Annotated in this window: 55 protein-coding genes (1 of these 55 running past the window's edge); 30 read left to right on the top strand and 25 right to left on the bottom strand. The window is 55.1% G+C overall.

Features of this window, described 5'->3' with window-relative positions:
• From ACR0DY_RS12185 to ACR0DY_RS12175, 3 genes are all read right to left on the bottom strand, one after another.
• Positions 1-37 carry the beginning of an oxidoreductase gene (locus ACR0DY_RS12185; RefSeq protein WP_480898372.1) on the bottom strand. It extends 1991 nt beyond the left edge of the window, so only the first 37 of its 2028 coding nucleotides appear in the window; its start codon is at positions 35-37; the stop codon falls past the left edge of the window.
• Between the two features lie 266 nt (positions 38-303).
• Positions 304-1251 (bottom strand): DMT family transporter, encoded by a 948-nt coding sequence (locus tag ACR0DY_RS12180; RefSeq protein ID WP_480483617.1) that lies wholly within the window; start codon positions 1249-1251, stop codon positions 304-306.
• Positions 1252-1414: 163 nt separating this feature from the next.
• A complete protein-coding gene (locus ACR0DY_RS12175) occupies positions 1415-2365 on the bottom strand; it encodes a LysR family transcriptional regulator (RefSeq protein ID WP_480539179.1) in 951 nt (316 codons plus the stop codon).
• Positions 2366-2455: 90 nt separating this feature from the next.
• Between ACR0DY_RS12175 and ACR0DY_RS12170 the strand changes: the two genes are divergently transcribed.
• Both ACR0DY_RS12170 and ACR0DY_RS12165 read left to right on the top strand, forming a co-directional pair.
• Positions 2456-3292: a TauD/TfdA dioxygenase family protein gene (locus ACR0DY_RS12170; RefSeq protein ID WP_480898370.1), complete on the top strand. Its 837-nt coding sequence runs from the start codon at positions 2456-2458 to the stop codon at positions 3290-3292.
• Positions 3293-3311: 19 nt separating this feature from the next.
• Complete coding sequence (locus ACR0DY_RS12165) at positions 3312-4943, top strand: arylsulfatase (RefSeq protein WP_480546011.1); 1632 nt, start codon at positions 3312-3314, stop codon at positions 4941-4943.
• Between the two features lie 9 nt (positions 4944-4952).
• On the opposite strand, the gene ACR0DY_RS12160 is transcribed toward ACR0DY_RS12165, so the two are convergent.
• Positions 4953-5114 carry a hypothetical protein gene (locus tag ACR0DY_RS12160; RefSeq protein ID WP_480483561.1) on the bottom strand — a complete coding sequence of 54 codons (162 nt, stop codon included), beginning with the start codon at positions 5112-5114 and terminating at the stop codon, positions 4953-4955.
• A gap of 78 nt (positions 5115-5192) precedes the next feature.
• Between ACR0DY_RS12160 and ACR0DY_RS12155 the strand changes: the two genes are divergently transcribed.
• The 3 genes from ACR0DY_RS12155 to ACR0DY_RS12145 all read left to right on the top strand — a co-directional run bounded on the left by ACR0DY_RS12155 (position 5193) and on the right by ACR0DY_RS12145 (position 6937).
• A complete protein-coding gene (locus ACR0DY_RS12155; protein WP_480483560.1) occupies positions 5193-5525 on the top strand; it encodes a YegP family protein in 333 nt (110 codons plus the stop codon).
• A 504-nt stretch (positions 5526-6029) separates the two neighbouring features.
• Positions 6030-6671, top strand: a complete 642-nt coding sequence (locus ACR0DY_RS12150) for a Crp/Fnr family transcriptional regulator (protein ID WP_480487969.1) — start codon at positions 6030-6032, stop codon at positions 6669-6671.
• Positions 6672-6736: 65 nt separating this feature from the next.
• The gene (locus ACR0DY_RS12145) at positions 6737-6937 is read left to right on the top strand and encodes a YgaP family membrane protein (protein ID WP_480483558.1); all 201 of its coding nucleotides are present in this window, start codon (positions 6737-6739) and stop codon (positions 6935-6937) included.
• Between the two features lie 68 nt (positions 6938-7005).
• On the opposite strand, the gene ACR0DY_RS12140 is transcribed toward ACR0DY_RS12145, so the two are convergent.
• From ACR0DY_RS12140 to ACR0DY_RS12120, 5 genes are all read right to left on the bottom strand, one after another.
• Complete coding sequence (locus ACR0DY_RS12140) at positions 7006-8493, bottom strand: TIGR01777 family oxidoreductase (RefSeq protein WP_480487971.1); 1488 nt, start codon at positions 8491-8493, stop codon at positions 7006-7008.
• On the bottom strand, positions 8490-9143 hold the full coding sequence (locus ACR0DY_RS12135) for a DUF4166 domain-containing protein (protein ID WP_480898368.1): 654 nt from the start codon (positions 9141-9143) through the stop codon (positions 8490-8492). The genes ACR0DY_RS12140 and ACR0DY_RS12135 overlap by 4 nt, the downstream gene beginning before the upstream one ends.
• A gap of 63 nt (positions 9144-9206) precedes the next feature.
• The gene (locus tag ACR0DY_RS12130; protein WP_480483554.1) at positions 9207-9770 is read right to left on the bottom strand and encodes a GbsR/MarR family transcriptional regulator; all 564 of its coding nucleotides are present in this window, start codon (positions 9768-9770) and stop codon (positions 9207-9209) included.
• Positions 9771-10005: 235 nt separating this feature from the next.
• Entirely contained in the window at positions 10006-10749 is a 744-nt protein-coding gene (locus tag ACR0DY_RS12125) for an FHA domain-containing protein (protein WP_480483552.1), read from the bottom strand.
• Positions 10746-11297 (bottom strand): hypothetical protein, encoded by a 552-nt coding sequence (locus tag ACR0DY_RS12120; protein WP_480483550.1) that lies wholly within the window; start codon positions 11295-11297, stop codon positions 10746-10748. The genes ACR0DY_RS12125 and ACR0DY_RS12120 overlap by 4 nt, the downstream gene beginning before the upstream one ends.
• A gap of 159 nt (positions 11298-11456) precedes the next feature.
• On the opposite strand from ACR0DY_RS12120, the gene ACR0DY_RS12115 reads away from it, so the two are divergent.
• The 12 genes from ACR0DY_RS12115 (at position 11457) to ACR0DY_RS12060 (ending at position 25589) form a co-directional block, all read left to right on the top strand.
• Positions 11457-12161 carry a hypothetical protein gene (locus ACR0DY_RS12115; RefSeq protein ID WP_480483548.1) on the top strand — a complete coding sequence of 235 codons (705 nt, stop codon included), beginning with the start codon at positions 11457-11459 and terminating at the stop codon, positions 12159-12161.
• 57 nt (positions 12162-12218) lie between these two features.
• Entirely contained in the window at positions 12219-12686 is a 468-nt protein-coding gene (locus tag ACR0DY_RS12110) for a hypothetical protein (RefSeq protein WP_480483546.1), read from the top strand.
• Positions 12687-12762: 76 nt separating this feature from the next.
• Positions 12763-14280: an FHA domain-containing protein gene (locus ACR0DY_RS12105; protein ID WP_480487974.1), complete on the top strand. Its 1518-nt coding sequence runs from the start codon at positions 12763-12765 to the stop codon at positions 14278-14280.
• A 35-nt stretch (positions 14281-14315) separates the two neighbouring features.
• Complete coding sequence (locus ACR0DY_RS12100) at positions 14316-14930, top strand: FHA domain-containing protein (protein ID WP_480483542.1); 615 nt, start codon at positions 14316-14318, stop codon at positions 14928-14930.
• A gap of 5 nt (positions 14931-14935) precedes the next feature.
• A complete protein-coding gene (locus ACR0DY_RS12095) occupies positions 14936-16126 on the top strand; it encodes a PP2C family protein-serine/threonine phosphatase (protein ID WP_480539191.1) in 1191 nt (396 codons plus the stop codon).
• An 8-nt stretch (positions 16127-16134) separates the two neighbouring features.
• Complete coding sequence (locus ACR0DY_RS12090) at positions 16135-17229, top strand: serine/threonine protein kinase (protein ID WP_480483538.1); 1095 nt, start codon at positions 16135-16137, stop codon at positions 17227-17229.
• A gap of 59 nt (positions 17230-17288) precedes the next feature.
• Positions 17289-18488, top strand: coding sequence for a trypsin-like peptidase domain-containing protein (locus ACR0DY_RS12085; RefSeq protein ID WP_480483536.1), 1200 nt, complete (start codon positions 17289-17291; stop codon positions 18486-18488).
• Entirely contained in the window at positions 18469-19200 is a 732-nt protein-coding gene (locus ACR0DY_RS12080; protein WP_480483534.1) for an ATP-binding cassette domain-containing protein, read from the top strand. Before ACR0DY_RS12085 ends, ACR0DY_RS12080 begins: the two co-directional genes overlap by 20 nt.
• A complete protein-coding gene (locus tag ACR0DY_RS12075; protein ID WP_480487982.1) occupies positions 19200-20390 on the top strand; it encodes an ABC transporter permease family protein in 1191 nt (396 codons plus the stop codon). The genes ACR0DY_RS12080 and ACR0DY_RS12075 overlap by 1 nt, the downstream gene beginning before the upstream one ends.
• A complete protein-coding gene (locus ACR0DY_RS12070; RefSeq protein WP_480483530.1) occupies positions 20383-22017 on the top strand; it encodes a formylglycine-generating enzyme family protein in 1635 nt (544 codons plus the stop codon). Before ACR0DY_RS12075 ends, ACR0DY_RS12070 begins: the two co-directional genes overlap by 8 nt.
• A 286-nt stretch (positions 22018-22303) precedes the next feature.
• Entirely contained in the window at positions 22304-23635 is a 1332-nt protein-coding gene (locus ACR0DY_RS12065; protein ID WP_480483528.1) for a serine/threonine-protein kinase, read from the top strand.
• Between the two features lie 13 nt (positions 23636-23648).
• The gene (locus tag ACR0DY_RS12060; protein ID WP_480483526.1) at positions 23649-25589 is read left to right on the top strand and encodes a vWA domain-containing protein; all 1941 of its coding nucleotides are present in this window, start codon (positions 23649-23651) and stop codon (positions 25587-25589) included.
• A gap of 55 nt (positions 25590-25644) precedes the next feature.
• Here the strand turns inward: ACR0DY_RS12060 and ACR0DY_RS12055 are convergent, their stop codons facing one another.
• The 4 genes from ACR0DY_RS12055 to ACR0DY_RS12040 all read right to left on the bottom strand — a co-directional run bounded on the left by ACR0DY_RS12055 (position 25645) and on the right by ACR0DY_RS12040 (position 28378).
• A complete protein-coding gene (locus ACR0DY_RS12055; RefSeq protein WP_480487986.1) occupies positions 25645-26391 on the bottom strand; it encodes an anti-sigma factor family protein in 747 nt (248 codons plus the stop codon).
• Positions 26388-26897 carry an RNA polymerase sigma factor gene (locus tag ACR0DY_RS12050; protein WP_480483522.1) on the bottom strand — a complete coding sequence of 170 codons (510 nt, stop codon included), beginning with the start codon at positions 26895-26897 and terminating at the stop codon, positions 26388-26390. The genes ACR0DY_RS12055 and ACR0DY_RS12050 overlap by 4 nt, the downstream gene beginning before the upstream one ends.
• A 42-nt stretch (positions 26898-26939) precedes the next feature.
• Positions 26940-27332 (bottom strand): COG4315 family predicted lipoprotein, encoded by a 393-nt coding sequence (locus ACR0DY_RS12045; protein WP_480483519.1) that lies wholly within the window; start codon positions 27330-27332, stop codon positions 26940-26942.
• 407 nt (positions 27333-27739) lie between these two features.
• On the bottom strand, positions 27740-28378 hold the full coding sequence (locus ACR0DY_RS12040; protein WP_480483517.1) for a TetR family transcriptional regulator C-terminal domain-containing protein: 639 nt from the start codon (positions 28376-28378) through the stop codon (positions 27740-27742).
• 130 nt (positions 28379-28508) lie between these two features.
• Between ACR0DY_RS12040 and ACR0DY_RS12035 the strand changes: the two genes are divergently transcribed.
• Genes ACR0DY_RS12035 through ACR0DY_RS12005 form a run of 7 tightly spaced genes read left to right on the top strand, consistent with a single transcriptional unit; the run spans position 28509 to position 37379 of the window.
• Positions 28509-29366 (top strand): ABC transporter permease, encoded by an 858-nt coding sequence (locus tag ACR0DY_RS12035; RefSeq protein WP_480483515.1) that lies wholly within the window; start codon positions 28509-28511, stop codon positions 29364-29366.
• Positions 29363-30151 carry an ABC transporter permease gene (locus tag ACR0DY_RS12030; protein ID WP_480483513.1) on the top strand — a complete coding sequence of 263 codons (789 nt, stop codon included), beginning with the start codon at positions 29363-29365 and terminating at the stop codon, positions 30149-30151. Before ACR0DY_RS12035 ends, ACR0DY_RS12030 begins: the two co-directional genes overlap by 4 nt.
• Positions 30148-31245: an ABC transporter ATP-binding protein gene (locus ACR0DY_RS12025; protein WP_480546013.1), complete on the top strand. Its 1098-nt coding sequence runs from the start codon at positions 30148-30150 to the stop codon at positions 31243-31245. The genes ACR0DY_RS12030 and ACR0DY_RS12025 overlap by 4 nt, the downstream gene beginning before the upstream one ends.
• Before the next feature lie 17 nt (positions 31246-31262).
• Positions 31263-32324 (top strand): ABC transporter substrate-binding protein, encoded by a 1062-nt coding sequence (locus ACR0DY_RS12020; RefSeq protein WP_480483509.1) that lies wholly within the window; start codon positions 31263-31265, stop codon positions 32322-32324.
• 60 nt (positions 32325-32384) lie between these two features.
• A complete protein-coding gene (locus tag ACR0DY_RS12015) occupies positions 32385-34451 on the top strand; it encodes an FAD-dependent oxidoreductase (protein ID WP_480487990.1) in 2067 nt (688 codons plus the stop codon).
• Positions 34448-36022, top strand: coding sequence for a trimethylamine methyltransferase family protein (locus ACR0DY_RS12010; RefSeq protein ID WP_480483505.1), 1575 nt, complete (start codon positions 34448-34450; stop codon positions 36020-36022). Before ACR0DY_RS12015 ends, ACR0DY_RS12010 begins: the two co-directional genes overlap by 4 nt.
• Positions 36015-37379 (top strand): aminotransferase, encoded by a 1365-nt coding sequence (locus ACR0DY_RS12005; RefSeq protein WP_480898364.1) that lies wholly within the window; start codon positions 36015-36017, stop codon positions 37377-37379. Before ACR0DY_RS12010 ends, ACR0DY_RS12005 begins: the two co-directional genes overlap by 8 nt.
• Before the next feature lie 292 nt (positions 37380-37671).
• Here the strand turns inward: ACR0DY_RS12005 and ACR0DY_RS12000 are convergent, their stop codons facing one another.
• The 4 genes from ACR0DY_RS12000 to ACR0DY_RS11985 all read right to left on the bottom strand — a co-directional run bounded on the left by ACR0DY_RS12000 (position 37672) and on the right by ACR0DY_RS11985 (position 41005).
• Entirely contained in the window at positions 37672-38541 is an 870-nt protein-coding gene (locus tag ACR0DY_RS12000) for an EamA family transporter (RefSeq protein WP_480487995.1), read from the bottom strand.
• A gap of 3 nt (positions 38542-38544) precedes the next feature.
• The gene (locus ACR0DY_RS11995) at positions 38545-39330 is read right to left on the bottom strand and encodes a phosphodiesterase (protein WP_480898361.1); all 786 of its coding nucleotides are present in this window, start codon (positions 39328-39330) and stop codon (positions 38545-38547) included.
• 344 nt (positions 39331-39674) lie between these two features.
• Complete coding sequence (locus tag ACR0DY_RS11990) at positions 39675-40199, bottom strand: redoxin domain-containing protein (protein WP_480898359.1); 525 nt, start codon at positions 40197-40199, stop codon at positions 39675-39677.
• A gap of 56 nt (positions 40200-40255) precedes the next feature.
• Positions 40256-41005: a hypothetical protein gene (locus tag ACR0DY_RS11985; RefSeq protein WP_480546018.1), complete on the bottom strand. Its 750-nt coding sequence runs from the start codon at positions 41003-41005 to the stop codon at positions 40256-40258.
• On the opposite strand from ACR0DY_RS11985, the gene ACR0DY_RS11980 reads away from it, so the two are divergent.
• Together ACR0DY_RS11980 and ACR0DY_RS11975 are read left to right on the top strand one after the other, a co-directional pair.
• Complete coding sequence (locus ACR0DY_RS11980; RefSeq protein WP_480483493.1) at positions 40999-41634, top strand: MarR family winged helix-turn-helix transcriptional regulator; 636 nt, start codon at positions 40999-41001, stop codon at positions 41632-41634. The two genes, ACR0DY_RS11985 and ACR0DY_RS11980, sit on opposite strands and share 7 nt — an antisense overlap.
• Positions 41635-42345 (top strand): MOSC domain-containing protein, encoded by a 711-nt coding sequence (locus ACR0DY_RS11975; protein ID WP_480483491.1) that lies wholly within the window; start codon positions 41635-41637, stop codon positions 42343-42345.
• A gap of 243 nt (positions 42346-42588) precedes the next feature.
• Here the strand turns inward: ACR0DY_RS11975 and ACR0DY_RS11970 are convergent, their stop codons facing one another.
• Positions 42589-43494, bottom strand: a complete 906-nt coding sequence (locus ACR0DY_RS11970) for a LysR family transcriptional regulator (protein WP_480483489.1) — start codon at positions 43492-43494, stop codon at positions 42589-42591.
• Here ACR0DY_RS11970 and ACR0DY_RS11965 point away from each other — a divergent pair.
• The gene (locus ACR0DY_RS11965; protein ID WP_480483487.1) at positions 43475-44464 is read left to right on the top strand and encodes a nuclear transport factor 2 family protein; all 990 of its coding nucleotides are present in this window, start codon (positions 43475-43477) and stop codon (positions 44462-44464) included. The genes ACR0DY_RS11970 and ACR0DY_RS11965 overlap by 20 nt on opposite strands.
• Before the next feature lie 17 nt (positions 44465-44481).
• Complete coding sequence (locus ACR0DY_RS11960; protein WP_480483485.1) at positions 44482-45432, top strand: VOC family protein; 951 nt, start codon at positions 44482-44484, stop codon at positions 45430-45432.
• Between the two features lie 135 nt (positions 45433-45567).
• Here ACR0DY_RS11960 and ACR0DY_RS11955 read toward each other — a convergent pair whose 3' ends face one another.
• On the bottom strand, positions 45568-46755 hold the full coding sequence (locus ACR0DY_RS11955; protein WP_480483483.1) for a diaminopropionate ammonia-lyase: 1188 nt from the start codon (positions 46753-46755) through the stop codon (positions 45568-45570).
• A gap of 84 nt (positions 46756-46839) precedes the next feature.
• Here ACR0DY_RS11955 and ACR0DY_RS11950 point away from each other — a divergent pair, with 84 nt between their 5' ends.
• Positions 46840-47334: an Lrp/AsnC family transcriptional regulator gene (locus ACR0DY_RS11950; protein WP_480483481.1), complete on the top strand. Its 495-nt coding sequence runs from the start codon at positions 46840-46842 to the stop codon at positions 47332-47334.
• Between the two features lie 225 nt (positions 47335-47559).
• On the opposite strand, the gene ACR0DY_RS11945 is transcribed toward ACR0DY_RS11950, so the two are convergent.
• From ACR0DY_RS11945 to ACR0DY_RS11925, 5 genes are all read right to left on the bottom strand, one after another.
• Positions 47560-50004: a GcvT family protein gene (locus ACR0DY_RS11945; RefSeq protein WP_480546020.1), complete on the bottom strand. Its 2445-nt coding sequence runs from the start codon at positions 50002-50004 to the stop codon at positions 47560-47562.
• An 8-nt stretch (positions 50005-50012) separates the two neighbouring features.
• Positions 50013-50894 carry a phosphotransferase gene (locus tag ACR0DY_RS11940; RefSeq protein ID WP_480483477.1) on the bottom strand — a complete coding sequence of 294 codons (882 nt, stop codon included), beginning with the start codon at positions 50892-50894 and terminating at the stop codon, positions 50013-50015.
• 1 nt (position 50895) lies between these two features.
• Positions 50896-52887 (bottom strand): ABC transporter permease, encoded by a 1992-nt coding sequence (locus ACR0DY_RS11935; RefSeq protein ID WP_480898355.1) that lies wholly within the window; start codon positions 52885-52887, stop codon positions 50896-50898.
• Positions 52884-53906, bottom strand: coding sequence for a quaternary amine ABC transporter ATP-binding protein (locus ACR0DY_RS11930; protein ID WP_480898354.1), 1023 nt, complete (start codon positions 53904-53906; stop codon positions 52884-52886). The genes ACR0DY_RS11935 and ACR0DY_RS11930 overlap by 4 nt, the downstream gene beginning before the upstream one ends.
• A gap of 76 nt (positions 53907-53982) precedes the next feature.
• Positions 53983-54930, bottom strand: a complete 948-nt coding sequence (locus ACR0DY_RS11925) for an ABC transporter substrate-binding protein (protein ID WP_480488010.1) — start codon at positions 54928-54930, stop codon at positions 53983-53985.
• Between the two features lie 203 nt (positions 54931-55133).
• Here ACR0DY_RS11925 and ACR0DY_RS11920 point away from each other — a divergent pair, with 203 nt between their 5' ends.
• Positions 55134-55919 carry a DeoR/GlpR family DNA-binding transcription regulator gene (locus ACR0DY_RS11920; protein WP_480483469.1) on the top strand — a complete coding sequence of 262 codons (786 nt, stop codon included), beginning with the start codon at positions 55134-55136 and terminating at the stop codon, positions 55917-55919.
• Positions 55920-56116: 197 nt separating this feature from the next.
• Here the strand turns inward: ACR0DY_RS11920 and ACR0DY_RS11915 are convergent, their stop codons facing one another.
• A complete protein-coding gene (locus ACR0DY_RS11915; protein WP_480483467.1) occupies positions 56117-57145 on the bottom strand; it encodes a LacI family DNA-binding transcriptional regulator in 1029 nt (342 codons plus the stop codon).
• Positions 57146-57251 lie beyond the last annotated feature (106 nt).

Below are 57251 nucleotides of genomic sequence, written 5' to 3'. Positions count from 1 at the left end.
GGTGTTTCAATTGAAACGAATCGAGTAGGTGCGCCACTTTCGTGCCCCTTCGGCCAAATCTGCTGTTTGAAAACTGTCCAGGGTCGGCTCCGCTGGTCAGTTTCAACACCTGATGAGTTTGGTTGTCGAAAGCACTTTACTTGGGAAGCTATGCGTAAGAATTCACTGCTTCCGACATTGCTGTATGAAAAGGCGACCCGACCAGGAAATCCAATGGTGGAACACCCTTTGAGTACAGAAGGGAACCTGGCAGGGGCCGCTCGATCCATCAAGGTCTGCACAAGGTTGCAATCACGTGCAATCTTAGATTGGAGGTGCTGCGCGCGCTGTGATCAACTGTCTGGCAGTAACTCTTTCGCGATGTATCATGTACAGACCTGCACCGATGATGATGGCAATGCCAAGCAGGCTAAGCCTGTTCGGAAAGTCATTGAAGACAAGGTAGCCAAACAAGGTTGCTACCGGCAGCTCAAAATACTGCAAAGGAGCCAATGTGGCAGACGGGGCAAATGACAGCGCATAAGTCATCATCATGTGGCTTACCGTCGCAAAAAAACCGGTCCCAAGAAGCCACAACAGTGCAATGTCTTTCGGCCAAACGGGATCGAAAAGTTCGGAACCAGAACCTTGCGCAACCAATAAGATTGGAATGCAAAACAGACTGGCAACCAGGCCAGTGTGAAATTGCAGAGCCACCGGGTGCATCCGTCGCGACAAGCCCCGCGTCACAAGAATGTAGAAAGCGAAAGCAACAGCCGTACCGAGAGGAATAATTGCCACTGCGCCGAAAGCCGCGAAGCTGGGTTGGATGACGAACAATACGCCAACAAACCCTACAAGAGCTGCCCCGACGCGACGAGGACCGACATCTTCACCAAGGTAAAACTTGCCGACCAGCAAGACAATGAACGGTGCCACAAACACGATGGCAAGGGCATCAGCAAGCGGCATCACTCGGATAGCCGTAATGAAACAAAAAGTCGCGAACAGCAAAAGTATTGAGCGGAATACAAGTACCATCAATTCACCGCTCGCGACACGCAATGACAGTCCCATTTTCCAGACAAACGGTCCCATCAACGCACATTGCAATACAAAGCGAGCGGCCGTTATCTGCCCAACCGGCACACTGGCCGATGCGAGCTTGGCAGCTACATCGAGCAAGGGAGCAGTCAGGCAAAATCCAAGCATCAGTGCAACGCCCGCAAGGGTGCGATCCGTGGATTGAGGTGTGGAATCAGCTGAGGTCATCTCATCATGAAGAACTGTCGCCAAATGCGTGTCTGTTCTCAATGCGACGCCAGGCAAAAGTCCCGATATTCCCGAGCTCGGGCAGAGTAGGAGTTTGCTCATGCAGCGAACCGCAGGTTCCATGACCCGCACGGCAGCATCAACTGCCTTGTTTCAGGATTCGCTAACGAGATGTACTGGCTTTTTCATTCAACGGTTTACCTGCAAGGCTAGGCACAGAGATCGGCGACCTGCAAATCTCTAGAAACCGGTCAATCAACGCTGTCTGCACTGTTTGGCGAGAGCGGGCAATCACCACCCTGTAGTGTCCGATGCTTTCCTCGAGCGGTCGCGCAACGATGGGGTCGCCTTCAATCGTGCGATCCTGCTTGGGCGGGAAGCCTGCCAGGGTGAAGCCGAACCCCTTGCCGACGTAGGCCTGAACAAGCTCGCGTGATTGGGATTGGAATGGCACTTCGGGGTGAACGCCTGCGGCCTGCAGCAGTTGAAGATAGCTAGGGCCGGGCCCGGCTGGTGATACAGCGATATAGGGCAGTCCGATCAGGTCGGACAGGCTGATCCGGGCTTTTGCTGCCAAAGGGTGTTCGCCTGACAGCAGAACCAGGGGCGGCAGCTCCAGCAGCACTTCTGCCTCATGCCGCTTGAGATCGAACCCCTGGTCAAAGACCACCAGCGCATCCACTTCGCCACTGTCCAGTGCGTCCACCAAGGTCGGATAATCCGCTTCCTTCACCTCGACACGAACGTCTGGGTAGCTTTCGCGGAAGGCAAGCACCGCAGGCAGGACGATCCGCTGTGCCAGTGCGTGATGAGTGCCGATGTGGATCCTGCCAGTGCGTCCTGACGCCAGGTTCTCGGCCTGCCTGTCCAGCGCCGCGGCCTGCGCCAGCAGCGCCTCAGCCTGGGCGAAAAACTCCTTTCCCGCAGGCGTCAGCCGCATGCCTTGTGCCGGAAAGCGGTCGAACAGGGTCAGGCCGGTGGTCGTCTCCAGTTTGTCCACCGCTGAGGCAATCGCGGCGGGAGAAACATTCAATTGCCGGGCGGCCTGGGCAATACCGCCCCGCCGGGCGGTTTCTGACAGGTAGGCGAGTTGACGAAGGGTGAAATTAATCATCTAAAAAACTAACTTTTGAGGTGTATTAAATCAGTTTTACCGACCTTTTGGCAAGCCCTATGCTGCTTTTGGGACAAACAGGAGACTCACATGGAGATTCTTCCACTGACGGGGGGGCTCGGTGCCGAAATTCTAGGTGCGGATGTCCGCAGCGATGCAGATTTTGACGCCATTCAGCGCGCTTTTGCCAAATACTCGGTGATTGTGCTGAGGGGGCAGGCTGTGGGTCCGGAAGATCACCTGGCCTTTGCCCGCCGTTTCGGGCCGGTCAACGTGAACCGGTTCTTCAAGCCGGTCAAAGGGCACCCCGAGATCGCCATGGTGCTGAAAGAGAAGGACCAGAAAGAAGCCGTTGGAGAAGGTTGGCATACCGATCATTCTTATGATCAGGAACCGGCGATGGGCTCGATTTTGCATGCGATCGAAATGCCGCCTTACGGTGGCGATACGCTGTTTGTCTCAATGGGGGCCGCCTACGAGGCGCTTTCGGCCCCGATGCGCCGGTTTCTCGCCGAGCTGACGGCCGTGCATTCCTCGCGGCATGTGTTCGGCGCTGCCGTAATGGATAGCGAGGCAGTAAAGTCAGGACGTCTGGGCAATGCAGAGGCCGCAATCCAGGACGCCCGGCATCCGGTCGTTATCACGCATCCCCTGAGCCGATGGCGTGGCCTTTTTGTGAACCCGGTCTTCACAACCCGTATCGAGGGTTTGGCCCCGGCTGAGTCTGAGGCGCTTCTGGCCATGCTCTATGCCCATTGCCAGCAACCCGAGTTCCAATGCCGTGTGCGCTGGCAGGCCGGTGACATTACCATGTGGGACAACCGCGCCACCTGGCATAAGGCGATCAATGATTATCACGGCTTCCGCCGCCTGATGCATCGTGTCACTGTTGAGGGCGTGCCCCTCGCGCCCGCTGCTGCGGCCTGACCTTAGCGAAAGTATCGCAATGACCCACCTCAACTCACAGGCAGCAACCAGCCGGCCCAATGTCATCCTGATCCTTGCGGACGACATGGGATTTGCCGATCTTGGCTGCACCGGTTCTGAAATCCAGACCCCCAACATCGACGCCCTTGCGCGGGGCGGCGTTATGCTGTCGGCGATGTACAACTGCGCCCGCTGCTGCCCCACCCGTGCTTCGCTTCTGACCGGGCTTTATCCGCATAATGCAGGCGTTGGCCACATGGGCGCCAATCTGGGCACCCCTGCCTATCAGGGCTTCCTGCGCAATGACAGTGCCACGATTGCCGAGCATCTGCACGCCAGCGGTTATGCCACGCTGATGTCGGGGAAATGGCATGTGGCGGGCGATTTTGAAGCCCGTAAGGTGGACAGTTGGCGGGTTGGCGACGTCGAACACCCAACCCCGCGCCAACGCGGCTTTGACCGGTTTTACGGGATCATGGATGGGGCCACACATTTCTTTTCGCCGCATTACATGCTGGAGGATGACAGTCGGGTCGAAACCTTCCCCGATGACTTCTACTTCACCGACGCCATCACCCAAAAGGCTATTGGTATGATCGAAAGCGCTGTGGCGGAAGAAAAACCCTTCTTCCTTTACCTAGCCCACACAGCGCCGCACTGGCCGTTGCACGCCCACCCTGAGGACATCGCAAAATACGATGGGGTCTATTCAAAAGGCTGGGACCATATTCGCACCGCGCGCCATGAAACCATGAACAGCCAGGGTGTGTTCCAGCGCGGCTGGGACATCTCGCCCCGCGACAGCACTGTACATGGTTGGGAGCAGGAACAGAACCGGGACTGGGAGGCCAGCAAGATGGCCACCTACGCGGCGATGGTTGACCGAATGGATCAGTCGATCGGCACGCTGGTTGCGGCCCTGAAACGGCTCGGTCAGTTCGACAACACGCTGATCCTGTTCCTGTCAGACAACGGCGGCTGCGCCGAATTCATGGCCGAGGACGGCTGGGCTAAGTTCTATCCCGACCGCACCCATGACGGCAAGCAGATCACCATGGGCAATGTGACCGGTCTGCGCCCCGGCGATGCCCAAACCTTCCAGAGCTATGACAAACCGTGGGCCAATGTCTCCAATGCGCCGTTCCGGCTTTACAAGCATTATGTCCACGAGGGCGGTATCTCCACCCCACTGGTGGCCCATTGGCCAAATGGGTTCGAACCGCGCGGCACGGCTCATGCAGCCTGCCATGTGGTCGATATTCTGCCGACCATCCTGGAAGCCACCGGAGGCGCTTATCAGACAGAGGTGGGCGGTCATGATATCCAACCGTTGCAAGGGGAATCTCTGCTAGGTCTTATGAAGGGCAAGGACTGGCAGCGCGAGCAGCCGATCTTCTGGGAGCACGAGGGCAATGCCGCCATCCGGTTGGGCCAGTTCAAGCTGGTTCGACTGCATGACCGCCCCTGGGAGCTTTACGACATCGAGGCCGACCGTACCGAGCTGACCGACCTAGCGGGCCGCAACGCCGCCCTTGAGAAAGACATGATCCATCAATACCAGGCTTGGGCGGAAACCGTCGGCGTGATGGACTGGAACGAAGCGTTGCCGAAACTGCTGGCGGCGTGGGGGATGGAGAACGCGGATGGCTGAAGCTGATCGCTAGGTGGTCGCTGAGGTCCCTTGGTAAAGGACGGGTTTGCTCGCATCCTGCCAGTTCAGGCGAGGTGTAACGAATGGAACCGAAGCCAGCATCAGATCATCCATTTCGATCTTACCTGTGACTTTGGGGGTATCTTGCTCTGGGTAGATTGCTCGCCTCATCTTTTTTCTTGAGACGAATGTTTAATTATAGGAATGTATTTGAAAAAACCGAAAGTAGAACAGAGGAGTAGGCGTCAAATGGCCGGGAAGTTCGAGATATATAAAGACAAGGCTGGTGAATTTCGGTTTCGTCTGAAAGCCGGGAATGGTGAAATCATTCTGGCCAGTGAAGGATATGTTCAAAAGGCGAGTGCCACGAACGGGATCGAGTCTGTCAAAAAGAACGCGCCGGATGACGGCCGGTACGAGCGCAAGGAAACCAAATCCGGCGGTCATATGTTCAACTTGAAGGCCAGCAACGGTCAGGTGATCGGCACCAGCGAGAGCTATACCAGCACTTCAGGGCGGGATAACGGGATCGATTCCGTCAAACGGAACGCACCTGACGCACGTGTCGACGATCTGACGTGACCTGACACGGTAACTTTTTACCACTTCCATTTGTGTAAACTGCGAAGGCGAGATGCATCGACGCATCTCGCACAAAGGCTTGAACAACCAAGCCGAAAGCACACATCAATCAACCCGTAGGCGCGAACGCATCGTGAAGCGTTTCGTTTCGATTCTGTTTCAAATCCGTGCCTACCGAATAAAACGGCGTTTTAGCGACAGAGGATCCAGACCCATGCTGGCAATCAAATCCTTTGCTTCAACCGCATTTGCCCTGACGACCATTAAGCTGAAAAACATGATCCGCTAAAGGCAGATCTCCCCTGGACTCCGTCCATTTCAGCATTTCGCCCAACTGGCAGGCCAATCGAGTCGCCATCTCCACTGATGCTGCCGCTATTAAGACCGTAGTAGAATTGTCAACTTTGGTTCCGCGCGGGTGGGTTTGTCACAGGCAAATTGGGTTTGCTCGCGAGGTCCCCAAGGCTAAAAATCCGGGAGTGAGTGTGAGACGGAGGTAGAGCAGTGACCCAACAGAACTGGAGCCAGGCCATTCTCGACCGGCTCAAGTCCGCAGGAAGTAATCTGACTATACCAGACGGATCCCAACTGTTTGCTCCGGGCGCTTACGGTGAGATGTTTTTGATCGTCCGTTCGGGCATCGTCCGGGTGGAACAAACCAGTCCGTCGGGACGCACCGTTGTTCTTTATCGGGTTGGCCCGTACGACAGTTGCGTTATGACGACCTCGTGCATGTTGTCGGACATCCCCTATTCAGGGTTCGGTTATGCCGAGGGGCCGGTGACGGCGCTGGCCATCGGGCGGGACAAGTTCAACACGTTGCTGGCTACAGATGCCGAGTTTCGGGGCGCGGTCTTCATGGCGTTTTCACAACGCATTGTTGAGCTGTCCGAGGTTATCGATGATCTTCTACTTAACCGGATGGACCTGAAACTGGCGCAGTGGCTTTTGGATCAGGGCGCAACTTCGGGCGATATTCGCACCACGCACCAGCGCATTGCAGCCGAACTGGGCAGCGCGCGCGAAGTCATGTCCCGTATCCTCAAGGATTTTGAACATCGCGGGTGGGTCAGGCTTGAGCGAGGTGTGATTTATCTGCAGGACCGCCCAGCTCTGCACCACCATGCCAGAACGGGGGTTGTGTGACCTCGTCACATAATATGGCTTGGAAAACAGTGAATCTTGGGCCAGACAATCAAGGAGATTCGACCATGCAATTCACGTCTAATGTTGGTTCTGTCGACCGGATTCTGCGCCTGATCCTCGGTGGTGTGCTGATCCTTCTGGCACTGACCGGTACTATCGGCCCCTGGGGTTGGCTTGGGGCTGTGTTTGTGGTGACGGCATTCATGAAATTCTGTCCGATCTATGCGCTTCTGGGTCTGTGCACCAACAAGCAAGCCAAGCCGTAACACGACCAACCCTTGCCTCGTGCAACACCGGGATTTTCTGGATCCCGGCGTTGCGCAGCGGGCGCGGGTCAGGCGCGGCGTTTCTCAGAGCTGACGCTGTTTGAGGCGGCCCGAGCGCCCGTGATCCTGGCAAGGGCGGGGGCCAGCTCGGGGCTATTGAAACGGAACCCGCTGCGTAGCAGTTTTGCCGGAATGACACGCTGGCCACCCAGTATCGTTTCACGTCCCATATCCCCTGCGACGTTTGTGATCAGCCAAGCAGGCAGACGTATCAAGGCAGGGCGGTTCAATGCGCTTGCCAAAGCCTGTGTGAACTCTGCGTTGCGCACCGGGTTTGGAGCAGTGGCGTTGAGCGGGCCGTTGATATCCGGATGCGACATGACGAATGCGATGACGCGGATCAGATCATCCCGTTCGATCCAGGGCATCCACTGTTGTCCATTCCCCAGCTGACAACCGGCACCAAACTCGAAAGGTGTCAGCATTCGGGCCAGCATGCCGCCTTCAACCCCCAGCACCAGACCGATACGCAGTTGCACAACCCGGACGCCCATATCCACGACTGGCGCAGCGGCGCGCTCCCATGTGTCGCACACCTCATGGATGAAGGCGGGGCAGTGCGTGTCGTCTTCGGTGAGGGTCTCGTCTTGCCGCAGCCCATACCAGCCCACGGCGGAGCCGGTGATCAGACAAGATGGTTTTTGATCCAGCCTGCGGATCAGTGCGACCAAATCTTTCGTCATCTTGACCCGAGACTGCAGGATGCGCGCGCGTTTCCGAGGCGTCCAATGCGCGTTTGCTACCGGCTCACCCGCCAGATTGACGATGGCGTCAAAACGCTCTGTGTTGTCAATTTGCTCGAGTGAGGTGATCAGGCGTACCGGATGGGTCAAAGCGTCGACCTTTTGCAGATTGCGGGTCAGGACGGTGACGTGGTGGCCGCCAGCAACCAGGGCTTCGACCAGGCGTTGTCCGATGAAACCGGTGCCACCCGTGATCAGCAGATGTTGTCGGGGCGCGAGTTGCGCGACCAGAGAGGTCGCGTTGACAGCATTCAACCGCGTGCTGCGTGCGGCCGCCACCAAATCGCGCGCGCTGAACAGCGCCACACCAATCGCGGCAAGGGTCGCCATGATGCTCCAACCGCCGCGATGGACGGGTACCATCTCTGACGGCAGGGCAGACCAGGTCCAAAGGTATGGGGCAGCCAGCGCGAGGATCGCACCATAATTCAGCGCCAGCAAAGTGTGATTGACCCGTTCTGTGGCGGGGAGACGGCGGGTCAGGTCCTCTTCAACGAAATCCCAAAGGGTAATCAGGACCTCAAGGCCCAGGATTATGGTCAGAGCAATGGTAAACGTGCCGTGGGGTTCGAACCATCCAAGGCACAGGAAGATGACGGCGTAGAAAGCGTTCCTGACCCCATGCAGGCGCAGTTCGGTCTGTTGCGAAGGGCGCCAGGCCAGCCGCTCGGTGCCTTCATGGTGCACCAGCGTGTCGAATGCACCCATCGAGATCTGAAGGGCAATCAATGTCCAAAGCAGCGGGTCAGTCATGTCGGATCCTTTCTGTCGCAAAAAATGGCGTCCTGGTGGATCAACTCTCCGAACAGGCGGCTATGAAGGCTTAGGGAAAACAGAAACCGCGCGTCGCCAAGATCGGTGTGAGTGATGGTCAGAACGCCAGGGCGAATCCAGCGCGGGAGGCGCAGTTTCCTATCACCCAATTGAACGAAGTAATGATCGCTGAGAAAGCGGAGACCGGTGCGGTCTGCTTGAACGCGCAATGCGATACCGATACCGGCGCCGATGTATTCTTCGATCCCGGTCGGTCCAGAGAACCGTTTTGCGCTGTGGATAACTTGAGGAAACCCTCCGGCGCGCCCATACTGGCGGATCCAGAACTGTCCGTTAACGGAACTATCCTCGGTCACGGTGACAATCGCGGGCTGATCCACGCTGGATGTATCAAAGGGTAGGGGGCCGCCGATCAGACGGGCCAGATGCGCCAGCAGTTGCCCGGCCAGCGTCAGACGCATTGCTACAACTTTGCCCTGATAGACCACGCTGGCGCCGTTCGCTAGGCAATGACCAAACCGCGCCCGGACCTGATGGGGCAGGGCGGCCCAAGCTGCGGGGCCAACCAAGTCGCGAAACCTTTGATCGGACATGTCCATAACATGCGGAGAGAAATTGCTCAGTTTCATATCACACCATATGCTGTAGTTGCTGTTATTTCTGTATGAAGAGAAATATATTCTCAAAATTTTTTACGACTTGCCTTTCTTGCTCCCGATCTTGAGGAGCATGATGATCTTGTCGCCCATCTTCATAAGAGCCGAAAGCTTGGACTTAGGGACCGACAGCATTTGCTCGGACCATTGGTCGGCCGTAGTCAGGAACTGTTGCATATTTTGCATTCTCTCCAATACGACAGGGGACAGATCAGCCTCGTCCGAGGCTTGTTGCACGCAGATGTCCAACGCCCGCATCGCGGGGTCGATCTCGCGCTCTTTGCGGCCTTTTGCAATCAGAAGGGCCATGTTCCAGACATCAGTTTCGGCTGCGAAGTGCTCGCGACGATCACCGGGGACGGGCACGCGGTGGATCAAACGCCATCCGGCCAGCTCTTTCAGCGAGTTTGAAACATTTGACCGGGCGATGCCAAGTTCGTTTGCGATTTCTTCGGCATTCATGGGCGAAGTGCTGAGGTACAAAAGCGCATGTATCTGCGCTACGGATCGGTTCACACCCCACTGGCTGCCCATATCACCCCAATAGAGGATGAATTGTGAACGGGCCGAGGATTCGGATAAATCAGTTGTTTCTGTCATGACAGAAATATGAGATACCGGTAGTCTGATGTCAAACAAATTTACCATGACGTCAGGGTGATCCGCCCGAAACCTGTACCGAGGTCTTGTCGCAACCGGATCGCAATTGATGACCGTGGAATCCTGAGTGACTAACCAATTCCAAAGTCAAATTTAGGGAATTAACCAGCCGCAACACCTGCCGTGCATTTGTAGCTAACAAACTATGCTAAAACCCGCGGTACGTTGGAACTGGTCACCTGACCGTGGCAATCTGGACATTTCCTACACGGAACCGACCATCCGCGGCCAACGGTACCCATTTTTCAGGACCGACACGCCGTCCACCTGTCCAGGTTCCGTTCGTTGAGCCCATATCACGAATAAAAAGATCGCCCGTTTTTTCTACGCGTAAAACACAATGCTGACCCGAAGTTCTTTCGCTGCGAGAAAGCGCAAGATCAGCCCAGTTCTTGTCACGTCCGATTTTGATCTGATGTGTGTTAGACAAGCCTTTAACATTCCGAAATTCGACAAACTTGCCGCGATCCGGGCCGTTCAGAACAACCAGTTGCCAAAAGGCCAAGGCGCGGGGAGCCATCGGGCTGTACCATGTCACATCGGCGGCCCTGTCATACCGGGATGCGACGTTCGGATTTGCTCCGGTTAAGCCAAACGACATGATCTTCTTCAACGCGCGGGTAGAACGCCGCATATGAGATACCGGATTGCCGCGTTTGTCGCGCATATTCAGACGTAAGGCATATCGTCCCAGGCTGTGCCCACCAAGAAAACCTTCGCAGATCAACCAGTAGCTAAGAACCAGGATCAGATAAAGCCCTACCGGTAAGGCCAGACCGGTATTTCCCAACCGTAGTTCCTGACGCAACACAGGTTCCAAAGTGACCAATACAAAACCCAGAAACATAAAATCTAGGACAGCGGCGGCGCTCAGCAGGCGCGCGGCGTTTTTTGAATCCAGAGGTCCACTGAGCTTCATGTCCGCGCCCCCAACAAAGTAAGCACCATAAAAAGGGCCGCGCCGATCGAGAATAGGAACAGCGCGTCGCACCTGATCCGCAGTGCTCGTCTACCACCTGCACCGGCGCTTTGAAAATGGAATCCAGCGACCCACACGGCAAGACCCGTTCCTGTGACAGTGAATAACAGGACTTCCGGCAAGACCTGTTGGTGGGGCGCAATAGAAAGCCAGTCAGCGGCCCCCACCATAAGGCCGCCCCACAAAAGCGCGACGACATAAGCTGCAAAGCCAAGAGACTCATTTCTTTGCTGACTTAGCTTTCCGACAAGTGCACCCAATCCCCATCCCAATGCCGCAGCGACTAAAACTAATAATGTCAGGCGGACAGGTAAAGACAGTGAAGAAACCTGAACATTGAACACAATACTGGACGTATTGTTCGTCAAATTGGAAGTAATACCGAGAAACGCAAGAAATGCGCCAACTCCGGCACCGAGGTGCCCAAGGAAGGTAAAAATATCATTTGCGAGTGAGAGTTTATCTCTGATATCAAAGGGTAATTTCATTGAAAATCTCGAGTTTGATAAATAAGGAATTCACGTGTTCGGCGACGTGAGACGATATTACCATTCTTCACTTGCACACATGCGAATCGTTGATTGAAATTAAAAAGTATGTGACTTCATAATCAACTACGAAGAAAATTATGAGTACGGAGTTTGTTGATGCGTTCAGTAGCAATTTCTATTTTTGCGGTTTTTTCTCTTCTACTTTCAGCCTGTACAGAAGAAACAATTCAATCTGCGTCATCATCGGCAGTCGCTGGCAAGACGCAGCAGGAAAAGCAACTTGAAAAGCAGGTTCGAAGCCTGGATCAGGTTTCAAAAGATATCATCGTCAACAATACCATTCAGGGTGCCCTGGCTGGTGCAGTCGTTGGTTGTGGGATCGGATTGTTGCTGGGTGGCAGTGGCAGCGATTGTGCCGCTGGTGCAGCAGCAGGTGGCCTGATCGGCGGCGTAGGCGGCAATCAGGTCGGCAAGAAAGCGGCAGCCAAAAATGTTGAAATCGTCAACAGCAAGGCTGTTCTGGCCAATCTGTCCAACGTCAGTAAGCAACTGAATTCGGTCGAAGCAAACCTGCGGTCAGTTCTGGCATCGCAAAACGCCGAACTGAAGTCGCTGCGTCGTCAACTGGATGGCGGCCAGGTTTCTCAATCGGCGTACAACGCACGCGTCAAGGCTATCAAGTCAAACCGCCAGGTTGTTTCGAATGAGCTAAAGCGCAGCGAAAAGAACATGGATGGAACGATTTCCGAGTTGCGTGCTGCCTCAAGCAAAGGCCAGCCTGGTCTGGGTGGAGCCACGAATGCAGCCGTCAGCAACAAAAATCGTCTGGCGCGGACGCGGGCATCCATCAATCTTCTTTAAGTTTCTTTGACCCGCGTTCGTTACCGGACGCGGGTTTTCCAATAGTAAGTGTGTACCATGACCTCTGATCTTTTTCGTTTCTCAAAACCGGTAATGCTGGTCTCATTGATCGCCCTTGCGGGATGTACAGGATCTACGGACCCAACCACCGCGACTCTCTTCGACAATATTGCTAACCTGAATTCCGGGGAATACGATCGCCAGATTGCGCAGAACAAGGCGCAAGCGGATGCCATTCTTGCTCAGAACAAGGCGGCTGAGCAGCGAAACGCTCAGCTAGCGGCGCAGCGCAATGCCAATCAAAGCGAGATAAACGCGTTGCGTCAGCAGATTGCGGAAGTCAAAGCCCAAGGGGCCAAAGCCCGCGCAGCGTCAGCTTCGGACCCGGTGAAACTGCAGCAAGTTCAGGCTTTGGACAATCAACTGGGGGCCGTCGAACGGGACGTATCAAGCGGCGCTGATCCGTCTGTTGTACGGAACGAACTGAACCGGATTAAGTCGGCCTATCGCGCGCTGTCGATCTGATAAGAAACACGCCAGGTCGGCGCTTGTCGACGCATGCGACGACCGGGACAACTTGCCTGAGGGGGGTCTTGGGATCGTGACCTACGGAATATCACGCACATTTATTGCGGTTGCGGCTGCATTGGTTTTTGCAAGCTCAGCCCAGGCGCAGGACGGTAAGACGCGTGCGCCTGCGACCGGGCTTGCCATTCTGGATTGCGCTCCGGCAAAACCTGCACCGGAAGACAGTTGTCTGGTGCGGGTACCGTCAGGCAACGAACGCGGCGGTATGAGCTTTCGATCCCTTGGTGATACGCAAGCTGATTTCGAGTTCGTCAAAGATGTCGACGAATTGCCCGGTAACCTGACCCTCTCTGCTACAATGGTTCTGATTGACCTTTCTGTCGGGGATCGCAGTGGCAGGGTGCGCAGCTGGAGCCGCGAGAGGGACCTTATATCGCGCGTGGTGACGAACCTGCCGCCAGATGAGAAAGTTGCAATCTACGGTTTCGGTAACGATATTGTCGAACTCTCACCATTCTCCACCAGCCGCTCGCGCGCGGAAGACGTGGTCAAATCTCTAGAAATCAAAGAACAGAACACGCGCCTTGTTGCAAACTCGACCCGGGCAATCGAATTGCTCAGCGAGCAGGACGATGTGCTGTTGAAAAACCTGATCCTGATCACCGACGGCGACGAGGAAGGGTTGGCCACCGTTGAAGAGATTTCAGCGGCTGCGGAAAAGGCAGGGGTGTCTGTCTCAGCTCTTGGGATGTTCTGGCGGGCACAGGGGAATGCCCGTACCACGCGCGGCATCGATGTTTTGAAACGCCTGACCGATCCTCAACAAGGTCTAATGGAAGAAGTGTTTCTTCAGAACCAACAAACAGCAAACACGGTAGTTTCAAGCTTCATTCGAACTTATGGAAATTCGGTCAAGGGCTCAGGCCTGATCGTCCCCGTAGGCGATGCGGCGCCAGCGCGTATCACGATTGACATGATCGAACCTGTTGTTGGTCAACCTGGTCAGACACAGACCAAGAGCTACTCGGCAGAGTTTCAGCCTGTCAATGTAGCGGCGGCGCAAACGGAAGAACCGGCTGAACCGGAAGTGGATGAAACTCTGATTTTCGGCTTGCCGGCTTTGTATGTCTATGTCGGTGCCGGTGTTCTGGCATTGCTGGTACTTTTGCTGGCGTTCTTGCTGATGCGTCGCGGGGGCTCTGGTTTTGATGATGATCTGGAAGAGATCGAACTGGGGGATATCCCAAATGCTGAGGAAGTGCCGAACCGCGACGCAGCACCGACGGCTGCGCATGTACCACCTCCGGTTGCCTTTCTTGTGCGTGTTGACAATGGACATCGGTTTCCGGTGCCCGCAGGGCGTTCGACCTTGGGCCGCAGCAGCACTAACGCCGTGGTCGTTCCCGATAGCGGCGTATCCCGTGTTCATGCCGAACTGAGCGGATCGCTGGATGGCAAGTTCACACTCAGTGATCTGGATAGTCTGAACGGGACGCTGGTCAATGATCGCAAGATCAAAGGCACGCAAAGAATAAATGTGGGTGACACTGTGGGCCTTGGGCCCGTGCGCCTGAAACTGGTCCGCGGTTAATCCGCCAGATCATCTGAACAGGAAAGGTGATGAAAATGGGTAACGATAACAAGACTAGCTGGTTGTTCGATAAGGATGACGAAGAGTTGAACGATCTGGACATAGAAGGAGATGACGGTTTTACCGAAAGCCTTGCCCCTTCGAACAATGAACCGACACATGCAATCGGCGGATCATCCTACAGCGAAGCCCCGACCGAATATGTAGAATCTGACAAGACGCAGATCTACCACGGAGGTATGTCCAAGAGCTTTTCCGGAAAAGCCGAATTTGATCCAATGATTGATCCCATTACAGGGTGGTTGGTCGTGGTGAAGGGCCCCGGACTGGGACAGTCTGTAAACCTGGGTTCAGGTATGAACACGCTGGGACGCGAGGGAGGAGAGCGTGTGTCACTGGATTTTGGTGACAAGTTGATTTCTGGTAAGGATCATCTGCGTATCATTTTTGACGACGCCAATCGGGTATTCTTTGCAGCCCCCGGAACAGGCCGCAATATCAGTCGGATCAACGGGCAGATCGTCGCCACGACAATGCCGCTTGAGAACTATGCTTTGATTGAATTGTCCAAGCAGACTCATGTGCGTTTTGTTGCTTTCTGTAACGAGGATTTTGACTGGTCGGAACTGGCCCAATCCTCTGAAGACTAATTCAGATGACAATTATCAGCGGCAAGCAAAGCCTGGGCCAGCGCGAGAACCAGGAAGATGCGTTTGACATCGTATTCCAGAATGAACGTGACCCCAAATCAGATATCCTCATGCTGGTCGCCGACGGGATGGGGGGGCACGCTGGTGGTGAAGTGGCCGCGAACATGGCGTTGTCAACCTTCAAATCCCATTTCATCGAAGGCTCGAACGCCCCTCGTCCTCGAGACCGGTTGCAGGAGTCATTGATCGCGGCCAATGAAGCTCTGCGTCACAAGATTGGCAGCCAACCGGATCTAAAGGGCATGGGGTGTACACTTGTTGCCGCCCTGAAACTGGGTGACCGTTTGGTCTGGTTGTCCGTCGGAGACAGCAGCTTGTTTCTACTACGCGACGGACGGCTGAAAAAGCTAAACGCTGATCACTCGCTTTACGGCGAGCTTTTGCAGATGGTTGCGTCTGGTCAAATCACTCAGGACGAGGCTGACAACCATCCGCGTCGCAACGCACTGCGCTCTGCCTTGATGGGAGATCGGATTTCACTGACGGATATCAACGCGATCAACCTGAAACCCGGTGATGTCGTACTGGTATGTTCTGACGGGCTTGATACGTTGTCGCAAGCCGAGATCACCGGTGTGTTGCAAAGCGGTAAAAGTCGCGACATGCGTGGTGTGGCCTCGGATCTGCTGAATGCCGTCGAGGCGAAAGGCAAACCGAAACAGGATAATACGACTGTTGTGGTTTATGCACATGTTCAGGAAGGCATGAGCAGCATGTTGCGGGGCAGCCAGTGGGCGTTCACACCCGCTGACAATCGAAAGAAAACACTGAAATACATTGCGATCGGACTTGGGGCTTTAGCCGTTGGGGCCACTATTGGTGCGCTGAGTTTCGGTGACAAGAAGTCAGCGGAAACTGATCTGGCACCAAAGCCCGAGTCCGCTCCAGTAGAGCAGGAAGAACGCAGTATCGGAGACAGCTCGGTCGCCGAGCCGGTTTCGCCGGAAACGCCTGTTGAAGGTGTTGAGAGCCCCGCACCCGAAGAATCGGATGCTCAGGAACCGGTGGCTGATCCGGAAGCGCCTGGTGAAGAAGCCCCTCCGTCAGATGCGCCTGAAGCGTCGGGTGATCAGCCTGGTGAAGATGTGACCAATCAGGATGAGCAACCGTCCACTGATTCAGTAGTTCAGGAGTAGCGCCGCCCGTGTCCGCTCATTTGCCAAGGGGAGAAACCTTTGCCGGCTATGTCCTAGGGGACGTGCTTGGGCAAGGGGGCTTTGGCATCACCTATCAATCGCGCAACCGGGAATCAGGTGAACGATTTGCAATCAAGGAGTACTTCCCGGCGGATTACGCCAGTCGCGGACCGAAGAACGCAGTCGTTCCCACAAACGAAGGGCGCCAGCTTTTTCACATGGGGCTCGAAGCGTTTTTGCAGGAAGCTAACATGTTGCGCGACCTGCCGCAGCAGCAGGGCTTGATGCGTGTTCGGGCGGCTTTTCGCAAGCATGGTACAGCCTATTGCGTGATGGAATACATCCACGGCGATCCGTTGGACCGGATGCTGACTCGTATGATCGAGGCACGTGGCTCCGTACCTCAGGACCTCGTAAAAAAGTTTCTCCAATCAATGCTTGGTGCATTGGATGCGGTTCACAAAGTTGGCATTGTGCATCGCGACATGAAGCCTGCGAATGTCATGATCCGAAAAGATGGGCAGCCGATCCTGATTGACTTCGGAGCAGCGCGACTGATGGGCAAGTCCAGCGGGTTGGCTTCTATGTTCACACGGAAATACGCCGCGATCGAGCAGTTTCCGCCCGAAAAAACCGGGTTGGCGGGCGGAGTTCACGAAGGACCGTGGAGCGATCTGTTCGCATTGTCGGTTATTCTTTACGAAATGGTGTCGCAAAGCCTGCCGCCAAATGCGGAAGAACGCTGGAAAGACAAGCGGGCCACTGGTCGTGATCCTTATGTGCCCGTGCGTCAGAATCTGATCCGCAACCGTGTGCAGGCCCAATATGATGACGTTCTGCTCAATGCGATCGACATGGGGTGTCAGCTGTTGCCCCGAGACCGAATTCAGACTGCGCGAGACTATGCCCGGATTTCAGGTATCGATTTGCGTCACCCTGTCGAGAAACATGAACCACCTGACCCGAAACCAAAGCGACCGCAGGACGGTCGCACGCCTCGACATAAGCGCGGTGGTCGTGCTGGGCATAAGGCATCGCTAGTGGTGTTGTTGTTTATTCTGGTCGTTGCTGTGGCCGTAATTGCGTATGGAACTTTGATGTGAATGTTGTGATCGCCCTTCGTGCAATGTTTTTCTCAGTTGTTTGGTCAGCTGCTTTCGGAGTGTCAGCTGCATGCGCGCAGATCCAATCCGAAGTCGTTACGGTGGCTGATGGTGCGGTTGGGCGTGTGGTTGTCCAATACGATGGTGGATGGGGAACCGGGTCTGGCTTTGTGCTTGCGCCTTTGCCGGGTGGAGGCGGGTATTATTTCCTGACCAATCACCACGTGATCGAAGGTGGTGTCAGCGCGTTTGTTGGCTTCAAGAAAGGCGACCGGATCTACAAATACGGCGTTCAGGTCGCATACGATTCCTTTGAAAAGGACATGGCTATCCTGAAGATCACACCGCAGGAATCCTTTGATCACAAACCCAACGTTCTGGCGGTGCGTGTTGGGACAATCAACAAAGGCGAGCAGGTTGCCGCAGTCGGTTTTCCTGGCACTTCAGACGTATCCAATGACAGCGGAAACGAGCTGGCCTTTTTTGAGACCACATTGACACAAGGGGCCGTCAGCAAAGTTTCACCCGGAAAAACGCAGCGGAATCGTGGTACGCAAGAAATTGTTCAGCACACTGCAGCAATCAACCCCGGAAACTCCGGCGGGCCGATGATCGATTTCTGCGGTTCGGTTTTGGGGATCAACACCGCCGGTGTCATGTTGAATTCGGATGGTGAAACTCCTGCTAACGGCACGTTCTTTGCACCATCCGCCAATTCCATCGCCGGTTTCCTGCAAGACAGCAATGTCCCGTTCACGCGTCACAAGGCAGGTTGTGATCCTGACAATCCAACTGTCGTTTCCGGTGGTACGTCAGACAGCAACCTTCTGATCATCCTTGCTGTATTGTGCGGTGGAGGCGCTGTGGTGATCGGTGGGATGTACTATGTCGTCTCGCAAAGTCGCGGTAAGGCTGATTTTAAACCCGAGCGGTCGGCTGCGTCTTCCAAATCCTCTGGGCGGTCTATTCTTGCCGTGGGCATGGCGGGTCATTCTGCGCAGTTCAGTGCTCGGCAGTTGCAATCCGGTGTCACCATCGGGCGTGCCAGCGAGAACACATTGACAGTCACTGATCGCAATTTGAGCCGCCGTCATGCAAGCCTCTCTCTGCAGGGGCGCAAGATGATGCTGACAGATCTTGGGTCTTCGAATGGGACCAAGGTTGACGGGCGGCGCCTCAAGCCAAACGAGCCGGTGCAGATCAACACCACGTCGAGGGTTGAACTGGGAGGGATAGCGCTTGTCCTCAAACGACCCTGATACCGTCCTGTCAATCCGGAACCTTGGTATAGAACGAGCGCCGAGTTTCTTTGTTGTGATCGAAGAACTGGACCTGAGGGCAGGTGAGACCATTGTTCTGGATGCTGTCAGCGGGGCGGGTAAAAGTACCGCTCTGGGGTTGATCGCGGGGGCGCTTCCGTTGACTGCATTGCCGGATACGCACCACGAGATAGCTGGCGTTACGGTGACGTCGGATACGCCTCGTGCGGATTTTGCGGGGCCGGACAAGCTGGGATTTGTACTTCAAACAAACACACTGGTTCCATATCTGACATTGCTCGAAAACATCGAACTGCCCGTGCGCGTTGCGGGTCAGGAACCCGATGCAGAATGGCAGGACCATCTAATCCGGTCGATGGGCCTGGGTGACTATGGGGCGCGAAAGCCGGGTCAGTTATCTGTTGGTCAACGACAGCGAGTATCCGTTGCGCGGGCTTTGTTGGGTCGACCGGCCCTGTTGCTGCTGGATGAGCCGGTGTCGGCATTGGATCCCGCGAATGTCGCCGAGGTCGAGGGCTTGATCGTGCATCTTGCGGCAGAGGCCGGGTCTGCTGTCGTGTTGGCCAGCCATCAGGCGCAGACCGGTGAGTTTGCGCAAACGCCTCGGGCTGATCATCGGCTTCTGGATCATCAGGGGCAGTCCTATTCCATCTTTTCCACAGCGGGTCGTGTAGCGGCCAAGGTGGCATGATGTTGAAAATACCAACCAAACTGGCCCTCAGGGAGTTAAAGCACGACTGGCAATCGGCTTTATGTTTTGTCGCTGCCTTGGCTGGTGTTCTTGGACCTCTGCTGATCATACTTGCGCTCAAGAATGGGGTCATCGGCACAATGGTCGGGCGTCTGATCGAAGATCCGTCGAACCGAGAAATCCTGGCCATCGGTGCGGGGCAGCATGATGCTGCCTTCTTTGCAGGTTTGAGTGCGCGGCAAGATGTAGGTTTTGTTGTTCCTGCAACACGCTCAATCAACACATCCGCAAACGCTGTTCGGAATGAGGCGCAGCGGAAACTGGAGCGGGCGGTGCCATTGATCCCGTCATCTGCGGGTGACCCCTTGGTCAAGGGCGAGGCCGTCGGTCCCGGCCGGATCTGGATATCAGACACGCTGGCAAGTGATCTTTCGGTTTCCGCAGGTGATACACTGGACATGATTATCGGGCGCGAGGTCGACGGGCAGCGCGAGAACGCGCGGCGCGACCTGACGGTTATCGGTGTGCTATCGCCTGAGATCTGGCCGCGGCCCGCAATCTTCCTGTCGGTTCCCGACTTGCTGGCAGTTGAGCGGTTCCGGGATGACCTGTCCGCGACACCTGGTAACTGGACGGACCCGGTTCCGGAACCTGACAGCTTTGCCAGCTATCGCCTGTATGCCAGGTCTCTCGAAGATATCGCAACCCTTTCCGCTTATTTGGCGGATATCGGTTTGCAATCTCGTCCAAGGGCTGAAAACGCAGCGCTGTTGCTGTCATTTCGCCGGAATTTAAACATCCTTTTCACGGCCGTAGCGGCATTGGCGATGTTCGGGTTTTGGGCTGCAATGTCAGCCAACCTTCGTGGTATGGTCGAGCGTCAACGCGTCATCTTCAGTTTGTTTTCCATGTTGACGATGCCCGATCGTCAGCGGTGCGTCATTCCCGTTGTGCAAAGCCTGACGCTTGTACTGGGTGGTGTGATTGCGACCTTGGTTATCATCCTGCCTTTTCTGCTTGCCATCAATGCCAGCTTCGAAACGGCGCCCGGAGAGGCCATTGCGCGCCTTTACCCCGGTGACATTCTGGCCACTCTGGGTCTGGGCGCTGTGACAGCTGTCACGGCAGCGGCCTGGGCGGTATTTGCCGTTCGCAATGTTGAACCACAGGAGGTTTTGACCCATGCCTAGACTTCCTCTGAGTATGATTGCCACTCTGATCGGCCTTTTCAGCTTGACTTCAACCGCACAGGCGCAGGACATCACTTGGCGCGAGAAATATTTTAATCCGCAACCCGCCGAGGGAGATTTGACTCTGCCAATGCCGTGCGGCGGAGCGATGACGTTTCGAAAGATCGCAACTCCTAATACTGACGGCGTGATTGGCGATGTTTCGGTTGTACTTGGTCAGGAAGGAAGCGAGCAGCCCTATCTGAACGGTCTTCGCCGGGCGTTTGTATCTGGTGCGTTCGCGGATGAAGATGGTGCGGCCAAGGGCTACTTCTACATGGCCAAATACGAGTTGGCACAGGCACAATGGGATGTGGTCATGGCTGGTCAATGTTCCGAAAAGGAACCCCGCCGACGCGAGTTTGTTCCTGCCGTCGCACAATCAAAGCTCGACTATCAGCGCTTTGCTGAGGCCTATACGCTATGGTTGATGCAGAACGCCCCGGATACGTTACCGCGTGTCGGTGAAACACGTGGGTATCTGCGATTGCCGACTGAAGAAGAGTGGGAATACTCTGCCCGCGGTGGGTTGGCCGTTGATCAAGCTCTGTTCCGGGCGCCCTTGCCCCCGATTCCGGAAGGGACGCCGCAGGACGAATTCATAGCACATGGTGGAACAGCGTCGGCGGGCGGTAAATTACAGGTTATAGGTTCGTTGCGCCCCAACCCTTTGGGTCTGCATGACATGCTGGGCAATGCGGCCGAAATCGTTGGCGATCCATTTGCTTTGGTCCGTCACGGCCGATTGCACGGACAGGCCGGAGGATTTGTGAAACGGGGGGGTGATGCACGCACACCCTTGGCGGACATCACTTCTTCGACCCGGTTCGAAGTGCCGCCGTTTGACATTTTGTCCAATACCTCTTCAGCGGACCGGTTTACCGGCACACGTCTTGTGTTGCAGGGCTTGGCCATTACTTCGGCTGATCAGGACCAGGCTCTGAAAGATGGACTGGACCAATTGGCACGCCCGGACGAAGGTCTTGCTGTAGCGGCCAGCGAACAAGAGGCGATGGACCTTCTGGATGAGATATCGGCCGAGACGTTGTCGGATCGGACCAAAACTCAATTGGCGGTGATCAAGGATACCTTGAACAGGGGGCGTGTGGAACGTAACGCGCAACGCGACCAGTCGATCCGCCTTATCCTGACCTCGGGTGTACTTGTCTGCGGGCAGGGCATTCGACGTTATCTAAATGCGCTGATTTCATCACTGACAATTGCACCTGAGCTGGATGCGCTGGAGGCGGAAGCGCGGGCAAGCGGGGACCAGTCTTTCCTTGACGAAGTGCTTGCTGCCAAAGAGGACGCTGCGGCCAAGCTGGCCGAACTTGAGGCCAAGGCCAAGGCTGATATTGTCGAATATGCCAACCTGATCGAAGGGTTGGTCGATCAGTATTCACCTGTTTTGCTGCGCAAGCAGATCGATTTCATCTATCCGACAGAAGCAGAGCGGGGTCGCGAGCGCGCGACTTGCCTTGCTATGGTTCAGGATCATATCGGTGCGCGAAGCGTAGCTGGCTATTCGGATTTGGATCAGATTGCGAACGACTTTCAGGCAGTTGCTTTGTCGTTTGTCGAAGAATGAATTGGAAAGGTTGAACTATGCGGGATGTATTGAACAAATCGCTTGAAGTACTGGTCTGGATAACGACTTGTCTATCCATTGTCTTTTTCTGTTTCACAGCAATTACGATGTTGCGGCTATCTCCGCTGGGGCCGGATACAACGACCATCATTGCAGCCTTTCTGACTGTGGTGTTCGGGATTACCGCTTCGCTTGTTTTTGCTGGCATCTGTTTTCAAATCATGGATATCCGCACCTTTTCCAAACACAGCGCGATCAGTTTGAAGAGCCGGAGGTAACATAAGCTATGGAACATTCTGTACTTGGGCTTCGACCCGGCAGCGTCCTTCAGGATACCTACGAGATCAAGTCTCTGTTGGGTGAAGGTGGTATGGGTGCCACATTCCGGGGTTTGAACCGGGCCAGCGGTCACGAAGTGGCAATCAAAGTAATGACACCTAGCTTTGCCAAGAACCAAAAAGCGGTTGACCTGTTCCGGCGCGAAGCGAATTTGCTGCGAACTGTCCGTAGCGAGGCGGTGGTCCGGTTCGAAACCTCCATGCTGGATAAGGACGGGCGCTTGTTTCTGGTCATGGAATTTGTACCGGGTCATCCTCTGTCGCATTATCTGAAAAAGGGCGCGCGACTTTCGTCCGATGACGTTCTAAAATTGGGGTTGCGACTGGCGCAGGGGCTGGAGGCAATCCATAAACTGGGCATCGTTCATCGAGATGTTGCACCCGACAATGTGATGATCTCGCATGAAGACATTAATCAAGCGAAGTTCATAGATTTCGGTTTGGCATCTGACAGCATCGGAACCGACAAATCGATAATCGGCGACAGTTTTGCAGGCAAGCTGCGCTATTGTGCTCCAGAACAGTTGGGTTTGTTTGGCAATAGTGTTTCAGCCGCGACCGATGCCTACGCATTGGGTCTTGTGTTGATGCGTACGACCGGGCTCGAGTTGCCAGGTGAAGGTAAAGGTTTTGCCGCGGTTGAAGACCGAAAGGTGGACATCAAGATAACCGATCCAAAGGTTGCGCCCGGTCTGAAATCTGTTTTGGAACACCTGCTGAAAGCCAACCCCAAAGACCGTCCCAGTGACCTGCCTGGCTTGTTTCGCACAGCAATGAGCGGTGCCAAGGCAGCACCGACTTCGGCGGCTGTACCCCGTCAGCCGACTGCCGCGCCCGACCAGGGTGGGGGCAGCAAACTACCTTTGATTGCGGCGGGTATCGTCGCTCTGATCGCAATTGCTGGAGGTGCATGGTATTTTCTGTCAGGAGCTGGTGGTTCGTCAGCCAAGGTCAATGAGTCTGTCGGGATTGCGCAGGAGGCCGTTGCTGCCGATAACCCACTGACAGCCGCACGAGACCTCTTGGCTGTGGGCGGGGCACAGAATCTGGATGCCGCTTTGGGCGCGCTGATTGCGATCAGCAACGATCAGGAGTTGTCCCAACAGGATCGGGCATCAGCCAATATCCTGATTGCTGAGATGTATGATCCTAAAACGCACAGCACCGTTACATCGCCTTTCCCGCGCCCTGACCCGTCGGCAGCACGGCGTTATTATCAGCGCGCAGCTGATCTTGGGTCGGACCCGGCGCGTCAGGCTTTGGATCGATTGGCTGAGTGAGGAGGTGAAGAAGATGTTGATACGAGTTATTTCCCTAGTTGCCTTGTTGGCCTCTATGGTCGGTCCGGCTACGGCGCAATCAAGATCTCCGCTTCCAATCGAAGGCAAAGAAAGCCTGTATCAAAGGGTTCTGATCCGTGAGCGGATCGACGCGAGGCCCGAGCCAGACAGCGAAAGTTCCGCGGCGTCTCTTTCTCCATTACAGGTGTTTTTTGTCTATGCTCGTGACGGCGACTGGATGCAAATCGGAGCGAGCGATCAAGGCGACGATCTTATGTGGATTCCGGAAGGGGCGGCTATTCCCTGGAATCAGAACATTGTTGCAACGTTGGAAGGCAGTGACAATGTCGGACGCGTTTTGTTTTTTAATGATATCGACCCGATCTATGACATCATCGAAAGCGAAAACCCCGCCGGTCTTGCAAAAAACGCCAGAGATGAAGCGCTGGCAGCTGAGCAGGGCGGCGAACCGTCAGAAAGCGTGATCGCCTTAGGCCCGCGCGAAACGATTGATCAGCGTCAAAACCTTTATGTAATGCCAATCCTGGCAACGGAAGAGGCTGTGTTCGACATCGGACCGTTCGTAAATCTGCTGCAAGTGGCCGTTGCCAGTGCCAACGCCCCGAACCGCCCGGCGCCATCGGGTAGTCAGAATTCGGGCGACTTAAAAACAGCAGTGGTCTTTGTCGTGGACACTACGATATCGATGGAGCCGTATATCCGCGCTACCCGTGCAGCACTGCAAGAGGTTTATCGAGAGGCCGCAGGATCAGCGGCAGCAGACGCGATCAGTTTCGGGCTTGTTGGCTATCGCGACAGCCTCGAGGCAGCTCCGGGCCTTGGGTATGACGTTCGGACATTCGTGGATCTTCAGCAGGGCCTTAACGTTGACAACTTCCTGAGTGGCATCGATCAGATGCAAGAAGCGGAATCCAGCAGTAAGAATTTTCGCGAAGACAGCTATCGCGGTATTGAATACGCATTGGAAGGCATGGACTGGAGCGACTTTGGGGGACGGTTTATCGTACTGGTTACAGATGCAGGTCCACGCGAATTCGATGATCAGTATTCTGCCACAGGGTTGAGCGCCGAAAGTCTGAACAGGATTGTCCGTGAGCGCATAGGTGGTGCGATGGCCGTCATGCATCTGCGTACCGCGCGAGGTGCCAAAGACCACCCTTCGGCTGAAGCGGCTTATAAGCAACTGACCGCCTTTCCGAATTCTGCTCCCTTGTATTTCCCGATCGAGAACGGTGACCCAGACGTCTACAAGGAAACCGCACGCACGTTGGGTGGGATTGTGGCAAAGCATACGTCTTCTTATCGTCGCAGCGGCGGCGACGAGATTTTGGACGAAGACGCCATTGCTGACAAAGGTGACAACAGGTTTTCCGGCCTGAGTACAGCAAGCCGGACTATGCAACTGGCCTACCTTGGAAAAACAGAAGGCGCGCGAGCGCCCGACTTGTTTGAAGCTTATGTGGCGGATCGGGATTTTGATCGACCAGGATTGAAACCTTTGTCTATCAGATTGCTCATCTCGAAGGCGGATCTGAGTAACCTGGAAGAAGCGTTGCGGATCATTGTCGACCAGGCCGAGCGGAACGTCGTGAACCCTGATCAGTTCTTTGCACAGGTTCTTGGAGTTGCCGCAGACATGAGCCGCAGACCTGATCAGGTATCACGCCAATCAGACCCCAGCCTTGCCGAAGCTGTGGCGTTGGACGAATACCTGTCTGACCTGCCCTATAAGTCTCAGATCATGACTATTACTGAAGATGATTGGGTGCGCCTTCCGATTTCAGAGCAGCAAACCATCGTCAACGGGCTATATGACAAGATCGAACGGTACCGGCGGTACAACGAGTCGACCGATCAATGGGTTGATTACCTTGGGGCCGGGCCGCAGGCAGGAAACTTGCTGTACCCGATGTTGCTGGATGATCTGCCATAACCCCAAAGGTGTTGTCGCAAATCTTCTGCGCGAGCCAAGCCGTCGAAAGCGGTTTCTAGATCATTTGACCATGCGCCAAGCGGGCGATGTGTTCCATCGGGTCACGTTTCTGGTCCCCGACCAACGTATACTGCCAGGGTCCGTCCTGCCAGAAGACGACAAGATACCCGTCCTCTTGTCGAAACCGAAATGATTGAGTTTGAGTTGTGTCGCCATGCGTGGCCATCAAACTTAACCGATCACCCTCTGCATTCTCGTACATAAATAAAGCTGAGGCTTGGTCTCCTGCGGGCAAAAGGCGTCCTCCAATCAGGGAAAACCCGGTTTCCCCAAGTTGCGGCGCGATAATGGCAGAGCCCAGACGATTGGAGAGCCAGGTTTGCAAGTGGTCTTTTTCCGCAGCGGCGACTTCTACAGGGTGAAGAACCTCAACGGCGAATAAAGAATGCGCCGCCTTTGCGTGTTGCGAAAACAATGCCAGATCGTCGGTTGTTCCACTGTTCCAAGGTTGCAAATAAGATCCCAAGCCGAATCCGACTGTAAAAACCGCGACCGAAGCAACCAGCCTCAAAGAGACTGGCGAGGGTGGCGTGGCCTGTTTCCGCAGACTTCGAAGATGTGCCGCAGAAGGTACAGGGACCGCCTTGTTTATCAGATCAGATTGACGCTGCATTGCACGAACGCGCGCTGCATCGTCCGGGTGACGGGCAAGGTGACGGTCAAGGCGTTCGCTCTCTTCCGGTGACAACTCACCGTCTATGCTACGCTGAACCAGGTCTTCGATGGATGGGGTGTGCGTCATTTCACGCTCCTGATCTTCACGGCGGTCGAAGCGTCCATTTCAGATTTGATTTTAGTACGCGCGCGCGAGATCCGCGACATCAGCGTACCCTTTGGAATGGACAAAGTTGTGGCCGCTTCGTCATAGCTTAACCCACCAATCACAACAGAAAGAAGGGCTTCTCGCTGATCTTGGGGAACAGAATCCAGCGCCTTCCAGACAGCCTTGAGTTCCAACCGTTCTTCGGCCGTGCTTGTCGTAGCTGCCAGCGTCGAAATGTTGTCGAGATCGACAGTGTTGAATTTGGTCTCTCGACGCCACCTGTCCCGGTAGAGGTTCAACAATATTTTAGTGAGCCATGGTTTCAACGGCCGTCCCGGAAGCCATAGCAATCGTTTGCGAAGGGCGCGTTCAACACAATCCTGCACCAGATCATCCGCCGCATCCGGATCACGGGTCAGCGACCAGGCATAACGCCAAAGATCGGGGAGGCAGTTTTCAAGCTGGTTTTCAAATGACTGAAGCATGTACGTAAGCCGGGAGAGGAAACCTTCCCCCGGCACCAAGGTTCAGGGGCGTGCGATATGCCAAACACCTTTTACACCGTCCCCTGTCATGTCCCCAGGGTTTTCGTCTTTGAACCATAGATAAAGCGGCTTTCCTTTGTAGGCGATCTGAACGCTGCCATCCATGCGTTCGATCAGGCTGTAGCCTTTTTTCAGTTCCATGTTGGCATCACCCATAAGCGGCGGCCATTTGGTGGCACAGTCATCATAGCAATTCGAAACGCCTGTTTCGTCCTTGTCAAAGGTATAGAGAGTCATCTTGTGCGCATCCATAAGGAAGGTTTCTCCGTTGAGCTTGCCAGTTACGGCTGGCGCACCGGTGTGACCATCCGCAAATGAACCGGTTGCAGTCGCAACCAGCGCGACACCAGAAAAAGTAAGGGACTTTAGGGACATTGTATTCTCCGACTGTTTCAGGTCTGCCGAATGGCAGACAATACAACTACGAAGGCACCTGGAAAAAATTCCCCAAAGTGAAACATTTTTTCGGCGGCGTGTGGGCATTGTTTTGATGGTAAAGCCAGAGTCCACGCCTATGGGAAAGGTCACGCATATCCAGTTTGGGTACGAAAAACCTGTATCTGTTCGACAAGTGGGACAAGCGCGTTAGGGCCCGAGGGGCAGGGTGCTTCGTCACCTGTCAGTATCTGAAGTAAGGACAATTAAGTGTTGGCACGGCTATCGCAAATCTTGCAAAACGAAAGCACAGGCGAGCTGATTGCATGCGCCTGGAACAATTATCTCTCAGAAACTTCTGTCTCCGAGCTATCCAATTTGAATTGGGACGCCGCCTAGGCTTAGACCTAGAATTTTCCGGGGAAAAGTCCGCATAAAAACCTTCGAACAAGGTTGACAGAGCGGCGGCGTGAAAATCCCTGCATATCGGTTAGGTAGTTCACCCACATCCCCTCCAGCAAGGCCAGCGTTCCGCTGGTTGCGTCATCTACCAGGTTCGGGTCGCCTCTGTTTTCCGAGGCTATCTCTGTGAACGCGGACCGCAAGGTTTCGACAAGTTTGTCATCCTGAGTGCTGCTGTAACGGGCGATACCTGGATGAGAGCTTGCGATACCCCGAAACGCATGCCAGATTTTAGTACTGCGGGGATTGAGCAGTGCTTCTGACAGGTCGGCCTCAATCACTGCCATAACACGGTCTTCGGGTCTTGCGCTCGGGCCCAGATCTGTCCTTCTGTCCATCTCGGCATAATACTCGGTGCTGAAATGCTGGGCGGCTGCGGTCAGTAAATTGTCCTTACCCCCGAAATGCAAATGGATCATTCCGCGTGACAGACCGGAGCGCTCGCAGATTCGGCTGACCGAGGTATCGGTCACCCCAATATCGGCAATCGTGTCCAGAGTCGCGTCGATCAGTAGCTGTTTATTGGCTTCCGGATCCCGCTTTGAACCGCGTTTTTGTTCCTTGACGCTTTGCGCTTTATTCAATGGTACCAACCGTTTGTGAATGTCTCATAGAGGTAGCTCACAGGAATATTGACACGAAAGGCCATTCTGGCGCAACATTTAATGGACGATCGTCCATTAGTGACTCGTGAATTGCGGGAAGGGAGGTTGGGTGATCTTTCGCAGCGAAGCGTCCCGGGGATATACCCTTAGCGCGCCAGCCACGGCTTACGTGGGCTTTCTGGTCGCGGCGCCATTGGTGATCCTGATTGCCTATTCATTCTGGACCCAAACCTATGTGACGCTCGACAAGACACCGACGCTGAAGAATTACAGCGATGCGTTTGCGGATCCGCTGGTCCGACACCTGATGCTTCGGTCGATCTGGATTGCCGGAGCGGTGACCATAGTCACCGTCGCGCTGGCCTATCCCATCGCGTATTTTATCGCGATGAAGGCCCAGAAAAAGACCATCTGGTTATTACTGATCACCATACCGTTTTGGTCCAGCTATTTGCTGCGCGTATTTGCCTGGAAGCTCATTCTGGGGTTCAATGGAGTGATGAACTCTGCGCTTCTTGCGCTGGGTTTGATCAGCGAACCTCTCGACTTCCTGCTCTACAACGAATTCGCAGTCGTGCTGACGCTCGCTCATGCCTGGGCACCATTTGCGATCCTGCCGATCTATGTCTCACTGCAAAAGATCGATCCGAGCCTTCTTGAGGCTGCAACAGATCTTGGGAACAGCCCCTTTCAACGTTTTATGCGGGTGACGCTGCCGCTGACGATCCCAGGTATCATTGCTGCTTGCCTGATCATCTTCATCCCTACAGTCGGTGATTATGTGACCCCGGCTCTGGTTGGTGGTTCAGATGGGAAGATGATCGCCAATCTTATTCAGGTGCAGTTCGGGGCCGCCAACAACTGGCCACTTGGGGCTACGCTATCGTTAATCGCAATGCTGTCGGTGGGCTTTGCGGCCATCGTGTTTGTCATGTCCGCCACACGGCTGGGGAGGCGGATCAGATGAGACGTCCTACGACCCTGACAGCCTATGCGTTCGTGTATCTGCTGTTTCTGTACCTGCCGGTTTTGTTCCTGCCTTTGTTCTCTTTCAACAGCGGCACAATCGTTGCGTTCCCGATTAAGGGCTGGACACTGGACTGGTATCGGAAGCTGGGCGAGCAGGACACGTTGATCCAGGCGCTTTGGAATTCGCTTGCTGTCGGCACTGTTGTTGCCCTTCTGTCGACCGCCATGGGATTGTTCGCCGCCCGTGCCTTCGTTCGGTACCGTTTTCGGGGTCAACGCGCGGCAGAAGGTCTGGTGATGCTGCCTTTGGTGATCCCAGGTATTATCGTCGCCTCTTCAATGCTGGTCCTGTTTCTGTTTCTTGGTCTCAAGCCGTCATTGCTGACCGTCATTCTGGGCCACACGTTTCTCGCGCTGCCGTTCTCTGTCTCGATCTTGAAATCAGCCTTTGATGACTTCGACGCATCACTGGAGGAAGCATCTTACGATCTGGGCGTCGGTGTGTTCGAAACCTTCCGCCGCGTGACGCTGCCGGTCGTCGCCCCCGGTATCGTAGCCAGTGTTTTGGTCACATTCACCGTCAGTTTCGATGAGTTCGTCCTTGCCTTTTTCCTGTCCGGCAACCAGCCAACCCTGCCGGTTTACATCTGGAGCCAGATCCGTTTCCCCGCCAAGCTTCCAAATGTGTTGGCGCTGGGGTCGATCCTGCTGCTGACTTCGGTTCTGCTTCTGGTTCTGGCCGAATACTTCCGCCGCCGTTCATCCGCATCAGAGGTCCGATGACACACAGAAACATCATAGAGCTCAGGGACGTCGAAAAGCGCTACGGAACATTTGTGGCCGCGAGCGGAATAAACCTTGACCTCAGAGAGGGCGAGTTCTTTTCGCTCCTCGGTCCTTCAGGGTGTGGTAAGACCACGGTTTTACGCATGATCGCGGGCTTTCAGGAACCCACCAGGGGGAAGGTGCTGATTGACGGTCAGGATATGGAAGGAGTGCCGGCCAACAACCGTCCAACGAACATGGTCTTCCAAAGCTACGCAATCTTCCCACACCTCAATGTCGGGAACAACGTAGCCTACGGGTTGCGGGGCAAAGCGCCCAAGGCCGAGATCGACCAGCGCGTCGCCGAAGCTTTGGAAATGGTCGAACTGGGTGGTCTTCAGGGTCGCGGCGCAAGCGAGTTGTCGGGCGGGCAGCGTCAAAGGGTGGCGCTTGCCCGCGCGCTGATCATGCGGCCAAAGGTGTTGCTTTTGGATGAACCCTTGTCAGCGCTTGACAAGAAGCTGCGCGAACAGATGCAGTTTGAAATGCGCAATCTGCAACAGTCGCTTGGCATTACCTTTGTGATGGTCACGCATGACCAGTACGAGGCGATGACCATGTCCGACCGTATCGGCGTGATGTTCAACGGACAACTCAAACAGGTTGACACGCCAACGACGCTTTATGCCCGTCCCTGTGATCAACAAGTGGCCAGCTTCATCGGTGAGATGAACATATTGCCGGCCCGGTTACTGAGCGAAAGCGGTGACACGTTGTCAATCGATGCGGCTGCCTTCGGGCGGATGGAAATCGAGAGAAATCCCAATGTGGCGACCAGCGCCAGAAACATGAACATCGGTATTCGACCGGAACAGTTGGAGATTGCTGCGGACCGGCCTGAAGACTACCCATCAACGGTTCAGGGCACTGTCAGCAACGTCGCCTTCTACGGTGAGAATATTCACTACCACATTCAGGTGGCTGGGGCCGAGAAACCAATCTCGGTCTCGGTTCCGAACTATTTCCACACGGTCGACTTTAAACGCGGCGATGTCGTTTGGCTGGGGCTTCAGGCGGCTAGCGTGATCGATCTTGGTACGATCTCGGAATAAAACAGAGGGAGGATAGAATGAAACTTCAGGGAATTGCGGCCTTCGCGTGTGCGACGGCAATAACGACAGGCAGTGCCAGTGCAGGTGGCGCTGATCTGACGGTTTTTGACTGGTCGGGATATGAAGATCCCGGATTCTTTGCCAGCTACATGGAAAAATACGGGGATGAAGCGCCAAGCTATTCCTATTTCGGAAGCCAGGAAGAAGCCTTTACCAAGCTGAGTTCCGGTTTTACCGCTGATCTGGCACATCCTTGTTCTGACGCGGTCAGAAAATGGGTCGCAGCTGATCTGATTCAGCCTTTGGATGAAAGCAAGCTGACCAATTGGGCGGATGTGCTGCCCGAGATCAAAGAGGTCGACGCCATCGTTCTGGACGGCCAGCTTTACATGCTGCCGTTCGAATGGGGGAACACAGGTCTTATCTATCGCACCGACAAGATATCAGGGGATGACATCTCACTGCAATTGATGGCGGACCCGGCCTATGCAGGCAAAATCGCCATCCCGGATGCTGCATCGTCTGCTTATGCCTTGGCCGCGCTGGCCACCGGAAACGCGGATGACTACACCAACCTGAGCGATGAGCAATTCAAGGAAGCATCGGATTTCCTGCGCTCGATCCACCCGAATATGCGTTTTTATTGGTCCGATGCGGGTCAGTTTGACCAGGCCATGACCAGTGGCGAGATCGAAATGGGGTGGGCCTGGAACCAGTCCGAACTGAACCTGATCTGGAACGAAGTGCCCGCGGCCATGATGCGCAACGTGGACAAGGGCATCGCGACCTGGGCGTGTGGCTATGTGCATCTGAAATCGTCCACGACACCGGTCGATCAGGTCTATGACCTTTTGAACGCGCTTACGGACCCTGCCAGTGGTCAGTACATCATCGACAACTGGGGCTACCCGCATTCCAACGCAAAAGCGTTCGAAATCGCCGATCAGGGCAGTATAGAAGCCTATGGTTTTTCCGATCCCAAAAGCTTCTTCGAAGGCAGTTTGTTCTTTGATGCTGTGAACCCCGAGCTTGAGGCGAAGATGCTGGCCGAATTCGAGCGGATCAAAGCCGGCTTCTAACATAACCCACTATCCGGAGCCTTTAGGCTCCGGAACTCAACTACAGGAAAACGCGTGATTATGTCGAACGCGAACCCATATGCTCTGCTTTTCGAACCGGTCCAGATCGGGCCCGTCACAGCCAGAAACCGCTTTTATCAGGTGCCGCATTGCACCGGGATGGGGCATCTCAGGCCGCGGGCGGACGCTGCCGTTCGGGGAATGAAAGCAGAAGGTGGCTGGGCCGTGGTGTCCAATCAGGAGACCGAGATTCACCCGACCTCGGACTTGTCCCCGTTCCCCGAAGGGCGATTGTGGGACGCACGCGATGTGCCTGCGCTGCGGCTGATGACAGATGCAGTGCATTCACATGGCGCGTTGGCGGCCATACAGCTGGTTCATAACGGCAACCACGCGCAAAACCTGCTGACCCGCGCTCCGGTTCTTGCACCGTCCGAGATGTCTGTGGATACGACGCAACCAAAGCACGCGCAGGCCATGGACAAGGCCGATATCCGGGAACTCCGCCGCTGGCACCGCGACGCGGCCCTGCGCGCGAAAGAGGCCGGCTTTGACATCGTTTATGTCTATGCCGGGCACAACATGACATTGGCGCAACATTTCATGCTAGCCCATATGAACCAGCGCAGCGATGAATATGGGGGGTCGCTTGAAAACCGTGTGCGGCTGACCCGTGAGTTGCTGGAAGACACCCACGATGCCATAGGCGACAGCTGTGCCGTTGCGTTCCGCTTTGCCATTGACGAGATGATGGGCGCCGACGGTATGCAGGCAGCAGAAGAAGGCCGCGCGGTTGTTGAGCTATTGGCCGATCTTCCCGACCTGTGGGACGTGAATGTCGCGGATTGGTCCAATGACAGCGCAACGACCCGTTTCCAGCCCGAAGATGGCTATCAGAACGCGTTTCTGTCCCACGTCAAACAGATCACCCGAAAACCTGTTGTTGGCGTGGGCCGACTGACGTCCCCGGACATGATGCTGTCGATGGTCAAAAAGGGAATTGTCGACCTCATCGGTGCCGCGCGGCCATCCATTGCGGACCCTTTCATTCCAAAAAAGATCGAGGAAGGCAGGATCGACGAAATCCGCGAATGCATCGGCTGCAATATCTGCGTGTCGTCGGACAATCTGGGTATTCCGATCCGTTGCACGCAAAACCCAACGATGGGCGAGGAATGGCGCCGTGGCTGGCACCCCGAGATCATCGCGCCGAAAAAAAGCGAGGCCGAAGTGCTGGTCATCGGCGGCGGACCTGCGGGGTTGGAATGCACGATGCAATTGGCACGGCGCGGGTATCAGGTGACTCTGGCCGAGGCCTCGGCCGAATTTGGTGGACGGGTAGGTATGGAAAGCAGACTTCCCGGCCTCGCCGCCTGGTCGCGCGTGGTTGACTATCGCCTGAACGATCTGAAACAGCGGGCCAATGTTCAGTTATTCACGGACAGCAAGCTCGAAGCCGGACAAGTCGCCGAGCTTGGCATCGAGCATGTCTTTGTTGCAACCGGCAGCCATTGGCGTGCCGATGGAGTGGGTCGCAATACGCAGCGCCGCCTGCCTAGGGTCACGCCGGATGCCAAGGTGTTGACGCCTGATGACATCATGAAAGGCGTTCTGCCCCCGGACGGCCCGGTGATGATCTATGATGATGATCACATCTATCTGGCTGGGGTGATTGCCGAGAAATTGGCGACTGCCGGATATCAGGTCATTTTTGCCACGCCTGAGAGTTTGGTTTCGGCCTACGCCGTTCACACATTGGAACAGTCCCGCATCCAGGCCCGCATGATCGAACTGGCGGTCGATATCCGCTGCAATCAGGTGCTTACGGCGGTTCAGAGCGACGCGGTGCGGATAGGCTGTGCCTTTACCGACCGCGAAACTGAAATCCCGTGCGCCTCAACGGTTCTGGTGACCGAGCGCCAGCGTGAAACCGCCCTTTTCGACAGCCTGAAGGGAGCCGGTTTGAAAACCCTTGACCTCATTGGTGATGCCGCGTCGCCGGGGCTGATCGCAGACGCAGTTTTTGCAGGTCATCGCGCCGCCCGCGATTTCGAACGCCCAAAGGCCGATGCAGACAAAGACTGGTTTCGCCGTGAGATTATTGATTTGGCAGAGGATGCAACATGAACAGCACCAATGAAGCACCCCGTTCACGTCGTCGCGGGGGCGGGGGGCGCGCAGCGCGTCTGAAGGTACAACAGACGACCACGGGTAACGAAGCCGTACGCGGGGGTCTGAGCGGCGGACGCTATAGACCGCTGACTCAGACCGATATGGAGAACATCCATCATGCAGCCTTGACCGTCCTGGAACAAACCGGAATTACCGACCATTTCCCGGAGTTGCTTGAGCTGGTGCTTCCCAAAGGTGCAGTGCTGAGTGACCTCAACCGGCTGTGCTTCCCACGCTCCCTGATGGAGGACATTCTGGCAGGTGCCGCCAAGGAGTTTTACGTCTATGCCCGAGGGGAGCGCGAAGGTAAGGACGACATGCATTGCACGGCAGAAAGCGTCTATTTTGCCAATTCCGGCACCGCCGTGACAACATTCGATTCCAAATCCAAAACCTATCGTCCGTCGGTTCTGCGTGATGTTTATGATTTCACCCGCCTGGTCGACCGTTTGGAAAACATCCACATGCTGGGCGACACGGTTCTGGCGACGGATGTGACCGATGACTTCACCCATGACATGAACACCATTTATGCCATGCTTGCGGGCAGCCAAAAACCCGCCTGCCTGACGTTCCGCGACCGCAGCCACATTCCACATGCCATTCGCATGTTTGATCTGGCTCAAGGGGGCGAGGGGGCTTTCCTGAAAAAGCCAAGCGTCATATTCGGCGGCTGCCCCATTGTTTCCCCCTTACGGATCGGCAAGGAAAATATGGAGATCCTGATTGATACCGCCAAACTTGGCCTGACTGTCGATCTGGCCGTGCCACCTCAAGCCGGGGCCACGGCACCTGCGACGCTTGCGGGAACGCTGGTTCAGACCGTGGCCGAAACACTTGCCTGCGTTGCCATCGTCAACCTGATCACGCCGGGTTGCCCCATCTGCTTTGCGGCCTGGCCCTTCATTACGGACTTGCGCAGCGGGTCTTTTACTGGCGGCAGCGGCGAACAGGCGCTGATCGGTGCCGCAGCAATTCAGATGGGCAACTTTTACGGCCTTCCTACCTCGGTGGGTGCAGGTATGACCGATGCAAAAATACCTGATGCGCAATACGGGTTGGAAAAGGCGCTGACCTTTACCCTTGCGGCGCATGCTGGTGCCAATCGCCTGTGCGAGTTTGGTGGCATGATCGGTAGCCTGATGGGATGCAGCTTTGAAAGCATGGTCATCGATGACGAAGCGGGCGGCATGATCCTGCGATCGTTGCGTGGGATAGAGGTTACTGATGAAACCATGGCGGTGGATGTGATTCACCAATGCGCCATAGATCCGGGTCATTTCCTCGGCAATCCGCACACGCTGAGCTATATGAACAGCGAATTTGTCTACCCACAGCTGATGGACCGCGAGCGTACGGACACTTGGGAGAATGAGGGGAAAACGGATCTGTTGGACCGCGCCCGCAACAAGGCGAATTCCATCCTCGACAGCCATTTTCCTAATTATTTTGGTGCTTTGGACGCTCGGGTGCGCGAAGAATTCCCTATTGTACTAAGCGCGGAAAGCATGGCCCGCCATGGATAACTCCAACGCCAAGCAATGGGACAACGACCACTTCCTGCACCCGTGGGAAGGGATGGAGGCTTTGGGTGAAAACGACCGCACCTTTATCGAAGGCGCCAGCGGCATCCATCTGATAAACGAAAAGGGTGCTCGCCTGATCGACGGTCCGGGGGGAATGTGGTGCACCCAGATTGGGTATGGGCGCACGGAAATGGCCGAAGCAATGGCCGAGCAAGCCCGGAACCTTGCCTATTTCTCACCCTTCAACAACACCAACTCGACTGCGGCACAGTTCGCCCGCGAAATCGCCAAACGTGCGCCCGGCGATCTGAATAATGTCTTCTTTACAACCGGCGGTTCCACTGCGGTTGATACAGCCATCCGGTTTGTCCATTTCCGCAACAACCTTATGGGTCGGCCAGAGAAAAAGAAAATCATTTCAAGGCAAAAAGCCTATCACGGAAGCACTTATCTGGCAGCCAGCGTCAGTGGAAAAGAACGTGACAGGCTTTGGCTCGACAAGGCCGACGACCTGGCGCATTTCCTGCCGGACGTGAACCCGCTTTACCGCGCGCCCGGTCAAAGCGATGAAAGCTTTCTGAACGAGAAAGCTGCCGATCTCGAAAACGCCATTGTGGCACTTGGCCCGGAAAATGTTGCCGCTTTTATCGCTGAACCGGTTTTGGCCTCGGGCGGTGTCATCGTGCCACCAATCGGATATCACGCACGCTGCCTGAACATCTGCAGGAAGTATGATGTCCTGTATATATCAGACGAGGTTGTCACGGCTTTCGGCCGATTGGGTCAATGGTTCGCCTCCGAGGCTGTCTTTGGCATTCAGCCCGACATAATCACCTGCGCCAAGGGGATGACATCCGGGTATGCGCCGATGGGGGCCGCGATTATCTCAGATCGGCTGATAGCGGATGTTGCGGGAAAAGATGCCACCTTTTCAAATGGCTACACCTATTCGGGCCATCCGGTCAGCGCGGCTGCCGGGTTGAAAAACATCGAGATTTTCGAGCGGGAAAATATACTCGAACACGTTCAAAAAGTCGGCCCGGTTTTTCAGGATCAATTACAGCAGTTGCGTCAGATTGACATTGTGGCCGATGCCCGTGGGATGGGATTGATGGGGTGTGTTCAGTGCTCAGTCGATGGCGATCCCCAGAGCGAGCTTGGGCGCGACTATGAGATTGGCAGTCGTATCGATATGGAATGCCAGAAACGCGGTCTGCTTGTACGACCCGTGATCAACATGTGTGTTCTTTCACCGCCCCTCATCATTACAAAAAGCGAAATCGAGCATATGTTTGCTATTCTGCGACAAGGGCTAGAAGCGACATCCGAGTGGCTCGGCAGGATCAGTGGCCGGTGACTGTTGCAGGCTGTCGCTGCGAAAACCTGGAGATCGGCTACCGTAGCGGCATTTAGATCTTAAGGATTGCCAAGTTCGTTTTCGTCAAGGAGTTGGCGTATTTGCACTGCCCGAGCGACTATGGCATCTACACGTTGGTTCCAGAGATGGAGTGTTTCGGATCATCAGTGTAGTCGTTTGATTCTGTCGTGCACGGCCATTACAGGACCGGCTATTTACGTCCAGAGAGATCCCAAACAAGGCCAGTAAACGAAGGACGAGTTCGTAGCGCGTCAAGACAGTGACTACCGTTTCAACCTCGGGACAGCGTAATCAAAAGGATTCCCAATGCGATCAGGCTTGCCCAGCCGATACGGTGCAGAAAACGGGATTCCTTCAAGATGATCGCCGCGAGGGTCACTGAAACCGGGATCGATGCTTGCCGTACCGCGCTGACTGTGGCGGCTTCGGCCCCAAGCTGGAATGCGGTCAGGATGAACAAGTAAGACAGATAGGACGCAATCCCGGCAAAAGCGATCCGCACCGGTGCCTGTGCCCAGCCACGCACGACCCCCAGAAACGGGGCTGACAAGTGGCGATCTTCCCAGGCTCTGATGCCAGCAAGCAGCGGTGTCACCAGAATATAGGTGAAAAACAGGAAAGGTGCCGGATTGGTCAGCTTCATCGCTTGGGCATCGCTTAGCGAATAAGCGGCCGATCCCAGCATCGCCATACTTGCCAGCGCGAATGCTTTGTGATCATGCAGCAGCCCGCCAGGCGACTTCTGAATCATCAGGCTGCCTAGCAGGACCAATGCGATCCCCAGCAGGGTGAACCACGAGTAATGCTGATCAAGGGCCAGCCAGCTGAAGGCGACAATGGCAATCGGCGACGAACGGATAATCGGATAATAAACCGACAGGTTCCCACGTCTCAGGGCCGACAATGTGCCGTAGTAGTAGAAGGTCAACCCAAGGGCTGAGATTGCGACAAAGGGCCAGGTCTCAAGTGGCAGGCTCAATTCCTGACCCATAACCAGCGTATGAACCGCCGCCAGGATCACCCAGGTCAGAGACACTCCGACATAGCACGACACCGGATGCGCAACCCCTTTCAGCGTAAGGTCGCGCAATGGGTGGGTTGCCGCCGAAACCAGAACCAATGCGATCCAATAGGCTTCCATACCTCAGGTCTGATGCAATGGGTTACGTTGCAGGAAAGTGTTGAAATGCACCGTCAGCTGATCCTCGGCGATCTGTACGACACCGTAAGCCGGAGGTTCGTCGCAGAACTCGCCATCGACACTGGCCGCATTCAACGGAATCTGATGGTTGAGACTGGGCAGGCTGGTAAATGGAATACCGCGCCAGTTCACATAGGTCATGCGGTGCACATGGCCATAAAACACATGCCGAATGTTGCGCCCGTGTTTGAGGGCGTCAGCAAAGGCGTCCGCCTCGACCAGCCTGATCTCGTCCACAAGGGGAATGCCAAGGTCAAAGGGCGGGTGGTGCAGGAACACATAGGTTGGCTTGTCCTCGGCCTGGGTCAGTTGCTGCCTGAGCCAGTCCAGCCGGGCAGGGCAAAGCTGCCCTTCATGCACATCGCGCCCGTCTTTGGTTGAATCGAGAAACAAGAAAACCCCCTCATCTGTTTCGAACCGATGCTGGACAAACCCGTTGGCATCCTTTGGATGATCCGGGAAGATCGATTGGAAAACAGTTCTGTCGTCGTGATTTCCAATCAGCAGAAAAGAGCGGAGCGGAAATGCGGCCAGTTTCGCCTTGAGCGCCCGATAGGCCTCATCCTCAGCAAATTCAGCCAAATCGCCAGAGATGACACAGAACGCCGCATCGGAATGCCACCGAAGGATATCGTCCAAACAGGCGTCCAGCCGCTGGGATGGAAAGCCGCCGTTTAGCGGGCCGGAGTCGCGGACGAGGTGTATGTCAGTGATGTGAATGAATTTCATCAGCCATTTTCCCCGAGTATTGCAAGAAACAAGGTATCGACGAAGTTTGCCGATCACACGGATTTAGTAAGAAATTCACTGGGTTCACTCGCTTATACGCGACAAGGTTTGCAGTCGAACACGACAGAGTTCGCGAAACTTCCCCCAAAATGATGTGAAGCCGTAGTCCCGATAATCCTGCCGTATTGCTGTCGCGGGTACGCAAGTCTGAAACGGGCGCGGTACCGTGCCTAAACGAACATGTGGAACCCGGGCAGTTTTGCTTAGCTGAGAAAATGGAGAACCAATGTCGCGCACGCCGAGGAGGTAGATACGCTTAGGTTTGCCCTCTGTATGCCGCCGTCTCACACAGTGCAGCCAGTGTCATCACACCGCCTGGCCTGACTGGGGTGCCGACTTGCGTCCTCAGCAGCAGCCTTACGGGCAAGCAGGCTGCCAATCTCTGCACCCAGCTGCAGCTCTGAGACCTGGCCAAAGTGATGTGCTGCAATCCGTCCTGACTGATCCAACAGAACAAGGCTGGGCGTGCCGCGCATTCCGTATGCCGCCATGGTTTCCGGCAAAGGCCCGGTGCCCTGTTTGTCGACCGCCACAGGAAATTTGATACGGTATTCGTGAAGAAAGGCTTTCAGTGATACCGGGGTCATCGCGTCATGATGTTCGAAAACGGTGTGCAAACCGATTACGGCGACGTGTTCGCTGGAAAAATACTCCCGCACAGCTTGTGCCAGAGGAATGCCATGGAGGACGCAGCCTGGGCACAGCATCTGGAAAGCCTCAATCAGGACAACCTTACCCTGGAAATCCGAAAGCTTTAAATTCTTGTCAGTGTTGAACCATTCACTGACCTGTAGTTCAGGTGCTTGCATATTGGTCTCTCTTGTTCAAGGGCCGGGCGCCTGCGTGAAGCGACCGGCTGATACCGTTACTGAAGCTTGCCCGGTAGGCTCAGGTCGCCCGACGCAATGTCGAAAACATCCGTGACGCACAATAGCGGAGCGTGAATGTTGGCGTTTACCCGCAGAGCAGAGGTTACGCCATCATAAGCGATGCCTTCCAACTGAACGTCGTTGGAAAATCCGGCTTTGACTTGAATTTCCGGACCATCGAACAGCGGTGTGAACCCTGGGCTGTCCAGGAAGATTGGGAATCCAGGCCAGGTTGCAGGAAGCTTTGGCGTCGTCCCTTCAGGGATATCGCGCACTGCAAGGGCGCCTGGGCCGCAAGTTTCGGTCGGGGCGAGAACAACCCAGTGGCTGTGCCATTCGATTCCGTCGTTGGCTGGGTCGCCATCGCCGTTTTCATCAAACAGCGGGGTGTCGTCAAAATCCGGGTGGCTGGTTGCAGCCATTGCCAAGATGCCGGCGCCGCCTTCGAAACCTACTGCAGACGTATCCAGGGATGTAGGCCACACATAGGACCAGACGTCTGACCCTCCTACTGCCCCGGTTTCTGCCGGCACCGATGCCCCGGCAGTACCATTGGTGGTCATGTGGAACGTAATGGTATTGCCGTTGCGATGCGCATGCGCTGCAAGGATGTCAAAGTCGGCCACCTTGGCGACATCAGCGGGAGAGACAACAGCCCCCTCCTGATGTATCGCGTGATCGCCTTCTGCGACGGCGGACGAAGCTCCGATCACAACTGCAGCAAGTGATTTCCAGGTGAGTGTCATTTCTTATCTCCGGTAAAGTGATATCGACTCGCTACCAAACGGAGAAACATATTGCAACTTTAATTTCGACTCGCTACTTGTTGGGCATGAGAACCGCCCACAGTATTCGTATCCTTATCAACCGTCTTGCCCGGATAGATTCCGCTGCGGGCTGGACGGGCGACCTGAACCCGACACAAAGGGCGGCGCTGGAGTACCTTTCCGAGGCGAATCAGTTTTCCCGTTCACCGTCACATGTCGCTGAGTACCTTGGGACAACCCGCGGAACGATGTCCCAGACACTGAAAGCGCTTGTGCGCAAGGGATACGCTGCCGAGCACCGACAAAAATCTGACCAGCGGTCGATCTCGTACGAACTGTCCAAGGCGGGCGCCTCTGTTTTGACAGAGGCCAATCCGATTGCTGACGCCATCGGCAATCTGCCCTCCAGCGTTCAGGTGTCTCTCAAGGATGGTCTGCTTCAGAGCTTGATGTTGGCATTGGCAGCGAACGGTGGTCACTCGTTCGGGAAATGCATGACCTGCGCCTATCATAAGAAAGGTCAGAAAAATGGCTTCTGCAGCTTGCTGGAAGTGAGCCTCGAGCGTGGCGAAGAAGAAAAGATATGTATTGAACACAAAGAGGCCTGAATGACCCTTCCTGAACTATCGACAGTAATAGGTGGCATTTTCCTGGGTTGTGTCACGAACCGCTGGGAGGCAAAGCCGCCCTCTGCCATTCAGAAGGATCGGGTGTCTGGCCGTCAGGTCATTTCGCTTACTGGATTTTCAGATGATGCACAGGCGGACCTGACCGTGCATGGCGGTGCAGAAAAAGCCATTCACCATTATGCGCAGGATCACTATGCGGATTGGCAGAGAGAAGGGCAGCTGCCCCCCGGCGCAGAGCCCGCAGCATTTGGTGAAAACATCTCAACAACCGGTTTGACCGAGGAAAATCTGTGCATTGGCGACATCCTGAGGCTGGGCACGGCAATCGTTCAAATCAGCCAGGGCCGTCAGCCCTGCTGGAAACTGGGACTGCACACCGGAAATGAAAGGATGCCCTACCTGTTTCAGAAAACGGGTCGCACTGGGTGGTACTACCGTGTTCTGGAAACCGGCGAGGTCGAAGCAGGAGATCGAATAACGTTGATTGAAAGGCGCAATCCGGACTGGAGCGTGCAGCACGTGACCCGCGCCCGACTGACACGACGAGTTTCCCGCAAGGATGCCGAAGCCCTCGCAAATCTGACGGACCTCGCCCCTGGCTGGCGGCAAGCCTTTGCGCGCATGGCGATGGGCGACGTAAAAGAAGATACGCGCGCGAGATTGGGGAGCATGTCGAACACATCGCCTTAAGGCCCCACTGCGAGACTTCAGCATGTTTGTTGGAAGACATGGGCAGGTCGCCAGCGCGGTGCACATCGGCACGTCAAGGGGCTATATGAATTTCTGGCGGTTGATCAGCCAGGAAGTTTCCAGTGAACGTTCCGCTTTCGCAGTTAGGATATCAGTTCCGGTTGTCGGAAGGAGGGTCCGCATGCGGCGGACCAGGTCTTTTGCGCGCCATCTCAGAGATGGCAATCAAAGTTCCTTTGCCCTTCATCGGGCGGTCGCTATCTCCGAGATGAGCGCGCGGAGCCATTGGTGGCGAGGTGACGCTGCCTGGCGCATGTGCCAGATCTGCGCAATTCTATCGGGTGGCAGGTCGACGGGTGGGCTGCAATGAGCAAAGCCGGCAAAGATATTGTCCTTTAACCGCGCAGGCATAGTCGCAATAGTATTGGTCCCGCGAATAAGAGAGGCGATTGCCGAGAAACCGGGCAGCGTCACTGAGATGCGGCGATGCCTTTCCAGGTGGCTGAGCGCCAAATCGATAGCGGTAAGTTCGTGTTGCCCGGGCATCATGACCGCGTGGGGCAACGCGCAATAAGCCGCGATTGTATCAGGAGCAGTCACGTGGTCAGGGTCGAAATAGCAAAGATCATTGTCGGTCAGGATCAGTTTCTGCATCAAGTCGGCTTCGGTTCCGGTAAGCTCGGGCGCCAGCACCAGATCGACCTGCCCGTTGCGTAGTAGTTCGGCCCAGTCTTGTTGCGACTGCGCGCGCCAAATGCGCAGTTGTACCTTCGGTGCGCGGTGTCGCAACGCGTGAAATAAGGGTTTCAGCACGATTTCGGTCTCATAATCATTGGCGGCGATCACAAACTGGCCGCTGTCATCACGAGGCTCGTATTGCGCGGGTTCTGTAAATGCGTCCACTGCCTCCAGAATATGTTGCGCTTGTGCAAACAACTGGGCTGCGCGCGGCGTAGGAGAGATACCGCGCCCCATAGGGACAAACAGCTCATCTTTCACAATTCCGCGTAGCCGGTTCAATCCATGGCTGACAGTGGATTGTGTGACCTCCAGACGTCTGGCCGCCGCCGTGATCGAACCTGTGTCATAGACCGCGGCAAACATGCGTATCAAACGGACGCCGAGTTCCTTGTTATCGTTTTTCTTCATGAGTTGTATGGTTATTCTTTCTGTTATTTTCATCAATGAAAATCTCTATCTGGTCGCCACATGCAACCGAAAAGGTAAACCCATGCCGTTTAGAAGATCCGTCCTCTTTGCTGCAACCGCTGTGGTTATGGCGCTTTCCACTCCGCTCCATGCTGATAAGCTAAGCATTGACGCACAAACCCAGGCCTCGATCAAACTGGCCGAAGGGTTCTATCGGGATGTTTTGGTTTACCGGAACCTCAACAATTTCGGGAAGTACATCGGCGATACCTATGTTCAGCATGCCACCGCATATGGCGACGGGCCGGTTGAGTTGATCAAGGCCGTTGCCAGTGAACTGACTGCCGATCCTGATGTGCAGGTGGATCTCTACCGTGTGCTTGCCGAGGGTTCCTATGTTGCAATCCATTCTGTCTGGACCGGCAGTAACGGGGACCAGTACGTCTATGTTGATGTCTGGCGCGCCGAGGACGGAAAACTGGTCGAACACTGGGACCACTACCAGCAGGTCCCCGAAAGCGCGGCGAATGAAAACACCATGTTTCAGGGACCAAACGCAGATGTTTATTCCGATCAGAATATCGAGCAGAACCGTGAACGTGCTATCGCCGTTCTGAAAAGCTTTGAAAACCCAAGTGATCTATCAGCGGTCGAAGCGTATATCTCCTCCGAGAACTATATACAGCACAACCCGAGCGTGCCGGATGGGCGCGATGCTCTGGCAGAATACTTGACCGGACTAGCTGCTGATAACGTGCGCCTAAAAACAGAAATTGCCAAGACTATTGCGATGGGCGACATGGTGCTGGTTCATTCGAAGCAGACCAACCTCGACATTGAGGGCGATCTGGGCATCGGATTTTTCGATATCTTCCGCTTTGATGACAATGGTTTCATCGTAGAGCATTGGGACATCGAAGAAGCGCAGACCGGAGAATCTGCAAACACCAACGGCGTGTTCGAGTATTGAGGATCAGGAGAAACCCCATGACCATCAAACCCGGCAATGTGCACAGGCGAGGATTTCTAAACAGGATGGCCGGAGGTTTGACTGCCGCCGGTACAGCGATGATCGCTGATATGCTGGCAACGCGGGCCTACGCCAGCGCGGTTGATGGGAAGGGGGTTTCGAAACTCAGAAAAGGAGCCTATGGCATGAGAAGCAGCGAAGCCCCCGTGTCAATCGGCCGTGTGGCACTGATTGTGAACAATCTGGACACTGTTGGGACCTTTTACCAACAAGTGCTTGGCCTTGAGGAATTGGCGCGGGATGGCGAAACCCTGAAACTGGGCGCAGGAAACAACGTTCTGCTCGAGTTGCGCCAAGACCGTGCTGCGCGGCGCTATCCGCATGCGGCGGGTCTTTTCCATACAGCTTTTCTGATGCCGGACCACGATTACCTGGGACGCTGGCTGATCTATGCTGCACAAAACCGCATCCCTTTGACCGGGGCGGCGGATCACGACGTCAGCGAGGCGCTGTATCTAAACGATCCAGAAGGCAATGGGATCGAAATCTACGCCGACCGGCCTGTTGAAACATGGCAGATGGATGGAGAGTATATCCGCATGGGCTCGCATCATCTGGACCTGGAGGCCATTGCAGGTGCGGCCCGTCAAGACTGGTCCGGGGCTCCGGAAAATATGGTGGTCGGACATGTCCACCTACAGGTCGGGGATATCAATGCGGTCGACGAATTCATGACACGACATCTAGCGCAGGATCGCATGCTGCACGAAGGTTCAGCAGGGTTCTACAGTTCGGGTGGGTACCACCATCACTTTGCAGGCAACGTCTGGAACAGCAATGGTGCAAAAGCTCGTCCAACTGACAGCAGCGGCTTGGATGAGATCGTGCTGTTGACGGATGGGACTGTATTGCAACCGCAAGAGCTGACAGACCCTTGGGGAACGCGGTTCACTGTCGAAAGGAAGTGAACCTGCATGATTGGCCAAGAACAAAGGCGTATCTTGCAGGCCGGACAGCGGTAAACTCCTGCGGCGTGGCCGGAAGGTGGAAGCCGGGCGCGGCTTCCACCAAGGGGGAATACCACGCCGGGTCATTTCCGCAAGTCAGTTGCTATCATTCATGATCCGGTCGAAAACATGCGGATCTGTGACGCCCTCTGACCCGATCAACATCACTCGGGATCGCGGCGTAATTTGAAATTGTTTTCGCAAGTCGGTGCGCATCGACGCGCAGATCAAGCCAATCAGACCGGCCACGGCGCTTTCTCCGGCTTCGATTGGCTCATCTCCGAAAGCGCCGTTTGCCAATAGGCGGACGGCCGGTGCCACAAGCTGGTCAGGGATTTTCATGAAACCGCTGGCGGCCTCTTCCAAAACGTTCCATGCCAATTCGGACGGCGCGCCGCAGGATAGCCCAGCCATTATGGTTTCTTCGCCTACTTCGACGGCTGTAGGCCGATTTGCCTGGGCGCTTGCAAAAAGGCAGGGGGCCAATTCAGGTTCGACCACGATGACGCGCGGCGCATTCTGCTCCCATTCGTGGAGGAATACCGCGGTGACGGCAGCCGCTAAGCCTCCAACGCCGCCTTGAAGGAAGACATGAGTGGGTGGCAAAGCCAAATCCTGCACGATCTCGCGCGCCATGACCCCGTAACCAGCCATGACATCAAGAGGTGCCTGAGTGTAACCGGGCCAGGAAGTATCTGAAACAATCAACCAACCGTGTGCCGCTGCATCGGTCCGGGTCTGTGCCACGGAAGCGTCGTAATCTCCATCAACCCTGATCACTTCGGCCCCCAGCTGGCGCATTGCGTCGGCGCGGAATGCGCTTACTTCTTTGTGAATGTAAATTCGGCATGGCGCGCCGAAGCGCTGGGCACCCCAAGCCACTGAACGACCGTGATTGCCATCTGTCGCCGAAATGACGGTTATGTCTGCAATTCCGGCAGTATGGGTGCCGTTTCGGATCTCATCGGCAGTGACTTCACGGCCTGTCTTTTTGGTTAATTCGCGCTGTAATACTCGCAGAACCGCATAAGCGCCGCCAAGTGCTTTGAAACTGCCCAAGCCAAATCTTAACCCTTCATGCTTGTAATAGACTGCGCCCAGATCCAGTGCTTCGGCTAGACCTTGAAGAGACGGCATTGGCGCTCTTTCGTACCCACTCCAGCTTTGAATTTCCCTCTGTGCGAGGTCAAATCCCTCGCGGGGTAAGGTGGCTGTGGCGGCATGGCCAAAGCCTGGCTTGGCTGTATGGCTTTCAATTCCGACTGTCTCAAAGTTTGCGAGCATTTGTGGTCCTTCCATTGTTGGTGCAAATATAATTCAATGTCAGTGATGTTTTCGCTCTGAATTGCTGGTAATTTTGAAGCAAACTTGCATGAGGTCGCCGTGAAACAAAAATATTTATCAGGAAGTCTGGATAGCTTCGATCTCGCGATTCTTAGGGTGTTGCAGCAGGACAATACGGTGCCGCACCGTCAAATCGGTGAAAGCGTGAATCTGTCTGCGCCCAGCGTGCAGCGGAGGATCAAACGCATGGAGGCGGAGGGCGTCATTGCCGCGCAGTCAGCGCATATTGATCCGGCAGCCGTGGGATTGCCGCTGACCATTTTCGTCGAAGTCGAACTAAAAACCGAGACTGGCGGAAAAATCGATGAAATCAAGAAAAGCTTCTATGATGCCCCTGAGGTTCAGCAATGCTACTATGTTACTGGTGAAGTGGATTTTGTTCTGATCGTTATCGTTCGAGATATGTCCGAATATGAAAAGCTTACCCAACGGTTGTTCTTTTCGAACAAGAACATCCGAAAGTTCAGAACATTCGTTGCAATGGACCGAACAAAGTCATCCATGCAGTTGAACATCTGACTTGTGCCTCTCCAGAGCATGTAGTCTGGCGGGGTATTTGACTTTTGCGCGGCGAGAACTGGAAACAAAGTGCTTGTGCATTCCAAATCTGCCAGAAACCTGGTGATCTGGGCGGTAAATCCTGCCGAGATACCTCTCGGTTTACCTGGAAAATAACCACGTTTCCTGAGGTATTGAGGTTGGGACACATTTGCCCCAACCTCATCCAGGTAACAGGAGTTTGTGTTATGATTTGATACGGTCCATTTTGGGATCGTAAAGCGGTTGAAGTGTCACGTCGCAGGAGACACGTTGGGTCGCAACCTCCAACTCATACGTGCCGGACGTAACAAAATCTGCATCGACGCCGAACTGATTTCGGACATAGCCGTAACCGATGGATTTACCGGTTGTATAGCCATAGCCTCCCGACGTTAGCCAACCCACCCGTTCTCCATCCCGGTATATCGTTTCGCGGCCCAACAGCACCACATCGGGGTCGACGGTGAAGCAGGCCAGCATCTTTTTGACGCCCTCGGCCTTTTGCTTCTCGCTTGCCGCGCGACCCTTGAAGTTTATGTTCTTGCGCAGTTTCACAGCCCATCCCAGACCGCTTTCAAACGGCGTGTGATCGGGCCCGATGTCAGACCCCCAGGCGCGGTAACCCTTTTCTAGCCGAAGAGATTCAATTGCGCGGTAGCCCGCATTAACCAGCCCTTGCGGTTGCCCTGCTTCCATCAGCGCGGAATAGACTGTTTGCGCGTATTCGACAGGCAAGTGCAGTTCCCAGCCAAGCTCGCCCACGTATGTCACCCGCAGCGCCTTGACCGGGCAACCCGCGATGCCGATTGTCCGGATCGTGCCAAACCTGAACCCGTCATTCGAGACATCATCACGGGTAACTGCCGCCAGAATATCTCGTGCTTTTGGCCCCATCAGCGACAACACTGCGTTCGAGGAGGTGATATCGAACAGCTGGCAGTTCAGCCCGTCCGGAATATTTCGGCTGATCCAGTCAAAATCGTGGGTGGCATAGCCGGTACCAGTGACAATGTAGAATTCATCATGTGCTACACGGCCCACGGTCAGGTCGCATTCAATTCCGCCCTTGTCATTGAGCATCTGGGTATAGACCAGCGCACCCACCGGTTTGTCCACATCATTGGCACAAATCCAGTTCATCGCCGCCAAGGCGTCCGGGCCTTTCAGCGCGAATTTGGCAAATGATGTTTGATCGAACAGCACTGCCGCTTCTCGGGCCGCTTTGTGTTCACGGCCAACAGCAGCGAACCAGTTCTGGCGACCAAAGCTGTATTCGTCCTTGGGCGTTTCACCCAGCGATGCGTCGGCAAACCAGTTTGGACGCTCCCAACCCAGTTTTTCACCAAAGCAAGCGCCCTGATCCATAAGCGTATCGTACAGCGGTGACTTGCGGCAGGGGCGGCCGGACTCGTGTTCTTCATGAGGCCAGGCCATAGTGTAGTGTTTGCCATATGCTTCGACTGTTCGGGTGCGAACCCAATCGGTGTCGAAATGCGGGCGGCCAAAACGGCGAATGTCGGCGGACCACAGGTCAAAGGGCGGCTCGCCCTTGGCGGCCCATTCTGCCAGCACCATTCCGGCGCCACCGCCAGAAGCAATGCCAAAGGCGTTGAAACCAGCACCAACAAAGAAATTCTTCAGCTCTGGTGCTTCACCTACAATGAAGTTGCCATCCGGAGTGAAGCTTTCGGGACCATTGGTTAGGGTCTTGATCCCTGCGGTCTCCAACGCTGGCACCCGGCCCAGCGACAGCTCTATGATCTGTTCGAAATGGTCGAAGTTACTGTCGAGCAAGGTGTAGTGGAAATCTTTAGGTATGCCATTCACCGCCCATGGGACTGGGTTCGGCTCATAACCGCCCATGACGAGCCCACCAACTTCTTCCTTGTAATAGGTCAGCCGATCGGGATCCCGCAGGGTAGGCAGATCACCGGGTACACCAAATGGTTCTGTGACCATGTACTGATGTTCCATTGGCACCAGCGGCACATTCACACCGAACTTGGCGGCAAAGTCGCGCGTCCACTGACCGGCACACACGATCACCTTTTCACATTCGATACGGCCATGTTCAGTGATTACGGCGCGGATCTTGCCGTTCTCGATTTCAAGATCGGTGGCCTTGGTATCCTCGAATATCTTCGCGCCTGCCATGCGCGCTCCCTTGGCCAGCGCCTGGGTAATGTCCGAGGGGTTTGCTTGCCCATCGGTGGGCAGGAACGCCGCGCCGATGACGTCACCGATATCCATCAGCGGCCAAAGATCCTGCGCTTCCTTCGGGGTTAGCAGCTGCATGTCCAGACCAAAGGAATGGGCTGTGGTGGCCTGCCGTTTGACCTCGGTCCAGCGTTCCTCGTTGCAGGCGAGACGCAAACCGCCATTCATTTTCCAACCCGTTCCCAGACCGGTTTCTTCTTCAATCTTGTTGTACAGATCGACTGAATATCCCAGCAGCTGAGTGATATTGGCGTTCGAACGCAGCTGCCCCACCAGACCCGCAGCATGGAATGTGGTGCCCGAAGTCAGCTTTTTGCGCTCCAGCAGCACCGTGTCGGTCCAACCGAGCTTGGCAAGGTGATAGGCGGTCGAGCAGCCGATGATGCCGCCGCCGATGATGACGGCTTTGGCTGTATTTGGAAGGTCGGTCATATCTGTCCTCAGGTGTTTTTGTAATCGGTCAGGGCCGTGCGAAACCGCGCGAGATTTTCACTTGTGTAGGCTGCATAGTCGAAGTCGATATCCGAGGTGATCTCGGACACCATGCTCCACATGGTTTCACGAAGCAGCGAGGCGCATTTCATCGCCGTATAGCGATGACGCAATTGGTTGGTGACGGGTGCCTGAAAGTAGGTTTCCAGAACCCAGTCCTCTTGTTCATTGGAAAGAGAGTTGTTCGAGGCCAGCCCACCCAAATCAAACAATGGCGAGTTGAAGCCCGCGTAGTCGAAATCGATCAGCCACAGGCGGGTGCCATCGTCCAGAAAGTTGCCGCAAAGCAGGTCGTTATGGCCAAACACGATTTCGTACGGCCCGGCCTCGGCTTCCAGATCATTTCCAATTTGCACAAGTTCAGGGATCAGGCCTTTATGCGAACTTCCATGATCGGTGAGGGTGGCGGCATAGTCGCGGATGACATGAAAGACCCAGAACACCAGCGACGGGCCGCGCAGGTGCTTGGGCACCTCAAGGTGGCAGGCTTTCACGAGCTCCAGCACTCGAGGCAGCATACTGGGGTCGCGTACGTCTTCTTCGATCAGAGTGCGGCTTTCGACGAATTCCAGCACTGTTAATTCGTTGGACGAAAACACTACAGCGGGTGACAGACCTGCAGCATGGGCGGCCTTACTGGCAGCCAGTTCGTTGAAGCGCATCACCTGGTGCAAAGGGATGTCGTCACCGACACGCACCACATAGGATCCACTGCTGTCAGTGACCTTGTAGTTCACATTTGTAATCCCACCCGTCAACGGGGTGGCTTTGATCTCGCCCTGCCAGATCGGTAGCTTGCGAATGCGGGTCATCAGGTCGGATTGGGTCATATCAACTCTCCATTCCAAAGCGGATGCGTGCCTGACGAGCGCTTGCGTTGATCAGCCTATCAGCGATGATGGCAATGAATGCGATGGACAGCCCTGCCACCAGACCTCGACCAGTGTCAGCCTTTGTCAGGGCAATGTAGACTTCCTGCCCCAGATCGCGGGTGCCAACGAGGGCGGTGATAACCAGCATGGACAGCGCCAGCATGATGGTCTGGTTAATACCCAAAAGGATTTCGGGCAGGGCCATGGGCAAGCGAATATGGCGCAGAAGTTGCGTGCGTGTGCACCCAGAGACCAATCCGGCCTCGATCAATTCCTCACTGACCGAGCGCACGCCATGTGCCGCATAACGTACGGCCGGGGCCAGCGCGTAAAGGACTATGGCAATCAGCGCAGTGAAATCGCCGACGCGAAACAGCATCACAACCGGGATCAGATAAACAAAGCTGGGCAAAGTCTGCAACGTATCAATCAACAGGTTGATCACCGTCCCGGCGCGTTTGTTCAGAGCAGCCACAACGCCCAGCGGAACACCGATCAGGGTAGCAAGAAACACAGAGGCTCCGCAGAGATAAACTGTCACCATTGCCTTGGCCCACAGTCCTGAAATGAGGATCAGAGACGCCAGTCCTCCGCACAACAGTGCCAGCCGCCAGCCCCCTGCGTGCCAACCCAGCAAGGTCAGCATGGCAATGGCCCAAGGCCATGGAATTCCCAGCAGGACCGTTTTGATCGGGATCATGAACCACGTCAGGAAGAAGATCTTGATCGCCTCGAACGTGTCGAAATAGTTGATGTTCAGGTATTTGACCGTGTCATCCCAGAACCCGCCAGTGGTGATCGTCTGACTTTCAGGATATTCCAGCAACAGGGGTGAGAACTGCCCCAGAACCCAGGTCAAAATCAGCAGGATCAATACCAGAATTGTCCGGCGATGGCGGGTGACCCACGAGCCGGGGAGCTCGTGATGTACCTGCCCCATACGCTCGGCAAAAGCCTGACTTAGGCGATCGACGGCAATGGCCAGAACTACAATGGCAATACCGGCCTCGAACCCAGCGCCGATGTCCAGCCGGCGCAGCGCGGCAAGGACGTCAAACCCTAATCCTCCGGCCCCGATCATCGAGGCAATGATGACCATGTTCAGCGTCAGCATGATCACCTGATTGACGCCTACCATCAGACTGTGGCTGGCGGAAGGAACCAAAACGCGCCACATCAACTGCTTTTGCGTCGTGCCTGCCATGCGCCCGAAGTCCAAAATCTCGGGGTCGACGGCTCTCAAGGCAAGCGTGGTGATCCGCACCATGGGTGGTGTCGCATAGATGATAGTTGCAACAAGCGCCGAAATCGGTCCAAAGCCGAACATGAACAGAATTGGTACTAGATAGGCAAAGATCGGGATTGTCTGCATCAGGTCCAGAATGGGCGAGATGATGCGATCGAAAGTCAGGTGGCGATAGGCCAATATCCCCAACAACAGCCCGCCGCCCGCGCCAATCGGCACCGCAATCAGGACCGAGGCAAGCGTTACCATCGCGCTGTCCCACTGGCCAAAAACAGCCAGATAGGTAAAGCAGCCGCCGACCAACGCCGCCAACCCCCAGTCCCGGCAATACTGTCCCAAAGCTACTACGGCGGTGATAACCACAATCCAGCTGATCGCAGGTAGGATGACTTGCGCATCATTGCCTTGCCCGGTGACAAAACCTTCGGCCAGCAGGGACAAGACAAGGTCATAGGGCTGTTCTATCAACCAAGCAGCAGCGCGGGTAACGTCGGTGAACGAAACTGGGCCGATTGCAGCATCCTCGATCAGCCAGGACATTGCAGATGAGATATAAGTTTTGAACGGGACGACCCAAGCCGACGGGAATTTGGTGATCCAGCGCGCATCGAGCGCTTTTCCCAGGTTGCTGCCGAAATACCCCAGCAGGATCGTGAGTCCGACAAGCAGCAGAATGATGAGCTGACTGCGGGACAAGCGGCTCATACCGCGTCCCCTTCACCGAATAGCACATGGGCCACAGCCTTGCGATCAATGGCGCCAATAACCAGACCATTGCTGTCTGTCACCGGAATTGGTGCATCTGCGGTGATGATCCGTTCCGCCACGGTCGAGACGCGGGTCGATTGCACAATGGGCTCACCTTCACCTGCAGCGCCGACGGTCATTACACCACCAACCGTCAAAACCTTGGAGCGCGGAATATGGCGCGTGAATTCAGCCACATATTCTGTCGCTGGATTCATCACCAGTTCTTCCGGGGTGGCGATCTGGATGACTTCACCATCCTTCATAATGGCGATGCGGTCGGCCAAGCGAACGGCTTCTTCAAAGTCGTGCGTGATAAAGACAATAGTCTTATGCAACCGTTCCTGGAGTCGCAGAAATTCATCCTGCATTTCGCGCCGGATCAGCGGATCGAGGGCCGAAAAAGGCTCGTCCAGAAACCAAAGATCGGGCTCTGTCACCAACGATCGAGCAATGCCCACACGCTGTTGCTGACCACCCGAGAGCTCTCGTGGATAGTAGTCCTCGCGCCCCTTCAGGCCGACCAGTTCCACCACGTCTCTCGCCTTTGCGTCGGCTTCGTGTTTGGGCGTAGCCTGAATAGTCAGGGGGAACATCACATTCTGCAATACGGTCAGGTGCGGCAGCAGGGCAAAATGCTGAAACACCATGCCCATCTTGTGCCGACGGATTTCAATCATTTCTTTCTCGCTGGCGCGCAGCAGGTCGGCGTCGTCGAACAGAACCTCACCGCTTGTAGGTTCGATCAACCTGGACAGACAACGAACCAGGGTTGATTTGCCTGAACCGGACAGGCCCATAATGATGAAGATTTCACCTTCAACGATTTCAATATTGGCGTTGCGTACCGCTCCGATCACACCCGCATTTCGAATGTCATCTGCCGATGGGTTCGGATTTTGCGCCAGAAGGGTCTCGGCGTTTGGACCGTAAAGCTTCCAAACGTTTCGGCAGGACAGTTTTGTTGTGGGGGTCATCAGTGGTGTCCGGGACTAAGACGGAAAAAGACCGAAGCGGTAGAGGAGAGCGGGGTAACCGCTTCGGCCAAGCAGATTATTTAGAGATCCAGCCAGACCAACGGTCCTTGTTCGTCTCCATCCAATCCGCGACAACTGCATCAATATCCACACCGTCCAGATCGGCTTTGCCGACCATGGCGCTCATCTCGTCGTTATTGATGTTATAGGCTTCGATGATGTCATACGCGCCCGGCCACTTTTCTTGCAGGCCAGACCAAGCAGCCTTCCAGATCGGACCGCGCGGTTTTCCGCAATCATAGGCCAAGGCCGGGTTCACACCGACGGACGGGTCGCTGTAGCACTCGGCCGAGTATGGCGGAAACTCCACGAATTCACCGTCATATTTGGCCGGGGCCCAGTGCGGAACATAGACCCACAGCATGATCGGATCTTCGCGCTGATATGCGGATTCCAGCTCTGCAAAAAGCGCAGCATCCGTGCCTGCGTGGACAACTTCAAACTCCAGCTCTAACGCTTCGACGCGTTCTTCGTCGAAACCGCCCCAGGTCACGGGTCCGCCGACATAGCGCCCATTTGGCGAGGTTTCAGCCGTGGCAAATTCCCCTGCGCAGTCTTTCAGAGCTTCCCAGTTTGGCAAGCCAGGGCAGCGGTCTTTCATGTAAGTCGGGTACCACCATTCTTCGATCGCCATCAGACCGGTTTCACCAACGTTCACCACATTTCCAGAGGCGGTGGCTTCGTCCAGCGCTTCACGCCCGGTGGTTTCCCAGATTTCCATTGCCAGATGTAGATCACCTGTCTTCAGGCCCGCAAACTGAGCGATATAGTCTGCCTGTACATACTCAACGTTGTATCCGGCCTCTTGCAGGATTGATCCCATTATCTTGGTGTTGATCAGCTGCCCTGACCAATCATGCAACGTCAGTTTGATTGGGTCCGTCGATTCGGCGGCCCAAGAAGCCGAAGCAGTTACGCCAGCGACTAATGCCATTGCGTGTAGTGCATTGAATTTCCTGATCATGTTGTGCTCCCTGAATGTGGCTTTTTGAGTGTTTTTCGTTTATTACACTTCCATGCTGCGCCAATCTGACAACTACGTCAATAAAAACCACACTTAGCCACGAATATTCGTTATAATTCACACAAAAAGCCCCGAACGGCACTGTATTGGACGTAATATTGTTTTATTGGGATGACTGCCGTATCCCCCTTTCAGGAGGTCGCATGTTAAAGCCACGAAAAACCACAAATCAGCGCGAAGAAGAAATCCTTCGCGAGCTGCAACATGCGGGCGGGTCGTGCAGGGTCAGCCTCCTGGCTCAAAAACTGAATGTTTCCAATGAAACGATCCGGCGCAACGTCAAGGCGCTGGAAGAGCGCAAGATCGTGCGGAAGGTGCATGGCGGCGTACATCTTAGCGAAGACGCCATAGAGCCACCCTTTGAAAACCGTTTGGGAACGCAAGCACATGCGAAAGAAGCAATAGCCCGGGCAGTCGCAAATACAATTAGCGACGGGGATTCCCTATTTCTGGATATCGGTTCGACGACCGCCTACGTCGCGCTCGCGCTACGGAAACACAAAGACCTGTTTGTAGTTACAAATTCGGTTTTCGTCGCTTACACGTTGTCAAAGCACAACAACAACCGGGTGTTTCTGGCGGGCGGAGAACTGCGCGCCCATGATGGGGGCGCTTTCGGTGCAGAGGCATTAGATCTTGTGAAGCGTTTCAACGTACAGCTGGCAGTGTTCTCGGTTGGAGCCGTGAATGGCGATTTGGGCTTCATGCTTCATGATCTTGAAGAGGCCAATATCGCGCGTGCTGCGGCTGAAAATGCGCAGGTGCGCATCGTCGTAGCTGACAGCGGAAAATTCAACAAGCGGGCCCCGATATCTCTCCATAACATGGCCGGAATTGATGTTTTGTATACGGACCGCGTTCCTCCTGCCAACATCCTGGCCATGCTCGACAAAAATGAAATCGAAGTTGTTATCGCAGGGTCGGACTAGTGTCAGAACTGATAGATGTACCCAGCGTACAAAACTGCATCTTTGAGGAGATGGCAGCCTTTTAATGAGATCATGTTGAAATCTGTTAACGAACTATTCGACAGGAAAAACGTCAAATCGCGCATGTTCGTCAACCGGGCCTCATAGTTTGCGACACATCCGTTCTGAATGTGCAAACAAGTTGGCAATGCCGACTATTATACTGACACTGGACCTGTTGTTCCTCTAACAACACAATCCAGCTCGCAGCAAATTTTAAAATGTTCCGACTCATCTGACGTAATGTAATCGGTGAACTTGTCACCTGCGAGTTTACCGATGGCTTCGGCGGGGATTCGAATGGTGGTGAGCCCCGGCTCAACATCAGCTGATCCCTTGAAATCTCCGATGCCCATTATTGAAAGATCGCCGGGAACGTTCAACCCCAGTTTCTGGGCCGCAAACAAAGCGCCCTGCGCTATGACGTCATTTCCACATAACAAAGCCGTAAGTCGAGATGTTTCCGCCAAAAGGTTCAGCGCAGCCTGCTTGGCCTGCGAAACGCTGTAAGGAGCTTCAGATTCGTGCTCGCCCGGAACGGAGACACCCATATTTTGTAGCGCTTCGTGCACAGCGGAAAGTCGATGTTGCGCGCGGTCATTACCATTGGTCTTTGGAAAGATCAGCCCAATGTCACGATGCCCTAGGGCCAGCAGATGCTCTGTTGCGAGACGGCCGGCCAACTGGTTGTCGGCCCCGACACAAGGAAGATCCGAATCCTTTGAGTAGTTCCAAATCGCAAGTGCAGGTATTTTCTGCTGCGTGATCAAGCGATTGGTGGCATCGGAATGCTCCAAGCCAACCAATGCCACGCCGTCCACGCGATGTTCAAGAAACTTGCGCACCATCGCGTATTCCCGATCTAGATCATACCCGTGCGACGCCAGTAGAAGGCTGAATCCTGCCTTGTCGATAGAGTCGGAAAAAGCCTGAATGACCTCAGCGAAGATGGCATGGTTGATAGTTGGTACGACCAGGCCAATCGTTCCTGACCGTTTGCCATGCATTGTTTGAGCGGCACGATTGCGGATATACCCGAGCCGCTGCACTGCCCTGTTGATCTTTTTGCGAGTCGCAGGGCTGACCAGATCAGGGTGATTGAAGGTACGAGAAACCGTAGACGGTGAAACCTTCGCGGCCTTTGCGACTGCCACGATATCGACTTTACCATGCTGAAAATTAGACATAATTTCGTCCTGTCCGGTCGATTTTATGAAAACATTTGCAATACTATTTTCATCCCCTAACCTGATTTGTCAACAAACCAAAAGTGCAGACAAACGGGTTGGGAGG

It is taken from the genome of Ruegeria sp. O6 (assembly GCF_056535045.1).
Note: the sequence above shows the minus strand (reverse complement) of the source record. Positions and strands in the feature narration are given on the sequence as shown.

Bases quoted from the DNA above. Each gene is read 5' to 3' on its own strand.
- ACR0DY_RS12000 (WP_480487995.1), bottom strand. From the start codon at position 38,541: ATGGAAGCCTATTGGATCGCATTGGTTCTGGTTTCGGCGGCAACCCAC.
- ACR0DY_RS12115 (WP_480483548.1), top strand. From the start codon at position 11,457: ATGCGTTCAGTAGCAATTTCTATTTTTGCGGTTTTTTCTCTTCTACTT.
- ACR0DY_RS11960 (WP_480483485.1), top strand. From the start codon at position 44,482: ATGACCATCAAACCCGGCAATGTGCACAGGCGAGGATTTCTAAACAGG.
- ACR0DY_RS12165 (WP_480546011.1), top strand. From the start codon at position 3,312: ATGACCCACCTCAACTCACAGGCAGCAACCAGCCGGCCCAATGTCATC.
- ACR0DY_RS11915 (WP_480483467.1), bottom strand. From the start codon at position 57,145: ATGTCTAATTTTCAGCATGGTAAAGTCGATATCGTGGCAGTCGCAAAG.
- ACR0DY_RS12110 (WP_480483546.1), top strand. From the start codon at position 12,219: ATGACCTCTGATCTTTTTCGTTTCTCAAAACCGGTAATGCTGGTCTCA.
- ACR0DY_RS12100 (WP_480483542.1), top strand. From the start codon at position 14,316: ATGGGTAACGATAACAAGACTAGCTGGTTGTTCGATAAGGATGACGAA.
- ACR0DY_RS11985 (WP_480546018.1), bottom strand. From the start codon at position 41,005: ATGACACTCACCTGGAAATCACTTGCTGCAGTTGTGATCGGAGCTTCG.
- ACR0DY_RS12175 (WP_480539179.1), bottom strand. From the start codon at position 2,365: ATGATTAATTTCACCCTTCGTCAACTCGCCTACCTGTCAGAAACCGCC.
- ACR0DY_RS12135 (WP_480898368.1), bottom strand. From the start codon at position 9,143: ATGAAACTGAGCAATTTCTCTCCGCATGTTATGGACATGTCCGATCAA.
- ACR0DY_RS11975 (WP_480483491.1), top strand. From the start codon at position 41,635: ATGACCCTTCCTGAACTATCGACAGTAATAGGTGGCATTTTCCTGGGT.
- ACR0DY_RS11940 (WP_480483477.1), bottom strand. From the start codon at position 50,894: ATGACCCAATCCGACCTGATGACCCGCATTCGCAAGCTACCGATCTGG.
- ACR0DY_RS12125 (WP_480483552.1), bottom strand. From the start codon at position 10,749: ATGAAGCTCAGTGGACCTCTGGATTCAAAAAACGCCGCGCGCCTGCTG.
- ACR0DY_RS12180 (WP_480483617.1), bottom strand. From the start codon at position 1,251: ATGACCTCAGCTGATTCCACACCTCAATCCACGGATCGCACCCTTGCG.
- ACR0DY_RS12160 (WP_480483561.1), bottom strand. From the start codon at position 5,114: ATGAGGCGAGCAATCTACCCAGAGCAAGATACCCCCAAAGTCACAGGT.
- ACR0DY_RS12155 (WP_480483560.1), top strand. From the start codon at position 5,193: ATGGCCGGGAAGTTCGAGATATATAAAGACAAGGCTGGTGAATTTCGG.
- ACR0DY_RS12140 (WP_480487971.1), bottom strand. From the start codon at position 8,493: ATGACTGACCCGCTGCTTTGGACATTGATTGCCCTTCAGATCTCGATG.
- ACR0DY_RS12005 (WP_480898364.1), top strand. From the start codon at position 36,015: ATGGATAACTCCAACGCCAAGCAATGGGACAACGACCACTTCCTGCAC.
- ACR0DY_RS12045 (WP_480483519.1), bottom strand. From the start codon at position 27,332: ATGTCCCTAAAGTCCCTTACTTTTTCTGGTGTCGCGCTGGTTGCGACT.
- ACR0DY_RS12025 (WP_480546013.1), top strand. From the start codon at position 30,148: ATGACACACAGAAACATCATAGAGCTCAGGGACGTCGAAAAGCGCTAC.
- ACR0DY_RS12015 (WP_480487990.1), top strand. From the start codon at position 32,385: ATGTCGAACGCGAACCCATATGCTCTGCTTTTCGAACCGGTCCAGATC.
- ACR0DY_RS12055 (WP_480487986.1), bottom strand. From the start codon at position 26,391: ATGACGCACACCCCATCCATCGAAGACCTGGTTCAGCGTAGCATAGAC.
- ACR0DY_RS12050 (WP_480483522.1), bottom strand. From the start codon at position 26,897: ATGCTTCAGTCATTTGAAAACCAGCTTGAAAACTGCCTCCCCGATCTT.
- ACR0DY_RS11995 (WP_480898361.1), bottom strand. From the start codon at position 39,330: ATGAAATTCATTCACATCACTGACATACACCTCGTCCGCGACTCCGGC.
- ACR0DY_RS11970 (WP_480483489.1), bottom strand. From the start codon at position 43,494: ATGAAGAAAAACGATAACAAGGAACTCGGCGTCCGTTTGATACGCATG.
- ACR0DY_RS12030 (WP_480483513.1), top strand. From the start codon at position 29,363: ATGAGACGTCCTACGACCCTGACAGCCTATGCGTTCGTGTATCTGCTG.
- ACR0DY_RS12170 (WP_480898370.1), top strand. From the start codon at position 2,456: ATGGAGATTCTTCCACTGACGGGGGGGCTCGGTGCCGAAATTCTAGGT.
- ACR0DY_RS12060 (WP_480483526.1), top strand. From the start codon at position 23,649: ATGTTGATACGAGTTATTTCCCTAGTTGCCTTGTTGGCCTCTATGGTC.
- ACR0DY_RS11920 (WP_480483469.1), top strand. From the start codon at position 55,134: ATGTTAAAGCCACGAAAAACCACAAATCAGCGCGAAGAAGAAATCCTT.
- ACR0DY_RS11955 (WP_480483483.1), bottom strand. From the start codon at position 46,755: ATGCTCGCAAACTTTGAGACAGTCGGAATTGAAAGCCATACAGCCAAG.
- ACR0DY_RS11925 (WP_480488010.1), bottom strand. From the start codon at position 54,930: ATGATCAGGAAATTCAATGCACTACACGCAATGGCATTAGTCGCTGGC.
- ACR0DY_RS12095 (WP_480539191.1), top strand. From the start codon at position 14,936: ATGACAATTATCAGCGGCAAGCAAAGCCTGGGCCAGCGCGAGAACCAG.
- ACR0DY_RS12120 (WP_480483550.1), bottom strand. From the start codon at position 11,297: ATGAAATTACCCTTTGATATCAGAGATAAACTCTCACTCGCAAATGAT.
- ACR0DY_RS12010 (WP_480483505.1), top strand. From the start codon at position 34,448: ATGAACAGCACCAATGAAGCACCCCGTTCACGTCGTCGCGGGGGCGGG.
- ACR0DY_RS11935 (WP_480898355.1), bottom strand. From the start codon at position 52,887: ATGAGCCGCTTGTCCCGCAGTCAGCTCATCATTCTGCTGCTTGTCGGA.
- ACR0DY_RS12020 (WP_480483509.1), top strand. From the start codon at position 31,263: ATGAAACTTCAGGGAATTGCGGCCTTCGCGTGTGCGACGGCAATAACG.
- ACR0DY_RS11945 (WP_480546020.1), bottom strand. From the start codon at position 50,004: ATGACCGACCTTCCAAATACAGCCAAAGCCGTCATCATCGGCGGCGGC.
- ACR0DY_RS12065 (WP_480483528.1), top strand. From the start codon at position 22,304: ATGGAACATTCTGTACTTGGGCTTCGACCCGGCAGCGTCCTTCAGGAT.
- ACR0DY_RS11930 (WP_480898354.1), bottom strand. From the start codon at position 53,906: ATGACCCCCACAACAAAACTGTCCTGCCGAAACGTTTGGAAGCTTTAC.
- ACR0DY_RS12130 (WP_480483554.1), bottom strand. From the start codon at position 9,770: ATGACAGAAACAACTGATTTATCCGAATCCTCGGCCCGTTCACAATTC.
- ACR0DY_RS12075 (WP_480487982.1), top strand. From the start codon at position 19,200: ATGTTGAAAATACCAACCAAACTGGCCCTCAGGGAGTTAAAGCACGAC.
- ACR0DY_RS12145 (WP_480483558.1), top strand. From the start codon at position 6,737: ATGCAATTCACGTCTAATGTTGGTTCTGTCGACCGGATTCTGCGCCTG.
- ACR0DY_RS11990 (WP_480898359.1), bottom strand. From the start codon at position 40,199: ATGCAAGCACCTGAACTACAGGTCAGTGAATGGTTCAACACTGACAAG.
- ACR0DY_RS12070 (WP_480483530.1), top strand. From the start codon at position 20,383: ATGCCTAGACTTCCTCTGAGTATGATTGCCACTCTGATCGGCCTTTTC.